The organism is Streptomyces sp. NPDC029139, from assembly GCF_055564335.1.
In genome coordinates this window covers 1-55718 of the sequence record NZ_JBVHWN010000018.1, presented here as the reverse complement: position 1 = coordinate 55718, position 55718 = coordinate 1, and the positions used below count along the sequence as shown (strand labels likewise).

Below are 55718 nucleotides of genomic sequence, written 5' to 3'. Positions count from 1 at the left end.
GCGGACCCCGGCCAGGGCCCCGTCGCCGACGTCCTCGACTCCGCCCGCCGCCTCGTCCCCATCGACCCCCGCAAGGAGCTCGACAGCGGCGAGGCCTGGCTCAAGGACGCCGGTGACATGCTGGCCACCGCCGAGCGGATCGTCGAGGCGGCCGGCTTCCGCCGGGACACCGCGCACCGGCTGCTCGACCAGACCCTCGCGGCCGCCGCCGACTGCGAGGTCGACCCCCGGGACGACCTCGGCATGGGCTCCGCCCACTTCCCCGAGCCGTACCTCGTCGGCGCCGAGCACCGCACCGCCCAGCGCGTGCTGGCCTCCCGGGCCTCCGCCGGCATGGTGCTGCGCGGCTACGACCGCCGTCCCGAGCGGCGCGCGTACTGGGACCGGATGCACCGCGAGCTCGACATCATCGCCCACCACGGCTTCGCCACCTACTTCCTGACGGTCGCCCAGGTCGTCGACGACGTGCGGAGCATGGGGATCAGGGTCGCCGCGCGTGGCTCCGGCGCCGGCTCGCTCGTCAACCACCTCCTCGGCATCGCGCACGCCGACCCGGTCGAGCACGGACTCCTCATGGAGCGCTTCCTCTCCAAGAACCGCACCGCGCTCCCCGACATCGACATCGACGTGGAGTCCGCCCGCCGACTGGAGGTCTACCGCGCGATCATGGACCGCTTCGGCACCGAGCGGGTCGCCACCGTCGCCATGCCCGAGACCTACCGGGTCCGCCACGCGGTACGGGACGTGGGCGCCGCCCTGTCCATGGACCCGGCCGAGATCGACCGGATCGCCAAGGCGTTCCCGCACATCCGGGCCCGTGACGCGCTCGCCGCCCTCGAAGAGCTGCCCGAACTGCGGGCGCTGGCGGGCGAGTTCGGTCCGGAGGGGGAGAAGTACGGGAAGTTCTGGGAGCTGGTCGAGGCCCTCGACAAACTGCCGCGCGGGATCGCCATGCACCCGTGCGGGGTGCTGCTCTCGGACGCCTCTCTGCTCACCCGCACCCCTGTCGTGCCCACCAGCGGCGAGGGATTCCCCATGTCCCAGTTCGACAAGGACGACGTGGAGGACCTCGGGCTGCTCAAGCTCGACGTGCTCGGAGTGCGCATGCAGTCCGCGATGGCCCACGCCGTCGCGGAGATCGAGCGGGCGAGCGGCAGGAAGGTGGACCTCGACGACCCGGCGCAGGTGGCGCCCGGTGACCCGGCGACGTACCAGCTCATCCGCTCCACCGAGACCCTCGGCTGCTTCCAGATCGAGTCGCCGGGCCAGCGTGATCTGGTCGGCCGGCTCCAGCCCGCCACCTTCCACGACCTCGTCGTCGACATCTCGCTCTTCCGGCCCGGCCCGGTCGCCGCCGACATGGTCCGCCCGTTCATCGAGGCCCGCCACGGCCGGGCCCCCGCCCGCTACCCGCACCCGGACCTGGAGGAGGCGCTGAAGGAGACGTACGGCGTCGTCGTCTTCCACGAGCAGATCATCGAGATCGTACGGATCATGACCGGCTGCGGCCGGGGTGAGGCCGACCAGGCGCGGCGCGGGCTCTCGCACCCCGAGTCGGAGGGGCGGATCAAGGTCTGGTTCGCCCAGCGGGCGGAGCAGCGGGGATACGACTACGAGACCATCGCCCGCACCTGGGAGATCGTGGAGGCCTTCGGCTCGTACGGCTTCTGCAAGGCGCACGCGGTCGCCTTCGCCGTGCCGACGTACCAGTCGGCCTGGCTCAAGGCGCACCACCCGGCGGCCTTCTACGCCGGGCTGCTCACCCACGACCCCGGGATGTATCCGAAGCGGCTGCTGCTCGCCGACGCGCGGCGGCGCGGGGTGCCCGTGCTGCCGCTGGACGTGAACCGGTCCGCGGCCGCCCATCGGATCGAACTGGTGTCCGGTCCACCGGAGCGGTGGGGGCTCCGGCTCGGCCTCACCGACGTCCACGGCATCAGCGAGGCGGAGAGCGCGCGGATCGAGGCCGGACAGCCCTACGCCTCGCTCCTCGACTTCTGGGAGCGGGCCCGCCCGCGCAAGCCCGTCGCCGAACGGCTCGCGCAGGTCGGCGCCCTGGACGCCTTCGGCGCCAACCGCCGGGATCTGCTCCTGCATGTGACCGAACTCCACCGCGTCCAGCGCGGAGCCGCCTCCTACGGCGGCCAGCTCCCGCTCGCCCAGGGCCGCAAGACCGCCCCCATCGGTCTGCCCGACCTCGACGAGTCCGAGCGGCTCAGCGCCGAGCTGGGCGTGCTCGGCATGGACGCCTCGCGCCACCTCATGGCCGACCACCACGCCTTCCTGCGTGAACTCGGCGTGGTCTCCGCCAAGCGGCTGCGCGAGGCACCGCACGGACAGACCGTGCTGGTCGCGGGCGCCAAGGCGGCCACCCAGACCCCGCCGATCCGCTCCGGCAGGCGGGTCATCTTCACCACGCTCGACGACGGTACGGGCCTGGTCGACCTCGCCTTCTTCGACGACTCCCACGAGGCCTGCGCCCACACCGTCTTCCACTCCTGGCTGCTCCTCGTCCGGGGCGTGGTGCAGCGGCGCGGGCCGCGCAGCCTCAGCGTGGTCGGATCCGCGGCCTGGAACCTCGCCGAGCTGGTCGACCTGCGGGCGACCGGGGGCCTGGAGGCGGTGGGGGAGCGGCTGGCCGCGCAGCCGGAGAGCACCGGCGAGCGGGCGGACAACGGCCGGCGCGTCAGGATGCCGACCGGATACGAGATGAACCCCTGGGCCGACCTCCAGCCGGCCGGCGAGGGCACGGCGACCCCGCAGCGGAAGCTGTGGCACAGCAGTCCGGGGAGCGCGGGATGATCCTCTGCGTACGGTTCCGGCTGGAACCCACGGACGAAGCGGTGCTGCCGCGCCTGGTCGATCTGCTCGGCCAGTTCACCCCGGTCGTCGAGGCCACCCCGCCCGACACCCTGCTCGCCGACGTGCGCGGCGCGCTGCGCTACTTCGGCTGGAGCCCGGTCGAACTGGCCTCGGTGGTACGGGTCAGGGCGCTCGCCCTCTACGGCGTCGACTGCGTCATCGGAGCGGGCCCGAACCCGATGCTGGCCCGGATGGCGGCCCGCGAGGCGCGCCCCGGCGTCACCCTGGTCGTCGAGGACCCGGCCGCCTTCCTGCGCGACCGCCCGGTGGTCGCCCTCGACGGGGTCGGCCGCGCCACCGCCCGTACCCTCTGCGCGTACGGACTCGACTCCATCGGCCGGGTCGCGGACGCGCCGCTCGCCGTGCTCCAGCGGCTCGTCGGCGCGAAGACCGGCCGCGAGCTGGCCGAGCGGGCCCGGGGGATCGACCGCACCGCCGTCGTGCCGAACGCGCTCTCCCGCTCGATGGCGGCCGAACGGTCATTCGCCCAGGACGAGTTGGACCACTCGTCGCATCGCAGGGCGCTGCTCGCCCTCGCCGGGGAGCTGGGCGCCCGGATGCGTACGGAGAAACAGGTGTGCCGTTCCCTGACGGTGACCGTGCGGTACGCGGACCGGTCGACCACCACCCGGACCCGTACGCTGCCCGAGCCGACCGCCCACTCGGCGGCGCTCGCCGCCCTCGCGTACACGATCCACGACTCGTTCGGGCTGCAGCGGGCCCGGGTGCGGGGGATCGCGCTGCGCGCCGAGGGGCTCGCGCCCGCGGAGGGGGCCGCGCACCAGCTGACCTTCGATCCGGCCGACGAGAAGGCCCGGCGGCTGGAGGCGGTGGCGGACCGGGCGCGGGAGAAGTTCGGCGCGGGGGCGATCGTGCCGGGCTCGCTCGCGGCCTGACCTCCGGCCGTTACTCCTTATTGACGAGTTGTCAGTTTTTACCGACGCGTAACTTCCCAGCCATGGCTACCCGTGCGTAGCTTGGCATGAGCAGAGCATCCCCACTTGTGGTCCGGACCGCAGGGCTCGCTGCCGTCGTTCGACACAGATTTCCCTTGAGCCGCAAGGAGATCGCACGATGCTGCCCTGGAAACCCGTCCTCAGAGCGCTCTCGGTCCTGCTGCTGACCGCCGCCGCCACCCTCGCCCCCGCCGCTTCGGCCCAGGCCGACACCGGCCCCAGCCGGGGCTGGAACAACTTCTCCTGCAAGCCCTCCGCCGCCCATCCCCGCCCCGTCGTCCTGGTCCACGGCACCTTCGGGAACTCCGTCGACAACTGGCTCGCCCTCGCGCCGTACCTGGTCAACCGGGGCTACTGCGTCTTCTCGCTGGACTACGGCCAACTGCCGAACGTGCCCTTCTTCCACGGCCTCGGCCCGGTCGACAAGTCCGCCGAGCAGCTCGACGCGTACGTGGACAAGGTCCTCGCCGCCACCGGGGCGGCCGAGGCCGACCTCGTCGGGCACTCCCAGGGCGGCATGATGCCGCGCCACTACCTGAAGTTCCTCGGCGGGGCCGAGAAGGTCAACGCGCTGGTCGGGATCGCCCCCGACAACCACGGCACCACCCTCCTCGGCCTCACCGAGCTCCTGCCGCACTTCCCCGGCGTCGAGAAGTTCATCGACGAGAACACCCCGGGCCTCGCCGACCAGGTGGCCGGCTCGCCGTTCCTCACCAAGCTCAACGAGGGCGGCGACACGGTCCCCGGCGTCACCTACACGGTCATCACGACCCGGTACGACGAGGTGGTCACCCCGTACCGCTCCGGCTTCCTCGACGGTCCGAACGTCACCAACGTCGTCATCCAGGACAGGTGCGCGCTGGACCTCGCGGAGCACGTGGCGATCGGGACGGTGGACCGGGTCACGTTCCACGAGGTGGCCAACGCACTGGACCCGGCCCACGCGACCCCGACCACCTGTCTGTCCGTGATCGGCTGACGTCGGGGGGACGCGTCAGCGGCCGTGCCGGCCCGCGGGCGCCGACCGGCGGCGGACGGTCGCGAAGAGCAGGGACGCGCCGAGCGCCAGGACGGCGGCGCCGCCGACCGCAATGTAAGGGGTCGCGGCGTCGCCCCCGGTCTCGGCGAGGCTCTCGCCCGGGCCGGCACCGGCGGCGGCGGGCTCGTTGGGCGCGGTGGGCGCCGCGGCCGGCTCCGAGGACGACGGCGCGGCCTCGGCCGGGGTCGTGGCCCCCGTCGGGGCGGCCGGGGCGGCGGCCGTCTCCTTCGCCCCGGTCTCGGCCCGGTCGTCGCCGTGCCCGCCGTGCTCCACGGAGGACTTGTCCTTACCGTCCTCGATCTCCTCGTCGCTCGGCGCGGACGCCACCGGCGCCGATCCGGCGCTGTCCTTCCCGAAGACCACGTCGGAGCAGGTGTAGAACGCCTCGGGGGAGTCGGAACGCTGCCAGATCGAGTAGATCAGGTGACGGCCGGACTTCTTCGGCACGGTCCCGTCGAAGACGTAGTCGCCGTTCTCCATCCGCGGGTCGGTCACCGTGGCGAACGGCTTCTCCTCCAGGTCCGACCACTTGAGCGGCTTGGCGGGGTCGTAACCGTCCTTGGTGACGTACAGCGCGAAGGAACCCCTGTGCGGAGCGGTCCCCTTGTACCGGAAGGTGTGCGCACCGGAGTTCAGCCGACTGGACGGCCAGTCGCCGCGCGCCAGGTCGAGCCCCCGGTACTTGTCGTTGCCGGCGCTGCACAGCTTGCCGTCCGGGATCAGCTCGCGGTGCTTCCCGGCGGCGTTGGCGATGTTCACCGCGTTCCAGTCGTAGAACGCCTGCGCCCCGCTCGCCGCCACCGCCGCCTTGCACGCCGCCGAGTCCGGGCTCTCCGGCCCCTCCGCGTAACAGGCCGAGACCCGGCTCACCGGGTCCGTCATCGACCCGTGGGCGGAGGCGGGTGCGGCGGCCAGGCCGGCGAGCGCGAGGGGCGCGATGCCGAGGGCCAGAGCGGTGGCGGCCGTGCGTCGGCGAACGGACATGCTGAGCAACTCCTTCAGGAGGGGGTGTGGGGTCGCTCAGCAAGCTAGCCGCCGGACAGCGCGAAAACGGCGGCCGGAGCGCCGGGACGGGGATCCTTATGGTCGCTTTAAGGAGCCCCTAAGCGGCACCACAGACACCACGCCGCGTCCGTCTAGGTGAGCCGCGTCCAGCGCTGGGACGCCTCGCCGGCACACGTCGACGTCACCAGACCGTTGGCCATGGCCAGGTCGAGGCAACCGCCGTTGGAGACGCTCCGCAGGCTGCCGTTCGCCCCCGTGCGCCACGCGGCGGCGCCCTGGGCGCAGTCCCCCACGAAGACGGCCTGGCCGAGCATGTTGGCGTAGAGGCACCCGCCCGTCTGCTTGTTGACCAGCGTGAAGCTGCCGCCCGACGTGCTGCGTACGATCCACCGGGCGGTCGGGTCCGAGCAGCTGCCGTGGTCCGAGGAGCCGTACACCTGGACGATGCACGCGCCGTTGTCGCCGTTGCGAAAGCGGTAGGTGCCGGTGCCGGACGAGGGAGGAGCGGTGGTCGGGGGCGGCGCCCCGCCGCCGGACGTGCTGGTTCCGCCCGTGGTGCCGGAGCCGCCGGAGGTGGTCGATCCGCCCGAGGTGGTGGATCCGCCGGAAGTGGTGGATCCGCCGGAGGTGGTGGAGGTGCTGGAGCCCGAGCCGCCGGAGGCGACGCTGCCGCCCCCGCCGTTCTGCGAGCCGGTCGCGGTGCCCCCGGCGGTCTCGGCTCCGGCCGCCCCGCCCGCCGTCGCCGGCCCCTGGCCCTTGTCCGAGGGCGCCGGCCCGGACGCCGTGCCCGACGGGCTCCCGGCCGGCGCCGGCGCCGTCGGGTGGACCGGCGCGGAGACCGAGGTGGACGGGACGGCGCCGGCGTCGGTGCCGGGCGAGGACGTGTGCGGCAGGTTCTGGAGGGCGAGGGTGGTCCCGCCGGCGACCACGACGACGGGGAGGACGGCCAGGAGGACGCGGGTCCGACGACGCTCACCGCCCTCCGGCTTCTTCTCCTTCGCCGGCTTTCCCGCCTTCTCCGGGGGGACCACGGCTCCGGACGCCGGATCGTTCCCGTCCTCGGGCTCTTCCGTCTCGTCCTCCACCTTCTCCCGCGCTTCCGGCTTTCCGCCGGCGAGCGGGATCGTGGGTACGTCGAGCGGCTGGACGTTCGCGGCGAACGCGGCCCGCTGGGACAACCGCTCCGCGATGGCCGCCGGCCACAGCGTCCCGCCGGCCGGCGGACAGTGCTCCGCGACGCGTTCGAGGAGTTCGGCGGCGGTCGGGCGGCCCTCGGGGTCTTTGTCGAGGCAGGCGGTGACGACCTCGGCGAGGTCCGGGTCCACGGTCCGCAAGGGCGCCAGGTCCGGCTGCTCGTGGACGATGCGGTACAGCACACCGTGCCCCGACTCGTCACCGAAGGGCGGCCGGCCGCACGCCGCGTACGCGAGGACCGAGCCCAGCGCGAACACATCCGTGGCGCCGCTCAACCCCCGCGTCCCAGAAGCCTGTTCGGGCGCCATGTAGGCGGGCGTGCCCACGACCATGCCGGTCCTGGTCAGCTGGCTCTGCTCGGCCGCCCGCGCGACGCCGAAGTCGATGAGGGTGAGTCCGTCGACGGTCAGCATGACGTTGGACGGCTTCAGGTCCCGGTGCACCATGTCCAGCGCGTGCACCGCCGCCAGACCCGCTGCCGCCTCCCGTAACAGCAGCCACAGCGCCTCCGCGGGCAGGGCGCGGCCATGCAGGTCCACCGCCTCCCGCAGGGTGAGCCCGGGCACGTACGCGGTGGCGAACCACGGTGGCCGCGCGGTGCGGTCACTGGCGAGCAGCGGCGCGGTCGCCCCGGCGGGCAGCCGGGCCAGGTTGTCCAGCTCGTGCCCGAACCGGCGCAGGAAGTCCGCGTCCTCGCCGACGACGGAGGCCAACAGCTGTTTGACGGCGACGTACCGGCCCTCGTGGACGCCGAGGTACACCCGCCCCATGCCGCCGACGCCCAGCCGGCCCGCCAACGGAATCGGCCCGATCCTGAGCGGATCCTCCGCTTCCAGGGGCTGGGCCCCGCTCCCCCTCAGCTCCACCACGCGAACCCCGTTAGAATTGGAATTATCTTCTAGAAACCTACTCTAGTACGAGAGAAGAAGAGCGATGAGCCCCAAGCAGCAACGCGGCGAGCAGACAGCCGACTTGCTCCTCGAAGCCGCGCTGCGCCTGTACGCCGCCGAGGGGGAGCGGGGCATCACGGTCAGCGCCGTGACCCGGGAGAGCGGAGTCAGCCTGGGCAGCCTCTACCACCACTTCAACAGCGTCGACGGCCTCGTCGCCGCGCTGACGCACCGCTGGCTCGGCCGCCTGCTGACCGAACTCGCGACGTCCTTGCGGAGCGCCCGTACCGCCCGTACCGGTGTCCGCGCCCTCGTCCGGACCTATCTGACGTTCATCCAGGAACACCGGGACGCCGCCCTGCTCCTGCACTCCTCCACGGCCGACCGGTTCGGCATGGCGCAGGGCAGGGAACTGCGCGACGCCCAGGAGGCGAGGCTCTCGGCCTTCGCCCAGTGGATCGAGCCCCGCGTCGCGTCCGGCGAGATCGCTCCGCTGCCCCTGCCGCTGATCGAGTCCCTGGTCCTCGGGCCGGTCGTCGCCGTGGCCCGCCGTTGGCTCGCGGGTTTCGGCGACGTCGATCTCGACACGGCCGCCCGGACCCTGCCGGACCGGATCTGGCGCTCACTGGCCCCCTGAGCGGCGCGGGGCCCCGGGCACGGACAGCCGCCGAGCCCGCGCCTGAGCGCGACGGGCCCCGGGCACGGACAGCCGCCGAGCCCGCGCCTGAGCGCGCGGGGCCCCCGGGCACGGACACCCGCCGAGCCCGCGCCTGAGCGCGACGGGCCCCTGAGCCCCCGGCCCGGCCCCGACCCGACGCGGTGAGGTCAGCCGAGCCGCCGGTAGCGCCGTTCCGGGCGGCCCGTCCCTCCGTACCGCAGTGTGATCTCCGCCCGGCCGGTCTCCGCGAAGTACTCCAGATAGCGCCGGGCGCTGACCCGGGACAAGGAGCCCGCCTCCGCGCACTCCGTCGCCGACAGGCCCTCCGGATGCGCCCGCAGGATGCCGTCCACCAGCTCTGCCGTCGGCGCGGCAAGGCCCTTCGGGAGTTCGCGCGAGCCCGGCGGGCGCGTGCCGAAGATCTGGTCCACGTCCTCCTGACGCGCCTCGTCCAGCGCGTCCAGGCGCGTGCGCAGCGAGGCCACGTGCCGCAGCTGCTCCTGCAGGGCGGCCTGGTTGAACGGCTTGATCAGATAGTGCAGCGCCCCCGCCCGGAGCGCCGAGCGGATCATGCCCGCGTCCCGCGCGGCGGTGATGAACAGGGCGTCGACGGCGAGACCGGTCCCGCGCAGCTCGCGCAGCACACTGATCCCGTCCATGTCGGGCAGGAAGATGTCGAGGAGCACGAGATCGGGGCGCAGCCGGTCGGCGAGACGCAGCGCGTCGGCGCCGCTGTGCGCGACCCCCACGACGGAGAAACCGTCCACAGCCGACACAAAACGGCTGTGCAGCTTCGCGACCATGAAGTCGTCGTCCACCACCAGCACCTTTGTCACGCCGACACGCTAGGTCGCGACCACAAGGACCACAACGTCCGTTGATTGCGGAAGAGAGACAGCTTCTTAACGCGCAGGCAACATGTGGGCCACTTCACATCCCTATCGAGAGGCGGCACACGTGCGTCTGCGCACCCCCCTCGCCCTGCTCGGGGCCGCGCTGCTGGTGTTGGTGGGGCCGCCCCTGCTCTCCACCGGCAGCGGCTCCGACACCGGCACCCAGATTCCCGGCCTGCGGTTCATGGTCCCGAACACACCCGGCGGCGGGTACGACATCACCGCCCGTACCGCGGCCAAGAACGCCGAGGACGCGAACCTCACCACCGACATCGAGGTCTTCAACCTGCCCGGGGCCGGCGGCACCGTCGGCCTGACCCGGCTCGTCGGCGAGCACGGCAACGGCCGGCTCGCGATGTCGATGGGCCTCGGCGTCGTCGGGGCGGTCCACACCAACAAGACCCCGAAAACCCTCGCCGACACCACCCCGATCGCCCGGCTCACCATGGAGCAGGACATCGTCGTCGTCGGCAAGAACTCCCCGTACAGGACCATCCAGGACCTGCTCGCCGCCTGGAAGAAGGACCCCGGCAAGCTGCCCGTCGGCGGCGGCTCCTCGCCCGGCGGACCCGACCACCTCGCCCCCATGCTGATGGCGCAGGCCGCCGGCATCGCGCCGAAGAGCGTCAACTACATCCCCTTCGACGGCGGCGGCGAGCTCCTCGCCTCCATCCTGGGCAACAAGGTCGCCTTCGGCGTCTCGGGCGTCGGCGAGTACCTCGACCAGATCAAGTCCGGCGAACTGCGGCTGCTCGCCGTCACCGGCGCCGAGCGGGTCCCCGGCCTGGACGCCCCCACCCTGCGCGAGGCCGGACTCGACACGGAGTTCATCAACTGGCGCGGCATCGTCGCCCCACCCGGCCTCTCGGACGCCGAGCGCGACAAGCTCGTGGTCCTCGTGACGAAGCTGCACGACTCCCCGCAATGGCGCGAGTCGCTGAAGAAGAACAACTGGAACGACGCCTTCCTGCCCGGCGAGGAGTTCGGCACCTTCCTCACCGAGCAGGACCGGCGTGTCGCCTCCGTTCTGAAGGAGCTGGGACTGTGACGACGACACCCGAGACGACCACCCCGACGGCCGGGAAGTCCTGGCTGCGCGACCACAGCGAGCTCGGCGTCAGCCTCCTCCTGCTCGTCATCGGCGTCCTCGTCCTCACGGACGCCCTCACCATGAGCGTCGACATCACCCAGCGCGGTCCCGTCGGCCCCAGGACCGTCCCGCTCGTCGTCGGCGCCGGTCTGCTCGTCGTCGCCGTCCTCCTCGCGATCGACGTCCTGCGCGGCGGCCGCGGCGAGGCCGAGGGCGGCGAGGACATCGACCTCTCGGAACCCGGCGACTGGCGTACGGTCCTGCTCCTCGCCGGAGTCTTCCTCGCCTTCGCCGTCCTCATCGGACCGGTCGGCTTCCCCGTCGCCGGAGCCCTGCTCTTCTGGGGCGCCGCCTACGCCCTCGGCAGCCGTCACCTGCACCGCGACCCGCTGATCGCCGCGGGGCTCTCCCTCTTCACCTATGTCCTCTTCGACAACCTGCTCGGAGTTCCGCTGCCCGGCGGCCCGCTGATGGGAGTGCTCTGACCCATGGACTCACTGAACTCCCTGATCGACGGATTCGGTACGGCCCTCACCCCGATGAACCTGCTGTGGGCCGCCATCGGCGTGCTCCTCGGCACCGCCATCGGCGTCCTGCCCGGCATCGGCCCCGCGATGGCGGTCGCGCTCCTGCTCCCGGTGACGTACGGACTCGAACCGACCGGCGCCTTCATCATGTTCGCCGGCATCTACTACGGAGCCATGTTCGGCGGCTCCACCACCTCGATCCTGCTCAACACCCCCGGGGAGAGCGCGGCCGTCGTCGCCGCCATGGAGGGCAACCCCATGGCCAAGGCCGGCCGCGGCGCACAGGCGCTCGCGGCGGCCGCGATAGGCCACTTCACCGGCGGCATGATCGGCACTCTCCTGCTCGTCGCCCTCGCCCCGACCGTCGCCGCCCTCGCGGTCGGCATCGGCGCGCCCGACTACTTCGCCATCATGGTCCTCGCGTTCATCGCGGTGACCTCGGTCCTCGGCTCTTCCCGCATCCGCGGGCTCGCCTCGCTCCTCATCGGTCTCACCCTCGGCCTGGTCGGCCTCGACCAGATGACCGGCCAGCAGCGCCTCACCTTCGGGTCCCTCCAGCTCGCCGACGGCATCGACGTCGTCATCGTCGCGGTCGGCCTCTTCGCCATAGGCGAGGCCCTGTGGGTCGCCGCCCATCTGCGCCGCACGGCGGGCGAGGCCATCCCGGTCGGACGTCCGTGGCTCGGCAAGGACGACGTGCGGCGCACCTGGAAGTCCTGGCTGCGCGGCCCCGTCATCGGCTTCCCGTTCGGCGCGATCCCGGCCGGCGGCGCGGAGATCCCGACCTTCCTCTCCTACGTCACCGAGAAGCGGCTCTCGAAGCACAAGGACCAGTTCGGCAAGGGCGCCATCGAGGGCGTCGCGGGACCCGAGTCCGCCGCCTCCGCCTCGGCGGCCGGCACGCTCGTCTCCATGCTGACCCTGGGGCTGCCGACGACGGCCGTCGCCGCCGTCATGCTCGCCGCGTTCCAGCAGTACGGCATCCAGCCCGGACCGCTGCTCTTCGAACGCGAACCCGACCTCGTGTGGGGCCTGATCGCCTCCCTCTTCGTCGGCATGGTCCTGCTCCTCGCGCTCAACCTCCCGCTCGCGCCCGTCTGGGCCAAGCTCCTGCGCATCCCGCGTCCGTACCTCTACGCCGGCATCCTCTTCTTCGCCGCCGTCGGCGCGTACGCGGTGGGCGGCGAGGCGCTCGACCTGGTCGTCCTGCTGCTCATCGGTCTCCTCGGGTTCGGCATGCGGCGCTACGGACTCCCGGTCCTGCCGGCCGTGATCGGTGTCATCCTCGGCCCGGCCGCCGAGCAGCAGCTGCGCCGCGCGCTGCAGATCAGCGACGGCTCGCCGACCGGACTCGTCGACACCCCGTTCTCCGTGACCGTCTACGCGGTCGTCGTGGTCCTGCTGGCCTGGCCCCTGGCGAAGAAGGTGATCATCCGCCGCCGTAACGTGTCGGCATGATCGAGGAGACGCCCCGCCCCGCCGTCCCGGGCGATGTGCCCGCCGTGAAGGCCGTGACCGATGCGGCCTTCCACCCCTACATCGAACGGATCGGGCTCGTACCGGCTCCGATGGAGTACGACCACGCGGCGAACGTGGCGGCGGGCCGGGTGTTCGTCACCGGCGATCCGGTGGTCGGTCTCGTGGTGGTGATCCCCGAGGCCGACCACCTCTACCTGGACGAGATCGCCGTCCACCCCGACGCCCAGGGCACCGGCCTCGGCCGCCACCTGCTGGCCTTCGTGGAGTCCCGCGCCCGCGCGCTCGGCCTGCCCGAGGTGCGGCTGCTCACCAACGCGATGATGTGGGAGAACCAGAGGCTGTACGAGCGGTACGGCTACGAGCTCGTCGAGCGGCGCCTGGACGGACCGTACGACCGTATGCATTACCGCAAGCGCGTTTGAGCCCCAACTCGCCCCCGATAGAGTGAGTTTCGGACAGACGGCGGCTTGATCCGATATCCCTGGCGGGCGACATCACCCCCCACACCCCGAAGGGACATCCCTGATGCGACTCCGTCTCGCTCTGGCCGTCGGCACCCTGCTGATGGCCGCCGCAGCCCCCGCCGCCACCGCCGCCCACGCGGGCATCGGCGACAAGCTCTCCGTCGACAGCTACGGAACCGTCGCCGAGGACGGTACGGTCACCGTCTCCGGCACCTACCGCTGCATGGACGACAGCGCCGGCCCCGTCTTCGTGAGCAGCACGCTCGTCCAGCAGGAGAACTCCGCCGGGATCGGCGGCACCCGGGCCGTCTGCGACAGCCGGGAGCGCACCTGGACCAACTCGGGCGTCGTGAAGGAGCCCGGCTACCGCGCGGGCGCCGCGCGGGTGAAGGCCACCCTCATGCAGCTCACCACCACCCACCCCTCGGGCCTGCCGCTGCCCGCCTTCCTCGTCGCGGAGGAGGCGGACGTCACCCTGCGCTGAGCAGCGCGACCAGGCCCTCCCTCCCGTAGCCCGCGAGCTCGTCGAGGGCCGCGACCGCGCAGGCCGCCGCCTCCGGATCGGAGGCGGCCAGGCCGCTCGCCTCGAACTCGTCCTCGTCGAGGCGCAGCACCTCGCTGCCGTCCGCCGAGACCCACAGATCCAGGTCCAGGTCCTCCACCACGACCTCCGCGGCGCCGATCACGGCCGGGCGCGTGACATCGCAGTACCACCCCTTGAGGGTCCCGTCCGGGGAGCGGACCTCCTTCACGGCGTACCAGCGGTCCCGCCAGTAGTGCTCGACGAAGACGTCGCCGGGCTCGAACCGTACGAAGCCGAAGTCCCGCACCCCCTCGGCCGCCCACGGCGCGCGGACCGAGAGCCGGGTGCCGTCGTCGGCGACGACCTCGGCGGGGTAGCGGATCTTCGTGCGGCCCGCCTTCACGAGGACCACCTCAACCGAGCGTGCGGACATGGCGTACCTCCGTCGCGCAGATCTCGTAGCCGAACCACTTGTTGATCGCCAGCATCGGCTCGTTGCCGGCGTCGTTCCCGGTGAAGGCCTCCGTACAGCCGGCCGCCCGCGCCCGGTGCAGGGAGTGGTTCTTCGCGAGCTTGGCCAGTCCGCGCCCGCGGAAGGCCGGATCGGTACCAGTCATCCCGGTGCTGTAGAGGCCCCGGCCGTCGGTCTGGGCGGCGCTGAAGGCGGCGGGCCGTCCGTGGACGACCGCGACGACGGTCAGCTCCCGGTCGAACAGCGGGTGGTTCCAGGTGGTCGCCAGCCAGTGCTCGTAGTCCGTCAGCTCGGCACCGACGTCGCCGGGCTCGTCGGCCGTGGTCAGCGCGTCCAGCACGAACAGCGGCCGGGGATCGGCGGCGAAGTCGGCGGCCGTACGCAGCTCGACACCGGCCGGCGGCTCCTGGAGCGGAGGAAGCCCGGGGGAGACGAGGTCGAGCCGGAGGAAGTGCGCGGAACGGCGGGCGGCGTACCCGTGACGCTCGGCGAAGGCACGGAATTCCGGCTCGTCGAGCACCCAGCTGTAGAGGGTGGTCGCCCCGCACCGCGCGAGGTGCTCCTCGGAGGCGCGGACCAGCCGTGCGCCGGCGCCGAGGCCCCGCTTCTCCGGGTGGACGTAGACGTTGACCGAGCCGACACCGGGCTCGGGCGCGTCGTGCGCGACGCGGAGCTGGGAGGTGCCGACGATCTCCCCGTCGATCTCGGCGACCAGAGGACGCTCGTGCGCGTCGGGATGGGAGTGGGCCCAGTCGAATGCGGTCTGGGCGGCGCTCGCCGGCATGAACGGGAGGGCGGCGCGCCGGACGCGGGCGTACCCCTCGGCGTCCTCCGGCCGGGCATCTCGGACGATCACAGTCATGGTGCGGCAGGCTACGTGCCGGTGTGGTGAGGTCGCCTCCCCTTTTCCACGGGGGCGGGGGCAGAATCGGGCCGTGACATTGCGAATCACCGTGGACACGGACTCGTCGACCGCCCCGTACGAACAACTGCGCGCCCAGATCTCGGAGCGCGCCCGCTCCGGCGTGCTGCCGGTCGGCTACAAACTGCCGACGGTACGCGGCCTGGCGGAGGAACTGGGCCTCGCGGCGAACACCGTCGCCAAGGCGTACAAGTCGCTGGAGGCGGACGGCGTGATCGAGACGCGCGGCCGCCACGGCACGTTCGTCGCGGCGGCGGGCGACGCGGCGACCCGCCTGGCGGCGAGCGCGGCGGCGACCTACGCGACCGAGGCGAGACGGCTGGGCCTGACCCGCCAGGCGGCGGAGGCGGCGGTGTCGGACGCCCTGCGGGCCGCGTACGGAGGCTGACGGCCCGTCGAGCCGGTCCGGGGGCGGCCGCCCTCGCCCTCCCAACTGGCCGGGCCGCCGTCCCCCGTCCGGGAGGCGCGACCGCGGGTGCCGGGCCGGTGGGCCGTCACGGCGGCGTGGTTCCGGTGCCGGGCGGCCCCGCGTCCGGGGCCGTCGGGTCCGGGGCGTCTACAGGTACAGGCCCGCGTCCGGGGTCCGGGGCTCCGGGAGACCCGGACCCGGGGTGCCCCGGCGCAGCGCGTACAGCTCCGCCAGCGTCGCCCCGTCGCGGCCCACCCCCTCCTCCGTGCCCAGCCACCCCACCGCCTCGTTCCGCGTCAGCCCGCCCACCTCGATCCGCGCCAGGCACCGGCCCGGGCGGACCACCGCCGGGTGCAGCCGTTCCAGGTCCTCGTTGGTCGTGACGCCGACGAGGACGTTGCGGCCCTGGCCGAGCAGCCCGTCCGTCAGGTTCAGGAGCCGGGACAGGGCCTGGCCCGCCGTGTGCTTCGCCTCCCCGCGGATCAGCTCGTCGCAGTCCTCCAGGAGGAGCAGCCGCCACCGTCCCTTCGCCGTGCCCTCGTCCTCGCCGATCGCGATGTCCATCAGATAGCCGACGTCGTTGAAGAGCCGCTCCGGGTCGAGGACGCAGTCCACCTGGCACCAGTCCCGCCACGAGCGGGCGAGCGTGCGCAGCGCGGACGTCTTGCCCGTGCCCGGCGGGCCGTGGAGCAGCAGCAGCCGTCCCGCGATGTCGTCCGGGGTGACCTTCATCAGCCGGTCCATCGCGTCGGCGACCGGCGCCGTGTAGTTCGGCCGGATCTCCTCCCACGTCCCCGCGCTGATCTGACGGGTCGTACGGTGCGGGCCGCGTCGCGGCGAGACGTACCAGAAGCCCATCGTCACGTTCTCGGGCTGCGGCTCGGGCTCGTCCTTCGCGCCGTCCGTCGCCTCCTTGAGGACCTTCTCCGCCAGCTCCGCCCCCGTCGCCGTGACGGTGACGTCCGCGCCCCGGTTCCAGCGGGAGACCAGCAGCGTCCAGCCCTCTCCCTCGGCGAGCACGGCGCTGCGGTCGTCGTCCTTGGCCGCGCGCAGCACCGTGGCGCCGGCCGGGAGGAGCGTCGCCGCCGGCTTCACCCGGTCCAGGGTCGTGCTGTGGGAGTGCGGCTGCTCGCCGGTCGCGAAGCGGCCCAGGAAGAGCGCGTCGACGACGTCGGCGGGCGAGTCGCTGTCGTCGACGGTGAGCCGCATCGGCAGTGCCCGCTGCGGATCGGACGGCGAGGACCCCTCGGGTGGCGTGGCTGACATGGCGCCCATGATCCGGCAATCGGGCATTCCGTGCACGGTGTTTTGAACGGGACGATCCCCCGGGCGGGGGCGCTGCCCGCCGCCGCGGTGCACATGATCCGTCAGGTGGCCTGAATTCGATTGCCGCTGACGGAGTGTCGGCAGGTTCTCGCCATCTTTTCTTGGCATGGACACTTCCAGGGTGGCCGATGCGCTGCTACTACCTGGTAACGCAGAGGTTCTGCTACAGGGAGGTTCCATGAAACTGTCCCGATTCGCGGCATTCTCATCCTCACTCCTGCTCGGCGCCGTCCTCGCCCTCACCGGCGCGGGAGCCGCCCAGGCCGCCGAAACCGCCGCGCTCGACTACGTGGCGCTCGGTGACTCGTACTCCTCCGGTGTGGGCGCCGGGAGCTACGACAGCGCAAGCGGCAACTGCAAGCGCTCCACCAAGGCCTTCCCCGTCCTCTGGAAGAACGCCAACTCACCCTCGTCGTTCGCCTTCACGGCGTGCTCGGGCGCTCGTACGGGTGATGTCACGAGCGGTCAGCTCGGACCCCTCTCCACCGCCACCGACCTGGTCTCCCTCACGATCGGCGGCAACGACGCCGGTTTCGCGGACGTCATGACCACCTGTGTCCTCCAGTCGGAAGCCACCTGCATCAACCGAGTGAATCAGGCCAAGGCGTACGTCGACACCACGCTGCCCGGAAAGCTCGACGCGGTCTATTCGGCCATCAGGAGCAAGGCTCCGAACGCCCGTGTCGTCGTCCTCGGGTACCCCCGCTTCTACCAGCTCGGCGGCAGCTGCGTCGCCGGCCTGAGCGAGAACGAGCGCCGCGCCATCAACGACGGTTCCGACCACCTCAACGCGGCCACCGCCAAGCGCGCGGCCGACCACGGCTACACCTTCGCGAGTGTCGTCCCCGCCTTCACCGGACACGAGATCTGCTCGGGGTCGGCCTGGCTGCACAGCGTCAACTGGCTCAACATCGGCGAGTCGTACCACCCCACCGCCGCCGGACAGTCCGGCGGCTACCTGCCCAGCTTCAGGGCTGTGGCGTAGCCGACCCGCTCGGGGAGGTGACCCCGTCCGTCGGGGTCGCCTGCTCGCAGGTCACCGAGAAACCCACCCAGTTCGAGCGCGCCTCGACCGGGGCGCGCACCTCCAGCCGGATCCGGTCGCGGCGCGTGTCGTCCGCCCGGTACGTCAGCTCCGTGTGCTCGACCCGCTTCTCCAGCGGGCCGTCCGCGGCGAACTCCAGCGTCCGCCAGTCCGCCGCCGAACTCTCCCCGCTCTCCGTCACCCAGCGGTACTCCACCGAGGCGGGCGTACGCCCCACGGTGACCGCCGCCGCGAACGCGGGAGCCGAGGACTCCGGCGGCGGACAGGAACCGGTGTAGGCACCCCGCAGGGCCCGCACGTGCACCAACACCGTCGGCGCCGGCGGCGTGCCGGGCGTCGTCGAAGGGGTGCTCGTGGTGGTCGTGGGGGCGGCGGTCGTCGACGGAGTGCCCGTCGCCGGGGAACTGGTCACCGGGGCACTGCTCGTCGGCGCTCCACCCGGGTCCGTACCGCCGTCCTGGTTCCGCAGCAGCGCGTACGTCAGGCCGGCCACCGCCAGCAGCAGAAGGACGATCCCGACGGCGAGGACGGTGCCCGCCCGGCCCGGGCGGTCCCCGGAGTCCCGGTCGCGGTCGTGGTCCCGTGGGCCCTGGGGGAGGGGCGGAGTCGGCAGGGGCAGGGGCGGAGTCGGCCCGCCGGTCCCGTCCCGGTCGCCCGGCCTGTACGGCTCCGAGCCCACGGGCATCGGCCGCCCCGGTCCCGGGCGGGGAGCGCCGCCCGCACCCACCAGCCGCAACTGCCGCTCCGCGTCGGCCGCCCCGATCCGGTCCTGGGGCTCCTTGCGCAGCAGCCCCTCGAGCACGGGGGTCAGCGGGCCCGCGCGGAGGGGCGGCGGAAGCTCCTCGTCCACCACGGCCCGCAGGGTGCTCAGGGGGGTGTCCTGGCGGAAGGGCGAGTTGCCCTCCACCGCCGCGTACAGGAGCACGCCCAGTGACCACAGGTCCGACGCCGGCCCCGGTGTCCGGCCCAGCGCCCGCTCCGGGGCGAGGAACTCCGGTGAGCCGATCAGCTCGCCGGTCATCGTGAGGTTGGACGTGCCCTCGACCGCGGCGATGCCGAAGTCGGTCAGGACGACCCGCCCGTCGTTCGCGAGCAGCACGTTGCCCGGCTTCACGTCCCGGTGCAGCACCCCCGCCTCGTGCGCGGCGCGCAGGGCGGCCAGCACCTCGGCCCCGATGAGCGCGGCGCGCGGCGGGGGCATCGGGCCCTCCGCGTCCAGCACCTCCGAGAGGGTGAGGCCGCGGATCAGCTCCATCACGATCCAGGGCCGGCCGTCCTCGGTGGCCACGTCGTACACCGTCACCACGTTGCGGTGCGAGATCCGGGCGGCCGCCCACGCCTCCCGCTCCAGGCGGGCGTAGAGCCGGCGCTCGTCGGCGTCGCCGAGCCCGGCCGGGGCGCGGACCTCCTTGACGGCGACCTCGCGGCCCAGCACCTCGTCCCTGGCCCGCCACACCGTGCCCATGCCGCCCTGCCCCAGGACGTCGAGGAGTCGGTACCGCCCCGCGATCACGGTCATGGCGCGCCCCATCCTTCGTCCATCGGTGGAGCATGTCTGCCCCCGCTCCGGGTACTTCGAACACCCGGCACACGCGCGTGGGGGTGATCTTGGTGGCGGAGATCACACACCGTCAGGAGTGCGCCTCCGGGAGCGTGCCCGCAGGATGGTTCGTGACGGTTCGGCAGGTGTTCGAGTGCTGTCCAACTCGCCCTGGAATCAGACGGATTCGGACAGTAACCGTCAACCCCCGTACGAGTGCGGTGAATCCAGTCGCCGGGATACACGAGTGTCACAGCGGGGCGATAGGGTTAACCTGCCCGGGCCGGGTGCCCTCGTCAGGGTGGGGAGTGACATGGAACAGATAGCAATGCGCAGCAGGGCGCGAGTGCCTGCCATCACGTGCGGGAGCACCGCGACCAGTTCGCGGCTCGACCGCCATCTCGCGGTGCTCGGCGGGCCCGTCGTGCCGCAGCGCGAGGCGGCCGAGGCGACGCTGTTGATGCGGGAGCTGACGTCGCGTGACATCGCGCACAGCCGCCGCAGCAAGAGCGCGCGCGTCTCGCTCTTCGCCCCCTTGCGGCGTCTGCGCCGCAGCCTCTTCGGCAGCAGGGGCTAGGGGACGTCTCACCGGCTCGCGTGCCCTGATCCGGCCTGAACGACAAGACACCCCCTGGGGGCCTCGCGGGAAGGGTCGCGGGCGATCCTTCCGCAGGGCCGGGGGTTCCTCCTCGGACGACGTCCGGGGGAGGGTGGCCGGACCGCCTCGACGGCGGAGCCGAGGGCGTCCCCGCTCGCCCCGTCACGCCACGACACCGTCCGCCCGTAGCGCCCCCAGCTCCGCCGACCCCACGCCGAGTTCGGTGAGAACCGCATCCGTGTCCTCCCCCAAAGCCGGGATGCGGTCCATCCGGGCGTCCGGCCCGTCCGGGAAGACCACCGGCGGCAGCAGGGTCCGCAGTCGTCCCACCGGCGAGTCCACGAACCGCCACCGGTCCCGCGCCGCCAGCTGCGGGTGCTCCGCCAGATCCGCCACCGTGTTCAGCCGCGCACAGGCGACGCCCGCCGCGTCCAGTCGCGCCAGCGCCTCGACCGCCGTCAGCGGCGCCAGCGCGTCGGCCACCACCGCGTCCGTCCTCGCGCGGCCGGCCACCCGGGCCGTGTTCGTGGCGAAGGCCGGGTCGTCCGCCAGCTCCGGCCGGCCCAGAACCTGCTCGGCGAGCCTTCGCCACTCGCGGTCGTTCTGGACCGACAGCAGCACCAGACTCCCGTCGGCCGTCGGATAGGCGTCGTACGGAGCGATCACGGCGTGCGCCAGACCCGTGCGCGCCGGGGCCGTGCCCCCGTGCATCCCATGGTGCAGCGGATGCCCCATCCACTCGGCCAGCGCGTCGAGCAAGGACACCTCCACCGGCCCGCCCCGGCCCGTCGTCCCCCGCCGCACCAGCGCGGCGAGGACGCCCGCGTACGCGTACATCCCCGCCGCGATGTCGGCCGCGGGAATGCCCGACTTGACCGGTCGTTCCTCGGTTCCGGTCACCGAGACCAGCCCCGCCTCGCACTGCACGAGCATGTCGTAGGCCCGCTTGTGCGCGTACGGACCACCGGGCCCGTATCCCGAGACGTCCACCGCGATCAGCCGTGGATGCGCGGCGCAGAGCGTGGCCGCGTCCAGGCCGAGCCGGGCCGCCGCGCCCTGCGCGAGGTTCTGTACGAAGACATCGGCGCCGGCCACCAGGCGGTGGACCACGTCGAGCCCGCGCGCGTCCTTGAGGTCGACGGCCACCGACTCCTTGCCCCGGTTGCACCACACGAAGTGCGAGGCCAGGCCCCGTGCCGCCGTGTCGTAGTTCCGGGCGAAGTCCCCACCGTCCGGCCGTTCGATCTTGATGACGCGGGCGCCCAGGTCCGCGAGCTGGCGGGTGGCGAAGGGGGCGGCGACGGCCTGCTCGACCGCCACGACCGTGATCCCCTCCAGGGGGAGTGGCTGAGTGCTCATGACAGCCCTGCCTACCCTGCGGGCGGCGGCTTGTCACCGTCGCCCTGGTCACGCGCGGTCACCCGCGCGCGTACCGCCGCACCGCCAGGGGGGCGAAGACCGCGACGAGCGCCAGCGACCAGAGCAGCGACCCGGCCACCGGGTGGGCCACCGGCCAGGCCGCGTCCGCCGGTACGGCCGCGTTGCCGAAGAGCTCCCGTACCGCCGTCGTGACCGCCGAGATCGGGTTCCACTCGGCCACCGTCCGCAACCAGGGCGCCATGTTCCCGGTCGGGATGTACGCGTTGGAGAGCAGCGGCAGCATGAACGTGGCGCTGCCCAGCTGGCCGGCCGCCTCCTCGCTCCGCGAGGCGAGACCGAGCAGGATGCCCACCCAGGTCATGGCGAAGCGGAAGAGCAGCAGCAGTCCGAAGGCGCCCAGCGCCTCGGGCGCCGTTCCCTCGATCCGCCAGCCCATGGCGAGCCCCACCAGCATCAGCGGGACCATGCCGACCGCGCTCGTCACCAGGTCGGCGAGCGCCTGTCCGAGCGGAACGGCGGCCCGGCTCATCGGCATGGTCCGGAAGCGGTCCATCACGCCCCGGTGCGCGTCCTGGGCCGCCTGGAACATCCCCGTCATCAGCCCGCCCGCCGCCGTCGCCACGAGCAGTCCGGGCACCAGATACGCCCGGTACTCGGCGCCCGGCATCGCGAGCGCGCTGCCGAAGACGTACCCGAAGAAGAGCAGGAAGACGACCGGCATCGTCTGCGTCATGACGACGATCGCCGGGGCGTGCCGGACCTTCCGCAGATGACGGCCGAGGACGGCCCACCCGTCTCCCACCGCCGCCGTCGCGGAGAGCGCCGCGCGCGCCCCTTCCCTTTCGTCGTGGGCGAGTGCGCTCATGCCGCGAGCTCCTTCCGGTCGGTGAGGCGCAGGAACACCTCGTCGAGGGTGGGCGGACGCAGGGACGCGTCGACGATGTGCACCCCGGCCGCGTCGATCTCGCGGACGATCCGGGGGAGCGTGAGCGTCGTGTCCGTGGTCACCGCGCCGACCGTGCGCCGCTCCGCGTCCAACACCGGCGCCGAGCCGGTCAGCTGGTCGAGTACGGCCGCCGCGGCGTGCAGCAGCGCAGGGTCGGCGACCACCACCTCCGCCCAGCTGCCGATCATCGCCTTCAGCTCCGAGGGGGTGCCGCGGTGCGCGGCCCGGCCCCCGTCGATCAGCACGATGTCGTCGGCGAGCTGGTCGGCCTCCTCCAGGTACTGCGTGGTCAGCAGCACGGTCGTGCCCTGGGACGCCAACCCCCGTACGGCGTCCCAGATCCCGTTCCGGCTGTGCGGGTCGAGCCCGGTCGTGGGCTCGTCGAGGAAGAGGACCCGGGGCGGCACGAGCAGGCTCGCCGCGAGATCGAGCCTGCGCCGCATGCCGCCCGAGTACGTCCGGGCCGGCCGCCCGGCCGCGGCCGCGAGTCCGAACCGCTCCAGGAGTTCGTCGGCCCGGGAGCGCGGGGCCCGCAGCAGCCGGGCGAAGAGCCGCAGGTTCTCGGAGCCGGTGAGGTCCCCGTCGACCGAGGCGTACTGCCCGGTGGCGGCGATCCGCCGGCGCACCCCCGCCGGGTCCCGCACCACGTCGTGGCCCGCGACTCGGGCGCTGCCGGCGTCGGGGCGGACCAGCGTCGTGAGGACCCGTACGGCGGTCGTCTTGCCCGCGCCGTTGGGGCCGAGGATCCCGCAGACCGTGCCCTCCGGGACGGCCAGATCCAGCCCGCGCAGGGCGCGCACCTCGCTGTAACGCTTCTGCAGACCCTCACTAAGTACAGCGTACGTAGTAGTCATGGCTCGACCGTACCGCATTACGTACGGTGTACGTAACTAGGATGAGGGGGAGGTGATGATCCATGGCAGGCCGAGCGGCCGAACCGGAAGTGATCTGGGCGCGCCCCGAGCGCACGGGCCGCGGCCCGAAACCGGCGTACAGCAGGGCCGACATCGTGGCTGTCGCGGTGCGCCTGGCCGACGCCGACGGGATCGACGCGCTCTCGATGCGCCGGATCGCGGCCGACATCGGCTGCGGCACGATGTCGCTCTACAACTACGTCCCCCGCAAGGAGGATCTGTACGAGCTGATGGTCGACGCCGTCAGCGGTGAGTACGACCTCCCCGATCCTCCGAGCGGAGACTGGCGGGCGGACATGATCGACGTGGCCCGCCAGGCCCGGGGGATCCTGCGCCGCCACCCCTGGGTGATCAGGCTGATGACGACCGGGTACGCCTTCGGCCCCCACGCTCTGCGCTTCCTCGAAGGGTGTCTGGCCTGCCTGGACGGTCTCGACCTGCCCGGCGGCACCAAGATGGAACTGATCGCGACGGTCAACGGCACCGTGATGACGCTCGTCGCCAACGAACTCGCCATCGCCGAGCGCGCCCGCGGCCTGCCCTGGTCCGAGGAGCAGGAACAGGCCGCACGCGCGGCCTATCTGACGGAGCGGCTCGCGGGCGGCGCCTATCCGCGCCTCGCCGCGGTGCTCGGTGCGGCCGGTGTCGAGCGCCTCGATCCCGAGGAGATCTTCGAGCGGACGCTGGGGCGCGTGCTCGACTCCTTCGCCCCGCGCCAGGGGGTGTCCTGCCGATCTGGCCAGGCTCGGCCTGATCGGCAGGACACCCCCTAGAGCAGCGCGAACTGCCCCTCGGGGCCCTCCTCCTGATGATCCAGGACGGAGGCCGGGCGGCGGGCCGCGTCCGGGACCGGCAGCACTCCCGCCTCCCGCAGCGCGGCGCGGTCCAGCAGCGGGCCGCTCGCCGGCAGGGCCTCGCACTCCCGGCCCCGCTCGGCGAGCAGCGCGAGCACCGTGATCAGCTCCAGGAGTTCCGAGGTCCACTCCTGCGGCCAGCCCGCCGGTCCGATCGCTTCGAGACCGCCCGGCGCCGCGGGCGCGGTCCTGTGCGCGAACCACTGCTCCAGCATCCGTACGCCCCCGACGTGGAAGTCCCACGCCTCGACGGGCACGGGAGAGATCCTGCCGGGTGCTTCACCCGGGGCGCCCTCGCCCGCCGAGAGGCACAGCGTCTCCTCCGCGGGCTCGTACGAGAGCGTCGTCGGGCGGGCCGGGAGCGGCGCCCGGACATAGGGGCGCCGGCCGCCGGGCAGGCGGGGCCGCTCGCCGCCCCGGGCGCCCCGCAGCTGAATGTCGAGGAGCCGCCGGCCGAGCTCCACGCCCGTGACCCAGACGGCCGGGTCCGCGGTGAGCGGGACGCGGCATCCGGCGGGCGAGGGCCGGGCGGCCGCCACGGCCCAGGCGAGGACGTCGAGGGCGGTGACCTGCCGTCCGTACCGCTCACTCAGCACCGGCAGCAGCCCGGGCGCGATGTTCGGCTCCGCGCCCCCGGGGCGGCGGAACAGCGGACGGATCCGCCCCGGGCGGCCCGCGGGGGAGCGGCCGGCGGGCAGCGCGGCGGTCACCAGGAGCGCGGGACCGGCCGCGCCCGGTACGTACCCCTGCTCCACGGCGAAGAGCTGCCGCTCGTCGGCGACGCGCCACAGCTCGGGCCGGGCGGTGTCGATGAGCCGGTGGTCGGGGAGCAGCCACTGCTCGTCGAACGGGCCGTGGGCCAGCCGCACCGGCTCCGGGCACGGCCCGGACTCACGGGCGAACCGGACCGTCCCGGTCCGCTGCCCGGGCAACGCGGCCACCGAACTGGACGGCGTACGCGCCCGGCTGGGCCGGAACAGCTCCTCGCGCTCGGCCCCCTCCGCCGCGACCAGCCGGCTCCAGCGGGCGCGCAGCGTGCGGACGTCGGGCGCGACGATCCAGGACCGGCCGAGCCGCAGGGGCGCGACGGACCACGGCATCAGCTCGTCCAGGAGGGGCGCGTCGTCCAGGGGTACGTCGTCGGTCACGCCCCGGATGCTAGCGAGCGGGCTCCGTCCGCCTCCACCGTGCGGTGAGCCTCCGCAGGTCGGCGCCGCTCCACGGTGCGGCACCCGCCCGCGAGCGGTGTGCCTCCACCGGCTACTGCGCCTCCACCGTCACGGTGAAGGAGAACCGGTCCCCGCGGTAGCGGATCCGGGCCACGTCCACCACCCGGCCGTCCCCGTCGTAGGTCACGCCGGTGTAGTGGAGGATCGGCGAGAGCAGCGGCACCTCGAGGAGCGCCGCCGTCTCCGGGTCGGCGAGACGGGCCTCGACGGTGTCCGTGATCCGGCTGATGCGGACCCCCATCACGTCCCGCAGCACCTTCGTCATCGGCCAGCGCTCCAGATCGGCCGGATCGAGGCCGGCCGCGATCTCCGGGCGCACCGCGTTCTGCGCCCAGTTGGTCGGCTCGCCGCTCTCCCCGTCGCGCCGCAGCCGCCGGTAGGCGACCACCTCCGACACATCGGGGAAGTACTCGGCCAGCTCGCCCGGCACCGGCTCGGTGCCGTGGCCGAGGACGGTGGTCCGCTCGCCGGACTGCTGGGCCACGATCGCGTCGATCGAGCCGAGCAGCCGACGGGGGGTGGAGCGCCGGGCGCCCGGCTCGATGAACGTGCCGCGCCGCCGGTGTCTGCTGATCAGGCCCTCCTCCTCCAGCTCCTTGAGGGCCTGGCGCATGGTCAGCACGCTCACGCCGTAGTGCGCGGCGAGCTGCTCCTCGGTGGGCAGCCGCAGCGAGGCGTCGGGCGTGCGGCCCAGTATGGAGGCGCGCAGCGACTGCGAGACCTGATACCAGAGCGGCAGCTTGCGGTTCAGGACCAGCGAGTCGGGGGCGAAGGCGGTCACGGCGTTCTCCGTACGACGACTACGAGACTCGACGACTACGAGTCCCGGGCGGCCCCGAGACTCGACGGCTTCGAGACTCTACGGCCGGAAGTGGCGCTCCAGACCCTGCCATACGTCGTCGTAGCCCTTCTGCAGATGGTCCGCGCCGGCGGCCTGGCCGGTGGCGGTGACGGGCCAGCGGGTCTCGAACATGAAGGCCAGGCCGTCGTCGATCTTCTGCGGCTTCAGCTCGGCGGCGCTGGCCCGGTCGAAGGTCTCCCGGTCGGGTCCGTGCGCGGACATCATGTTGTGCAGCGAGCCGCCGCCGGGCACGAAGCCCTCGGCCTTGGCGTCGTAGGCGCCCTCGATCAGGCCCATGTACTCGCTCATCACGTTGCGGTGGAAGTACGGCGGCCGGAAGGTGTCCTCGCCGACCAGCCAGCGCGGCGCGAAGACCACGAAATCGACGCCCGCGAGGCCCGGGGTGTCGGACGGCGAGGTGAGGACCGTGAAGATCGACGGGTCCGGGTGGTCGTACGAGATCGTCCCGATGACGTTGAAGCGGTGCAGGTCGTAGACGTACGGGGTGTGGTTGCCGTGCCAGGCGACGACATCGAGCGGGGAGTGGCCGTACGTCGCCGACCAGAGGTTTCCGCAGTACTTGTTGACGACCTCGACCGGGCCCTCGACGTCCTCGTAGGCCGCGACCGGCGCGCGGAAGTCACGGGCGTTGGCGAGACCGTTGGCGCCGATCGGGCCGAGGTCGGGGAGCTGGAAGGGGGCCCCGTAGTTCTCGCAGACGTAACCGCGGGCGCTCTCGTCCAGAAGCTCGACGCGGAAGCGGACGCCGCGCGGGATCAGGACGACCTCGCCGGGGCGGGCGGCGAGCAGGCCCAGCTCGGTACGGAGCAACAGTCCGCCACGCTCGGGGACGATCAGCAGCTCGCCGTCGGCGTCGCTGAAGACCCGGTCCATGGACGTGTTCGCGTGGTAGAGGTGCACGGCCATGCCGGTGCGCTGGGTGGTGTCACCGTTGCCACCGAGCGTCCACAGTCCGGCCAGCCAGTCCGTACCCGGCGCCGGGTCGGGCAGCGGGTTCCAGCGCAGCCGGTTGGGGTCGGGGACGGTCTCGGTGAAGGGCGCGGACCGGACGGCGCCGTTGTCGATCCGGGTGAACGGCGGATGCGCGGCCGAGGGCCGGATCCGGTAGAGCCAGGACCGGCGGTTGTGCGCCCGCGGCTCGGTGAAGGCGCTGCCGCTGAGCTGCTCGGCGTAGAGGCCGAGGGGCGCGCGCTGCGGCGAGTTGCGGCCGTGCGGCAGCGCGCCGGGCACGGCCTCCGAGCTGTGCTCGTTGCCGAAACCGGTGCTGTAGGCCAGCGCCTCGGCGGTCTTTCTCGCCTGCGCCGTCGTGTGGTCGGCAGCCCGGCCGCTCGCCTGTTCGGTGGTCATCGCCCGCTCCTGTCCTGAGCCCGCAAAGGAATCCTATGGATGACCGTAGGATTCCGCGACCGCTCACGTCAACGGGGTCTCGGTTCGACGTGTTGCGTGCCGAGGGGGTTCCAAAAGATGAACATTGCTCTACTCTCACGCCCATGTCGTGGACCCGCAGGCTCCTTGTCGCGCTCTCGGTCGTGCTCGCGGCGCTCGCCGCCGCCCTTCTCACCGCCCCGGGGGCCCAGGCCCACGAGGAGCGGCCCGTCACCTTCCCCGACGGCTCCGGCAGCGTGCCGGTGCTGCGCACCGGGGAACCCGACCTGTTGGTCTGCAAGACGGACCGGACCGAGTTCACCCGCCGGATCTCGGGCTTCCCGGCCGAGGTGAAGGCCCGGAACCTGGCACTCTTCGAGCGGTGCGCGCGCGCCGGCCACCGCCATCTGCAACAGGCCGTCGACGCCGTCGACCGACCCGGCATGACCATCGCCGTCCTGCCCGGCCTGTACGAGGAGGAGCCGTCGCGGCCCGCGCCGACCGGAGCCTGCGCCGCGCTGAAGGCGCCGAAGTCCGGGCTCGGTTACCAGATCCTGTCGTACGCACAGCAGAAGCAGTGCCCGCACAACCAGAACCTGGTCGCCATCCTCGGCAAGAAGGACCTCCAGATCGAGGGCACCGGCGCCTCGCGCCTCGACGTCGTCCTCGACGCCGGGTACACCAAGCTCAACGCGATACGGGCCGACGAGTCCGACGGGATCTACTTCCGCAACTTCACCGCCCAGCGCACCACCTTCAACTCGCTGTACGTGCTCGCCGGCGACGGCTTCGTCATCGACAACGTGCTGACCCGGTGGAACGACGAGTACGGCTTCCTCACCTTCGCCTCCGACCACGGCCTCTACAAGAACTGCGAGTCGTACGGCAACGGGGACTCCGGCATCTACCCCGGCTCGGCCTCCGACATCAACGACGGCCGCGGCTACGACGTCCCGCGCTACTCCATCGAGATCACCGGCTGCCGAAGCCACCACAACATGGTCGGCTACTCCGGCACGGCGGGGGACTCCGTCCACGTCCACGACAACGAGTTCGACCACAACATGGGCGGCGCGTCGATGGACTCCGCCTTCCCCGGCCACCCCGGCCTGCCGCAGAACCACGCCCGCTTCGAGCGGAACCTCATCCACGACAACAACCAGAACTACTACCGGTACGTCGCGGACGGGACCTGCGCCAAGCCGCCCGTGGAGCGCGGCTACGAGCAGGGTGTCGTCTGCCCCCAGATCTCCATGCCGCCCGGCACCGGCATCATCACGGCGGGCGGCAACTGGAACCTGTACGAGGACAACTGGGTGTACGGCCACCAGCGCGCCGCGTTCTTCCTGAGCGCCGTCCCCGCCTTCATCCGCGGCGAGTCGGCCTGGGGCAAGCAGACCGACACCTCGCACCACAACCGCTACGCCGGCAACCACCTGGGCGTCGACAAGGCGGGCGCGGCCCGCCCCAACCGCACGGACGTCTGGTGGGACGGCCAGGGCGGCGGCAACTGCTGGCAGGCCGACGCGGGGGCCTCCAGCCCGGGCTCCCTGCCCGCGTGCGGGGAGCGGCGGGGGGAGGTCTCGGGCGACACCGACCGGCTCGTCGGCGAACCGGCCAAGCTGGCCCATCTGCTGGTCTGCGCCGACTACAGCGTCCAGGAGCGGCGGCTGCCGGCCGGCTGCGACTGGTACGGGGCGCGGGGGATCCAGCGAGTCGAGACCCAGCTCGCCCTGGCGTGCGCGGTGGTCCTCGCCCTTGTCGGCGGCGTCCTGTGGTGGCGCGGGCTCCGCGGTGTCCGGCTCGCGGGGGTGGCGACCCTCGCGGGGCTCGCCGGCCTGGCGCTGGACGTGGCGGGGTCGACCCTGGGTCTGTCCGCGGGCCCCGTGCCCGCGCTGGCGCTGCTTCTGATCGGCGCCGGGTGGACGGCGCTCGGCGTGGCCCTGCGCCCGACGCGCCCCGCCTTCGCCTGGACCACCCTCGCCCTCGGCGCCCTCACCCTCCTCGACGCCTTCGACAAGGCGGTCCTGATGATCCCCTGGATCCCCCTCGGCCCGGCATGGCTTCGCGGGCTGCTCGCGGTCGTGTGGGTGCTGTGGGCGGTGGCGGCCGCGGGCCGCCGCCCGCCGGGAGAGTCGGGCACCCCGGAGCCGGCTCCCGAGGCACCGGCCACGGCGCCGAACGCCGGAGCGACCCCGTGACCCGCCGACCCGAGGCTTTGTCGACCCGGGCCGCGGCCGGGGCGGTGACCGGGGCCGCGCCCCGGGCGACCGGGGCGACCGGGGGCGTCGACCGTGCGACCCGTGCGGCCGGGGGCGTCGACCGTGGGACCGGGCACAGCGCCCCGGCGACCGCGCGCGGCGACGCGCCCGGGGTCCCCGGCGCCGCCCGCGCGGGTACGCCCACGGGCCCTGCGGGCACCCGTACGGGTGCCGCCCGCGGGGGGCGGGGTCGGGGCGCAGGGCGCCGGGCTCGGGGGAGGGGCGCCGTCCTCGTCGGATCCGTTCTCGCCGCCGTGCTGCTCGCCGCCGGGTGCGGCGGGCGGGCCACGACGCACCACAAGCCCGGCACCAGCCACCAGGAGGCGACCGGCGGCAGCGGCACGCTGCTCGCGGCGAAGGACGAGCGCGGGCACCGGCTGCGGGAGGTGCCCGCCGCGGGCGCCCCCGCCGTACGGATCGCCTCCCGGCCCGACGCCGCGGGCGGCTGGAACATCCACCTGAGCGTGGAGCGGTTCCGCTTCACCCCCGAGAGCGTCGGGGGCGCCGCCATCCCCGGCCGGGGCTACGCCCGGATCCTCGTCGACGGCAAGGAGGCCGGCCGGGCCTACGGCCCCTGGCACCACATCCCGCCCGGCGCCCGCACCGTGACCGTCCGCCTCCACGCCGACGACCACACCGTCTGGGCCGTGACGGGCAAGCCGGTCGAGGCCGGCCTCCGCCTCGGATCCACGCCCGCCCCCGCCCCGACACCGACCACCGCCGGCCGGACCGTCGAGATCGCCGTCACCGGAACCTCCGTACAACCACCTCCCTCCCGCGTCGAGCTCGAGAAGGGCGAGCGCCTCACACTGCGCGTCACCAGCGACCGCGCCGACACCCTCCACGTCCACGGCTACGACCGCGAACTCCCGCTCGCCCCGGGAGAACCCGCCACCCTCACCCTGACCGTCGACCGCACCGGCCTCTTCGAGGTGGAGACCCATGGGTCCGGGCTCCTGCTGACCCAACTCGTCGTCCGGTGACCGCCCCCGCCCACTTCCTCGCCCATGGCGTCGGTGCCCGGCACGACCTTCCCCTGTCGCCCTTCTACGCCTACGCCGGAGCGTTCGCCGCGCTCTTCGTCTCCTTCCTCGCCCTCGGCCTGCTCTGGTCCTCCTCCCGCTTCCGCGGCGACCGGGCGGGCCGCCCCCTGCCCGCCGCCCTCCAACGCCTCGCCGACGCCCCGGCCACCCGCCTCGCTCTCCGCCTCACCGGCGCCGCCGCCGCCCTCACCGTCCTGCTCCACCTCCTCCTCGGACCCGACGACCCCGACCGCAACCCCGCTCCCGGCGCCGTCTACGTCCTGCTCTGGGTCGGGCTCGTCCCCGCCTCCCTCCTCCTCGGTCCCGTCTGGCGACTCCTCAACCCCCTGCGCGCCCTCCACGCCCTGCTGCCCGCGCCCCGCCGGCCCCGCCCCCTCCCCGCCGGCCTCGGCATCCGCCCCGCCGCCGCGGGGCTCCTCCTCTTCGCCTGGCTCGAACTCGCCGCCCCCGACCCGGCGTCCACCACCACACTCCTGACCTTCCTCGCCGTCTCCACGGTCACCGGCCTGCTCGGCGCCGCCCGGCACGGCCCCGAGTGGTTCGCCCGCGCCGACCCCTTCGAGGTCTACTCCGCTCTCCTCGCCCGGCTCTCCCCGCTCGGCCGGCGCGAGGACGGCCGGCTCGTGCTGCGCTCTCCCTTCGACGGCCTCGACTCCACCCCGCAGACGCCCGGCCTCGTCGCCTGCGTGTGCGTCCTCCTCGGCTCCACCGCCTACGACGGCGTCTCCGACAACCCGCGCTGGATCACCACCCTCCAGACCTCCCCGCTCGGCCCGACCGCCACCGCCACCCTCGGCCTGCTCGCCGCCCTCACCCTCGTGGCCGCCCTCTACGCCCTGTGCGCCGGCGCCCTGCGCCTGATGTCCCGCACGCTCACCCGCCCCCTCACGGCCTTCGCCCACTCCCTCCTACCGATCGCCCTCGGCTACCTCGTCGCCCACTACTTCACACTCTTCGTCACCGAAGGACCACGTACCGTCATGATGGCAGCGGGCACCGACAACGCCTCCGCGCCCGCCCCGCCGCTCTCCCCCGGCGGCCTCGCGACCCTCCAGGTCGCCGCCATCGTCACCGGTCACGTCCTCGGCGTCGTCGCCGCCCACGACCGCTCCGTGCGCCTCTTCCCGCCCGCCCGCGCCGTGGCCGGCCAGCTCCCGCTGTTCGCGCTGATGATCGCGTACACCCTGGGCGGCATCGGCCTGCTCATCGCCTGACCCGCCGGTCGCCCGACTCGCGCACCGCCGGACCCTCGCCCCCACCGGAGCGGCATCATGGACCTCGTGCCCCCGCCTTCCCTCCGCCGCACCCCCGTCCAGCAGCGCTCCGCCGAGCGCCTCGCCCGGATCCTCGACGCCTGCGCCGAACTCCTCGACGAGACCGGCTACGAGCAGCTGAGCACCCGCGCCGTCGCCGTCCGCGCGGGCGTCCCCATCGGCTCCGTCTACCGCTTCTTCGGCAACAAGCGCGCCCTGGCGGCCGCTCTCGCCCAGCGCAACCTCGACCGCTACGCCGAGCGGATCTCCGCCCGGCTCGCCGCGGCCGGCCGCGTCGACGCGTACGGGGCGATCGACGCCGTCCTGGACGAGTACATCGCCATGAAGCGCACCGTCCCCGGCTTCGCGCTCGTCGACTTCGGTGTTCCCGCTCCCCCCAGTGACGAAGCGTCCGGCGAGGACGCCAACCACCTCGTCGCCGACCGCCTCTGCGGGCTCCTCGCCACCCGTCTCGGCCGCACCGCCGACGACGTACTGCACCGGAAGGTGCTGGTCGGAGTGGAGGCCGCCGACGCGCTGCTCCAGCTCGCCTTCCGTACGGATCCGTCCGGCGACCCCGGGCTCGTCGCCGAGACCCGCGAGCTCCTCTACGCCTACCTGGCACCCTCGCTGGCATGACCCTCCCCAACGTTCGTACCGGTCGGTATGCTCGCGAGTGCCCGCGCGACACCGCCGCCGCCCCTGGGAGCCCCTCATGTCCACCGCCCTGCGCATCTGCCCGCTCTGCGAAGCCACCTGCGGGCTGACCCTCACCCTCGACGGCAGCCGCGTCACCGCAGCCCGCGGAGACCGCGACGACGTCTTCAGCCAGGGCTTCATCTGCCCCAAGGGCGCCTCCTTCGGCGAGGTCGACGCCGACCCCGACCGGCTGACCCGGCCCCTCGTCCGCAAGGACGGCATCCTCCAGGAGGCCACCTGGGCCCAGGCGTTCGACACCATCGCCGCCCGGATGCGGCCGCTGGTCGAGACGCACGGGCCGAGCGCCGTGGGCATCGTCCTGGGCAACCCGAACGTCCACACCATGGCCGGCGCGCTCTACCCGCCCCTCCTGATCGGCGCTCTGGGCACGCGGAACCTCTTCACCGCCTCCACGCTCGACCAGATGCCCAAGCACGTCTCCAGCGGACTGCTCTTCGGCGACCCCTTCGCCATCCCCGTGCCGGACCTGGACCGCACCGCCCATCTGCTGATGCTCGGCGCCAACCCCCTGGAGTCCAACGGCAGTCTGTGCACCGCGCCGGACTTCCCCGGCAAGCTCAAGGCGCTCCGCAAGCGCGGCGGCACCCTCACCGTGGTCGACCCGCGCCGCACCCGTACCGCCCGGCTCGCCGACCGCCACGTGGCCATCCGCCCCGGTGCCGACGCCCTTTTCCTGGCCGCGCTCGTCCACACCCTCTTCGCGGAGGACCTCACCGACCTCGGCCCGCTCGCCGAGCACGTCGAAGGGGTCGAGGAGGTACGGGAAGCGGTACGGGACTTCACCCCCGAGGCCGTCGCCGCCGCCTGCGACGTGGACGCCGCCACCGTCCGCACCGTCGCCCGGGAGCTCGCCGCCGCCCCCTCGGCCGCCGTCTACGGCCGCATGGGCAGCTCCACCGTCGCGTACGGCACCCTCGCCAACTGGCTCGTCGACGTCCTCAACGTCCTCACCGGCAACCTCGACCGCCCCGGCGGCGCGCTCTTCCCGCTCTCCGCCACCGCCTCCGCGCCCCGCCCGGCCGGACCGGGCAAGGGCTTCGCGCTCGGCCGCTGGAGCAGCCGCGTCTCCGGCCACCCCGAGGCCAAGGGCGAACTCCCGACGGCCGCCCTCGCCGAGGAGATCGAGACCGAGGGCGAGGGCCGCATCCGGGCCGTGATCACGATCGCCGCCAACCCCGTCCTGTCCGCGCCCGACGGAAGGCGCCTCGACGCCGCGCTGGACGCCCTGGACTTCATGGTCGCGGTCGACCCGTACCTCAACGAGACCACCCGGCACGCCGACGTCGTGCTTCCCCCGCCGCCGCCCTCGCAGAGCGCCCACTTCGATTTCGCCTTCAACGGATTCGCCGTCCGCAACCAGGCCCGCTTCACCCCGGCCGCCGTCCCTCTGGAAGAGGGACGCATGGACGAGTGCGAGATCCACGCCCGGCTGATCCTCGCCGTCTCCGGGATGCACGGCGCCCCGCCCTCGGCCGTGGACGACCTCGCCATCGACACCACCCTCGCCAAGGCCGTCGCCCAGGAGCACTCGCCCGTCCACGGCGCCGACCCGAAGGCCGTCGCCGCCTCCCTCACGGGCGCCACGGGGCCCGAACGGCGCCTCGACATGATGCTCCGCCTCGGCCCGTACGACCTCACCCTCGACGACCTCCTCCGGGCGCCCCACGGCATCGACCTCGGCCCGCTGCAGCCCCGCGTGCCCGCGCTCCTCAAGACCCGCAGCGGCCGGGTCGAACTGCTGCCCGCCCCCCTCGCCGCCGACCTGCCCCGGCTGCGCGCCGCCCTGGACGCGGCCCCGGACGGGCTCGTCCTGGTCGGACGGCGGCATCTGCGCTCCAACAACAGCTGGCTGCACAACACGCCGTCCCTCAACGGCGGCTCCAACCGGTGCACCCTCCAGGTCCACCCGGACGACGCCGACCGCCTCGGCCTGGCCGACGGCAAGCCGGCCCGTATCAGGGCGGAGGGCGGAGAGCTGGAGGTCGAGGTGGAGATCACCGACGCCGTACGGAACGGGGTGGTGAGCCTGCCGCACGGCTGGGGGCACGACCGTCCGGGCACCCGTCTCACGGTCGCCGCCGCCCGCCCCGGGGTCAACGTCAACCAGCTCCTCGACGGCTCCCGGCTCGACCCGCTCTCCGGCACCGCCGTACTCAACGGATTCCCCGTGGAGGTATCACCCATCGTGTGACCTGGGGTTTTGCTCGTATTGCTCGCAGGTCGACACCTTGTTAACGGCTGAAGAGGGCACCTAACGTCATCGCGACCGCCGTTCTGGCGGGAGCCTCCCCGGTGGGAGTTCAAGGGTGAACGTGAGGTGTCCTCGATGCTGACCATCCTCGGCTTCGCCATGATCGCGACCTTCCTGGTCCTGATCATGACGAAGAAGATGTCGCCGATCGCGGCGCTCGTGCTGATACCGGCGCTCTTCTGCGTCTTCGTCGGCCAAGGGGCCCAGCTGGGCGACTACGTCATCGAAGGCGTCGGCAAGCTCGCGCCCACCGCGGCGATGCTGATGTTCGCCATCGTCTACTTCGGCGTGATGATCGACGTCGGTCTCTTCGACCCGATCGTCCGGGGCATCCTGCGCTTCTGCAAGGCCGACCCGCTGCGGGTCGTGGTCGGTACGGCGGTGCTCGCCGCGATCGTCTCGCTCGACGGCGACGGCTCGACCACCTTCATGATCACGGTCTCGGCGATGTACCCGCTCTACAAGCGGCTCGGGATGAGCCTGGTCGTCATGACCGGCGTCGCCGCCACCGCCAACGGCGTCATGAACACCCTGCCCTGGGGCGGCCCCACCGCCCGCGCCGCGACCGCGCTGAAGGTGGACGCGGCCGACATCTTCGTGCCGATGATCCCGGCCCTCGGCATGGGACTGCTGTTCGTCTTCGCCCTCGCGTACGTCCTCGGCCGCCGCGAGCGCAAGCGTGTCGGCTACCTCTCCCTGGACGAGGTCCTGGAGCCGGAGACGGAGACCGTCCTGGTCACGGCGGGTGGCGCAGGCGGTGGCGCCGGTACGGAGCGGACCGCGACGGCGGGCGCGGCCGGCGGCGGGGCGGGCGACGCGCCCGGCGTGACCGCGGGTGACGGCTTCCAGGGCCTCGACCCGAACCGTCCGACCCTGCGGCCCCGGCTGTACTGGTTCAACGCCGGCCTCACCGTCGCGCTGCTCGCCGCGATGATCCTCGAACTGCTGCCGATCCCGGTGCTCTTCCTCCTCGGCGCCGCGCTCGCGCTCACCGTCAACTACCCGAACATGGCCGAGCAGAAGGCCCGTATCGCCGCCCACGCCGACAACGTCCTCAACGTCGCCGGCATGGTCTTCGCCGCCGCCGTGTTCACCGGCGTCCTCACCGGTACGGGCATGGTCAAGCACATGGCCGACTGGCTCGTGGGGGCGATCCCGGACGGCATGGGCCCGCACATGGCCCTGGTCACGGGTGTCCTCAGCCTGCCGCTGACGTACTTCATGTCCAACGACGGCTTCTACTTCGGCGTCCTGCCGGTCCTCGCGGAGGCGGGCGCGGCGCACGGCGTGTCGCCGCTGGAGATCGCCCGCGCCTCGATCGCGGGCCAGGCCCTGCACATGTCGAGTCCGCTGGTTCCGGCCGTGTACGTCCTCGTCGGCATGGCGAAGGTGGAGTTCGGCGACCACACCAGGTTCACGGTGAAATGGGCGGCTCTCACGTCGCTGGTGGTCCTCGCGGCCGGGATCCTCTTCGGCGTCGTCTAGCGGGCGCTTTCGCGCCGGGCCGGTGGGCCCCTCTGCCGGGAGAGTGAATACGAAGGGTGTCGCGGCGCGGCTGCCACCCTGCGTATCCATGTCATGACAGATAGTCAGATTATCGGCTGATCCGTCCGACGTCTTCATGACTGGAGGAACCCCCGCATGACCGCTCAGGCAGTTCGCTCCCTGATGTCCACCGCCGTGGCGACCGTCGCCCTCGGCGGCGTCGCCCTCGCAGGCGCACCCGCAGCGTTCGCCGCCCCCGGTGACAACGGCGACATCAAGATCCACCACGGCGGCACAGCTCAGTCGGTGCCGCCCCGCACGGATGTCAACGACCAGCGCAATGAGCCGAAGGTGTGCGTGTTCTACATCGCCGCCTTCAACTTCGACATGGTGGAGCAGGTCACGTACACGATCTCGCCCCAGCCTCCGGTGGACAACACGTCCCTGACCGGTCAGATCAACCTGGCGACGAGGCACTACACCGATGACATCCGCCTGGCCGACGGCCAGTACAAGGTCGAGTGGACCTGGCCCGGCCAGTTGGGCGCCAAGAAGAGCAAGGTCTTCAAGGTCGACTGCAAGGACGACAACGGCAACGGCGGAAACGGCCACACCAAGCCCCCGCACAGGCCCCCGCACGGCCCGGTCGGTGCCGGCGGTGGCGGTAGCGCCGAGCTCGCGTCCGACAGCTCGACCTTCGGGGTCGGATCCGCCATCGCCGTCGGCGTCGCCGGCACGGCGGGCCTGATCCTCGTCCGTCGGTCGCGTCGGCGCACCGATGGCGCCGCGTAGGTCCCGCACCACGCGCCGACAGCGGCGTCTCCTCCGGCTCGCCCGGACGGTGGTGCTGACCCTGTCGCTGGTCGTCGGCGGCGTCTGGTGGGCCCAGGACGAGGAACCGTCCGGCCCGCCGATCGCCGCCGCCCCGGCCGCGCACGGGGCGGCCCCGGACTCCGGTTCCGCCCCGACCGGGCCGGGGCGGCACCACGACCCGAAGCCCGAGGCGCCGCCCCGGCCCAAGGCTCCGGATCGGCCGGCGGCTCCGGTCCGGCCCAAGCCGCCGCCGGCGCCCCTGGGACGCTCGCGCGCCACCAACCTCGCCATCCCGGCGATCACGATCGAGGCCCCGGTCATGGGGCTGGGGCTCGACCGTTCCGGACGGCTCGGTACCCCGCCGGCCGACAATCCCCGGATCGTCGGCTGGTACAAGGACGGCCCCAGCCCGGGCGAGCGGGGCGCGGCGATCGTCGTCGGCCACCGCGACACCCGCACGGGTCCGGCCATCTTCCTCAATCTGAACTCGCTCAGCCCGGGGAACACCGTACGGATCGCGCGGGCGGACGGCCGGGTCGCCGTCTTCACCGTCGACAAGGTCCGCACCTACACGAAGGAGGAGTTCCCCGACGAGGAGGTGTACGGCTCCACGAACCGGCCCGAACTGAGGCTGCTCACCTGCGGCGGCTCCTTCGACCCCAAGACGGGGTACGAGTCGAACGTCGTCGTCTTCGCCCACCTCACCGACATCGCCCGGAGGATCTGACCCGGGCGCCGTTCGCCGTTCCGGGGAGCGCTCGCCCCGGAACGGCGGTCTGCGCGCGTGCGGTCCTCCGGGCGACGTCGGTGCGACGAGGTCCGAGAACCGCTCCCGACCGGCCCTCCGGCCACCGAACCGCAAGGACGCGCCCATGCCCCTCCGCCTCCCGGCCGCTCCCACCCGTGCGCGTACCCGTACCCGTACCCGTGTCGCCGTCGCCGCCGCCGGGCTGATGCTCGCGGTCGGAGCCCCCGCCGCGTACGCCGCCCTCGGCGAGGAAGCGGTCGCGCCGAGCGTCACCACGGCGCAGACGCGCGGCAAGCCGTACGTCGAGACGAGGCTGTTCTTCGGGACGGAGCGCCCCGACGGCGGCCCGGACGTCACCGACGAGCAGTTCATGGCCTTCGTCGACACGGAGGTCACCCCCGCCTTTCCGGCCGGCCTGACCGTCCAGAACGGGCGTGGACAGTGGCGTGACCGCGGCGGCACCATCGAGCGGGAGCGTTCGTACGAGCTGATCCTGCTGTACCCGGCGGCCGAGGCGCCGCTGCACGACCCGCGGATCGAGCGGATCCGGGAGGCGTACCGGCGGGCCTTCGGGCAGGAGTCCGTGGCGCGGCTCGAGGAGCCGACCCTCGCCGACTTCTGAGCCGGCGGAGGGCGGCTCTGGCGCCGGAAAACTATCAGCGCTAGTTTGGTGCGCGGACCACGAACCGGCCGGTAGGTGCAGAGGAGACAGCGGATGAAGAGCCACGACGCGATGTACATCGGCGGGGAGTGGCGCCCCGCCTCCTCCGACGCCACGATCGCGGTCATCAACCCGGCGGACGAGCAGGTCATCGGCCACGTCCCGGCCGGCACCGCCGAGGACGTCGACGCCGCCGTGCGCGCCGCGCGCGCCGCGTTCCCCGGCTGGGCCGCCACCCCGCCCGCCGAACGCGCGGCCCTGATCGGCGCACTGCGCGACGCGCTCGCGGCACGCGCGGAGGAGATCGCCGCCACCGTCACCGCCGAGCTCGGGGCTCCGCCCCAGCTCGCCGCCGCCGTCCACGCCGGCCTGCCGATCGCCGTCGCCGGGTCGTACGCGGAACTCGCCGCCACGTACTCCTTCGAGGAGAAGGTCGGCAACTCCACCGTCTACTCCGAGCCCGTCGGCGTCGTCGGTGCCATCACCCCGTGGAACTACCCGCTCCACCAGATCGTCGCCAAGGTCGCCCCCGCGCTCGCCGCCGGATGCACCGTCGTCCTCAAGCCCGCCGAGGACACCCCGCTCGTCGCCCAGCTCTTCGCCGAGGCCGTTCACGAGGCGGGCATCCCGGCCGGCGTCTTCAACCTGGTCACCGGCCTGGGGCCGGTCGCCGGCCAGGCCCTCGCGGAGCACGAGGACGTCGACCTCGTCTCCTTCACCGGTTCGACCGCCGTCGGCCGGCAGATCGGCGCCACCGCCGGCGGAGCCGTCAAGCGGGTCGCCCTGGAGCTCGGCGGCAAGTCCGCCAACGTCATCCTGCCGAGCGCCGACCTCGGCAAGGCCGTGGCCGTCGGCATCGCCAACGTCATGTCCAACTCCGGCCAGACGTGCAGCGCCTGGACGCGGATGCTCGTTCCCGCCGACCGGTACGACGAGGCGGTGGCGCTGGCCGCCCAGGCCGTCGCGAAGTACGTCCCCGGCGAGCGCGTCGGCCCCCTCGTCAACGCCAAGCAGCAGCAGCGGGTGCGCGGCTACATCGAGAAGGGCGTGGCCGAGGGCGCCCGGATCGTCGCAGGCGGCCCCGAGGCCCCGCGGGAGACCGGCTACTACGTCTCCCCGACCGTCTTCGCCGACGTCACCCCGGACATGACCATCGCCCAGGAGGAGATCTTCGGCCCGGTCGTGTCGATCCTCCGGTACGAGGACGAGGACGAGGCCCTCGCCATCGCCAACGGGACGGTCTACGGCCTCGCCGGCGCCGTCTGGGGCGAGCCGGAGGCGGCCGTGGCCTTCGCCCGCCGGATGGAGACGGGGCAGGTCGACATCAACGGCGGCCGCTTCAACCCGCTGGCCCCGTTCGGCGGCTACAAGCAGTCGGGCGTGGGGCGCGAACTCGGGTCCCACGGCCTCGCCGAGTACCTCCAGACCAAGTCCCTGCAGTTCTGAGCGCCCGAGGAGTTGTGAGCGTGATCCGCGCCGCGATAATGCCCGCCGTCGGCTCCCCCCTGGAGATCGCCGGCATCGAACTGCCCGAGCCCGGACCCGGCCAGGTCCGCATCCGCCTCGCCGCCGCGGGGGTCTGTCACTCCGACCTGTCCCTCTCCAACGGGACCATGCGCCTGCCCCTGCCCGCCGTCCTCGGCCACGAGGGCGCCGGTACGGTCCTCTCCGTCGGCGAGGGCGTCACCCATGTCGCCCCCGGTGACGAGGTCGTCCTCAACTGGGCGCCGTCCTGCGGCACCTGCCACCCCTGCTCGATCGGCGAGATCTGGCTCTGCGCCGACGCCCTCACGGGCGCGGCGAACGTGCACGCGGTGGCCGAGGACGGCACCGAGCTCCACCCCGGCCTGAACGTCGGCGCCTTCGCGGAGGAGACCGTCGTCCCGGCCCGCTGCGTGCTGCCCGCTCCGGAGGGGGTGCCGCTCACCGACGCCGCCCTGCTGGGCTGCGCCGTCCTGACCGGCTGGGGCGCGATCCACCACTCGGCGCGGGTGCGTCAGGGCGAGTCCGTCGCCGTCTTCGGCGTCGGGGGCGTGGGCCTCGCCACGCTGCAGGCCGCCCGGATCGCCGGCGCCTCGACGATCGTGGCGGTCGACGTGTCGCCCGAGAAGGAGGCCCTGGCCCGGGCGGCGGGAGCCACCGAGTACGTCGTCGCCTCCGAGACCACCGCCAGGGAGATCCGGAAGCTCACCGGCGGTCACGGCGTCGACGTGGCCGTCGAGTGCGTCGGCCGCGCCGTCACCATCCGTACCGCCTGGGACTCCACCCGGCGGGGAGGCCGCACCACGGTCGTCGGCATCGGCGGCAAGGACCAGCAGGTCACCTTTCACGCGTTGGAGATCTTCCACTGGGGCCGGACCCTGTCCGGCTGCGTGTACGGGAACTCCAACCCGGCCGAGGACCTGCCGGTCCTCGCCGAGCACATCCGGGCCGGCCGCCTCGACCTGAGCGCGCTGGTGACCGAGCGGATCACCCTGGACGGCATCCCCGGCGCCTTCGACAACATGCTCGCGGGCAAGGGCGGCCGGGCCCTGGTGGTCTTCTAGGGGTGTCGAGAAGAATCCCGCCCGGCCCGCCCTAGACCTTGCCCTTGTCGGGGATCTCGGCTTCGGGCCGGGCCTGGGCCGGCGCCGCGTCGGCGCTCTCGGCCCTCTCCTGCGGGGGCTTCGGCCGGGAGCGCGAGACGGCCACGCCGGCCAGGCACAGCGCGCCACCCGCGAGCGTCAGCAGTCCCGGCAGCTCACCGAGGAACACCCAGGCCATGACGACCACCAGCGCCGGCACGGCGTACGTCGTCGCGCCCATCCGGCCCGCGGTCGTCCGGGCCAGGGCGTAGGCCCAGGTCGTGAACGCGAGGGCCGTCGGGAAGACCCCGAGGTACACCATGTTCAGGGTCGCGGAGAGCGGGGCCCGGCCCGCCTCGTCGATGAGCTGCCCCGCGAACGGCAGACAGGCCACCGTGCCGACCAGACACCCGAAGGTCGTGACCTGCAGGGCGCTTCCGTGGGCGAGCGCCGGCTTCTGGGCGACGACACCACCCGCGTAGGCCGCGGCGGCGAGCAGGCAGAGCACCACGCCGAGGACCGAGGCGTGCCCCTCGTCCGACATCGAGAGGCCCACGGCCACGGCCCCCGCGAACGACACGCCCATCCCCGCGATCAGCCGGGGCGGCAGCCTCTCGCCGAGGAACCGGGCGCCGAGCAGCGCGATCAGGATCGGCCCGATGTTCACGACCATCGCGGCCGTGCCCGCGTCGACCTCCTGCTCACCCCAGTTCAGCACCACCATGTACGCGCCGAACCACAGGAGTCCGGAGACCGCGATCCCCGGCCAGGCCGCCCGCGACGGCAGCCCCTCCCGCCGGATCAGGAGGACCGCTCCGAGGACGAGAGCCCCGGCGAGGAGCCGGCCGAGGGCGAGCGCGCCGGGGGAGTAGGCGGCCCCGGCGCTGCGGATCGAGACGAAGGCGGAGGCCCACAGGACGACGGTGACACCGGCCGCGGCGAGCGCGAGGCGTGAGGTGGCGGGGGAGTTGGTCATGGGGTGACCGTAGGCCCTGAATGGTTCGGCGTTCACCGAATTATCGCCGGCTCGATACCGAGGGCCCGGTGGAGGGCGTCCTCCCCCTCCGGGGTCACCTTCACGGCGCGTTCGGTCCCGATCCGTACGCACCAGCCGCTCTCCAGCGCGTGCGCGCAGAGCGCCGCGCCGGCGACCCCCGCGAGATGCGGCTTGCGCTCGGTCAGGTCGAGACAGCCGCGGGCGACGGGCCGCCGCCCCCTGGCGGTCAGCGGGATGCCGTGCTCACCGAACCACGCCACGCCCCGGTCGGTGAGCGCGAACCCGGTGTCCTGGCGCAGCAGCCCGCGCACGGTCATCGCCTCCGTGATCGCGATCCCCAGACGCCCGGCGAGATGGTCGTAACAGGTACGTCCCCGTGCCATCGCCCGCCCGGCACCGGCGGCCCGCAGCGAGCGAGGCGGCTCCGCGGCCGCGGGCTCGGACCGGGCCGCGAGATCCTCGACGAGGTGCGCGATCCCGGAATCGGCGAGACGCACGTACCGGTGCCGGCCCTGCCGCTCCTCGGTGAGCACCCCGCCCGCGACGAGCTTGCCGAGGTGTTCACTGGCGGTGGACGGCGCCACGCGCGCGTGGCGGGCGAGTTCCCCGGCCGTCCAGGCCCGCCCGTCGAGCAGGGCGAGCAGGAACGCGGCGCGGGTCTCGTCGGCGAGGAGCGCCGCCAGGGCGGCGAGGTCTCTGGGTGCCATGGGGACAGCATGGCGCGGTCACGGTTCGGCGAGGGCCGAAGGGTCCCGGCGCGGGCGTTCGGAGGGCCCCGGACCTCGGTGGCGTCCCCGCGCCGCCGGACCGTGGCGCCACCCCGAGGTGTCGCTTCAGGAGTCGCTCGTCGCGTCCTGTCGCGTCCAGGTCCCCCGCACCCCTGCCTCGTACTGCACCGCCAGACCGTCGAGCAGCGCCCGCAGGCCCGTCTCGAACGCGCCCTCGTCGACCTTCTGCCGGTGCTCGGCCAGGAGGTGCGCCTGGCCCAGGTGAGGGTAGTCCGCCGGGTCGTAGGCCGTCTCGTCGTCGACGAAGCCCCGGGCGAAGGAGCCCAGCGCCGAGCCGGTGACGAAGTAGCGCATCAGCGCGCCGATGTACGTGGCCTGGGCCGGTGGCCAGCCCGCCCGGACCATCGCGCCGAAGACGGCGTCGGCGACCTTCAGGCCCGCCGGGCGGCGGCCGGGGCCCTGCGCCAGGACCGGGACGATGTTCGGGTGGTCGGCGAGGGCGGCGCGGTAGGAGGCGGCCCAGTCACCGAGCGCCGTACGCCAGTCGCGGCCGTCGCCTTCCTCGAACATCGACAGGTCGACCTTCGCGCTGACCGCGTCGGCGACGGCGTCGAGGATCTCGTCCTTGGTGCGGAAGTGGTTGTAGAGCGAGGGCCCGCTCACTCCGAGCTCGGCCGCGAGCCGCCGCGTGGAGACGGCGGCGAGGCCCTCCGCGTCCACGAGCGCGCTCGCCGTCTCGACGATCCGGTCTCGGCTGAGGAGGGGCTTGCGCGGTCGGGCCATGGCGCACATAGTAGGGCTGCGCCTAGAAACTAGCAGTGCTAATTAAACTCGTCCCGAAGGTCGGTGTGGCAGTGAACCTGGAGCTCAGCGAGGAACAGGAAGCCGTACGGCAGCTCGCCGAGGACTTCGTCGCCCGCGAGGTCGCCCCGCACGTCGTCGCGTGGGACCGCGCCGAGGACGTCGACCGGTCGATCGTCAAGAAGCTCGGCGCCGTCGGCTTCCTCGGACTCACCATCCCGGAGGAGTACGGCGGCTCCGGCGGCGACCACCTCGCCTACTGCCTCGTCACCGAGGAGCTCGGCCGCGGCGACTCCTCCGTGCGCGGCATCGTCTCCGTCTCGCTCGGGCTCGTCGCCAAGACCATCGCGTCCTGGGGCACCGAGGAGCAGAAGCGCGCCTGGCTGCCCAGGCTCAGCTCCGGCGAGGCCGTCGGCTGCTTCGGGCTGACCGAGCCCGGCACCGGCTCGGACGCCGGCAGCCTCGCCACCAAGGCCGTCCGGGACGGTGACACGTACGTCGTCAACGGCTCCAAGATGTTCATCACCAACGGCACCTGGGCCGATGTCGTCCTGCTCTTCGCCCGCACCGGCGAAGAGCCCGGTCACCGGGGCGTCTCCGCCTTCCTCGTGCCCACGGACACCCCGGGCCTCAGCCGCCGCACCATCCACGGCAAGCTCGGGCTGCGCGGCCAGGCGACCGCCGAACTGATCCTGGAGGACGTCCGCGTCCCCGCCTCCGCGATGCTCGGCCCCGAGGGCAAGGGCTTCTCCCTCGCCATGTCCGCCCTGGCCAAGGGGCGGATGTCGGTCGCCGCCGGCTGTGTCGGCATCGCGCAGGCCGCGCTCGACGCGGCTGTGCGCTACGCGGGGGAGCGCGAACAGTTCGGCAAGCCCATCGCCTCGTACCAGCTGGTGCAGGAGCTGATCAGCGACATCGCCGTCGACGTCGACGCCTCCCGGCTGCTGACCTGGCGCGTCGCCGATCTGATCGACCGGGGACAGGAGTTCGCCACCGCCGCCTCGAAGGCCAAGCTGTACGCCTCCGAGGCCGCCGTCCGCGCCGCCAACAACGCCCTCCAGGTCTTCGGAGGCTACGGCTACATCGACGAGTACCCGGTCGGGAAGCTGCTGCGCGACGCCCGGGTGATGACGCTGTACGAGGGCACCAGCCAGATCCAGAAGCTGATCATCGGACGCGCCCTGACAGGCGTCTCGGCGTTCTGAGGACGAGCGGCGCCCGGCCGGGCTTCCCGGCACCGGGACCGCCCGGAGAGGATCCGCACTCTAAGCGCTTGCTCAGCTTCGTTGTATGGTGTTCGTCCTGACGGCTGGAGTAAGGGGCGAACGATGAGCGCGGCGGACGCGGCGGAGGAGACGCCCGGCGGCGAGGACGTGCCGTGGGGCGAGGTCACGCCCGAGGCGGCCAGGAGGCTGCTCGTCGCGGCCGTCGAGGCGTTCGCCGAGCGCGGCTACCACGCCACCACGACCCGGGACATCGCGGGCCGGGCCGGCATGAGCCCGGCCGCGCTCTACATCCACTACAAGACCAAGGAAGAGCTGCTCCACCGGATCAGCCGCATCGGCCACGACAGGGCCCTGGAGATCCTTCGGGCCGCGGCCGACGGCGAGGGCACGGCCGGCGAGCGCCTCGCGGACGCCGTACGGTCCTTCGTGCGCTGGCACGCCGAGCGGCACACCACCGCCCGGGTCGTGCAGTACGAGCTCGACGCGCTCGGCCCCGAGCACCGCGCCGAGATCGTCGAGCTGCGCCGCGAGTCCGACGCGGCCGTGCGGGGGATCATCAACGAGGGTGTCGCGGCCGGGGAGTTCGACGTGCCGGACGTGGCGGGCACCACCGTGGCGGTGCTCTCCCTCTGTATCGACGTCTCGCGCTGGTTCAACACGCAGGGCCGGCGGACGCCGGACGAGGTCGGCGCGCTCTACGCCGACCTCGTGCTGCGGATGGTGGGCGCTCAGAAGTAGTAGCGCGAGACCGACTCGGCGACGCAGACCGGCTTGTCGCCGCCCTCGCGCTCCACCGTCACGGCGGCGGTGACCTGCACGCCGCCGCCGGCCTCCTCGACCTTCGTCAGCACCGCGCTCGCGCGCAGCCGGGAGCCGACGGGCACGGGGGAGGGGAAACGCACCTTCTCCGTGCCGTAGTTGATGCCCATCTTCATGCCCTCGACGCGCATGATCTGCGGAACCAGCGCCGGCAGCAGGGACAGCGTGAGATAGCCGTGCGCGATCGTCTTCCCGAACGGCCCGGCGGCCGCCCGCTCCGGGTCCACGTGGATCCACTGGTGATCGCCGGTCGCGTCGGCGAACAGATCGATCCGCTTCTGGTCGATCTCCAGCCAGTCACTGTGGCCCAGCTGCTCGCCGACTCCGGCGCGCAGCTCCTCGGCGGAGGTGAAGATCCTCGGCTCAGCCATGTTTCCTCGTCCCTTCTCGTACCTGTGAGCACTGTCTAAGCGCTTGCTCAGCATGTGGGGGTGGGGGGTCCGCTGTCAACGGACAAGTAGGGTTCGAGGAGTGCCGCAGATTCCAGAGAAGATCCATGAACTCACCGTCGGCCAGCTGTCCGCGCGCAGCGGCGCCGCCGTGTCCGCCTTGCACTTCTACGAGACCAAGGGCCTGATCAGCAGCCGCCGCACCAGCGGCAACCAGCGTCGCTACGGCCGCGACATCCTCCGCAGGGTCGCCTTCATCCGGGCCGCGCAGCGCGTCGGCATCCCGCTCGCGACCATCCGCGACGCGCTCGCCGAACTCCCCGAGGAGCGCACCCCCACCAACGAGGACTGGGCGCGGCTCTCGGCCGCCTGGCGCACCGAGCTCGACGAGCGGATCAAGCAGCTCGGACGGCTGCGCGATCACCTGACCGACTGCATCGGCTGCGGATGCCTGTCGCTGCAGACCTGTGTGCTGTCCAACCCCGACGACGTGTTCGGCGAGCGGATGACGGGCTCGCGCCTGATGGCGGAGAGCCGGAACGCCTCCTGACGAACGCTCCGGTCGCACGGAGAGGGGCCCGCCACCCCCGTGGACGGGCCCCTCGGTTCCGGTCGGCCGGATCACTCGTACTCCGTACCGCCCTTACGGGTCAGATAGGCCGGGCTGACGGCCTTGGCGATGGCGCGGCCCCCGACCACCGGGCTGTACCGCTCCGTCACCGGGCGGATCACGACGCCCTCCCGCAGATGCAGCTCGCGCCCGGACACGGTCTCCCGGCCGCTCGCCAGCTCCAGCACTCGGTCCGGGTCGTACGGCCCCGTGTACAGCCGCGGTACGAGCGGCAGTTCACCCGGCTCCAGGACCTCGGCCGGGTCCAGCCACCGCACCTGGCCGTCGATCTCGGCCGACACGTCGAAGACGGCGTAACCGAGGTCCTCGCCGCGGGCGTTCGCGCCGTAGCCCAGGTCCTGCACACCGGCCCCGTACACCTCACCGAACAGCCCGACCCGGCGGGCGCCGAGCCGCTCGGCGAGCCGCGCCGCGACCGCCGGCACACCGTGGCCGTGGATCGCCCGCCAGTACAGATTCCGCGGATCCTCCCGGAGCGCCAGCCCCTTCGCGCCGAACCCCTTCGAGGAGACGCGCAGCCGGCCGTCCTCGGCGACGTACGTCGCCAGACAGGCCGAACCGTGCAGCTTCTCCGTCAGGACCACCGGCTCGCCGGGCTCGAACATGTCCGGATACCGCTGCAGGTTCTCGATGTCGACCCACGGCAGCAGATCCGGCGCGGACTCCACGTCCCCGCTCATCGTCGGCGGGATCGGCGGCACCCACTTGCTGATGCCCAGGACCTCGGCGAAGTCCCTCCCCTCGGCGGCGGCGGCGACCAGGTCGACCTCCGCCAGCGCCCTGGGCCGGCACACGATCCCCTGCGACAACTCCCCGCGCAGCCGCACGGCCTTGACCCGGTCCGACGCCTTCCCGGCCAGCCGCCCGGTCAGCCCGAGCTCGTCGACGAGCGAGGCGGGCAGCACGGCCTGCTCCGGGATGTACACGGCGACATCACCGGTGCGGTACGCGCCCTTGGCGACAACGGCTCGATACAGGCCCACCTGGGCCAGTTCGAGCGCGTCGGCGTTCGGATGCTCATGGACGGTCAGCGGCTCGGCGGTGACGCGCAGGGTCGACATGTCGGTTCTCCGGGGACTCGGGTGTCGGTCTCATCGCCGATCACTGTGCCGGAGCGAAAATGCCCTGAGCCACCGGATTTTGGGCTGCTAGCCTCACCGGCCCCCTACTCGGGGACGGTCACCGAGACCGCCGCCGCCACGAGCTGGGCGTTCGACCCCGCCGGGCTGCCGTCCGGCAGGAGGAGGGTGTCCTCCAGGCCGATCCGGGTGGACAGGCCCAGGCAGCGGGCCAGGCGGAGGACCGGCCAGGTGGCGCCGTTCTCGCCGTGGAGGAGGACCGGGCGGCCGTGGGCGCGGCCCAGCCGGCTCAACAGGGCGCGGGCCGTGGACGGGGCGGTCGCCGGGTCCGGGTCCGTGACCTCCGCGAGGATCCGCAGCACCCTGGGCGCCAGGGGCGAGCGGAGGAACCGCTCAGGGCCGTCCGTGCCCGACCAGAGGCCCGCCTCCACACCGACGCCACGGTCCAGCAGCGCCGCCGCCAGCTCCTCGGCCCCCGGCTCGTGCCAGTTCACGGAGGCGTGGTCGGGAAGGGCCGTCCACGCGCGGACGCGCTCCACCCTCCGGACCGGGTCGGGCTCCGCCCAGGCACCCGTCGTCACACCCACCGGCACGTCCACGGCCTCCCGCAGCGCCACCAGGGTCTCCGCCACCACCCGCGGCGACAGCGTGTCGCCCCCGCACGGGGTCTTCGGGTGCACGTGCACGTCCGAGGCCCCCGCCGCGACCGACTCCGCCGCGGCTTCCGCCATGGCGGCCGGCGACATCGGCACCGCTGCCGCATCGCCGGGCCCGCGGCCCCCGTTCAGACAGACCTGGATCATGCCACCGACGCCAGCCGCGGCATCGCGTCACCCCGGGCCCGCGCCAGCGCCCGCGAGGTCAGCACCGCTCGCGGCACCACCACCCCGCAGTCACCGCACACCGGACCGAACCACGGCTCGTCGTCCAGGTCCGGCCGCCACTCGATCCGGGGCCCCGCGCACACCGGGCAGCTCTCCCCGGGCCCGGACTCGAGCGCCGTGATCAGCCGCCGCAGCACCTCGGCCAGCGGCTCGGACGGGTGCACCGCCGGATCGTCGCACCGCGCCACCCCGTTGCCGCCCCAGGTCCGCCGGTGCCAGTCGTCGAGCGCGCCGGGCCGGCGCAGCCCGAGGTGCTTCTCGTGCCGCCGCCGCGCCGCGAACTCCTTCTCGTACGCGAGCCAGACGGCCCGCGCCTCCTCCAACTCCTCCAGAGCGGCCACCAGCCGCCCCGGATCCAGGTCCCGGTCCTCGGGCCCGAACCTGTGCCTGCGGCACAGGTGGTCCCAGGTCGCGCGGTGCCCGTACGGGGCGAACCGCTCCAGGCACTTGCGCAGCGAATACCGCCGCAGCGCCGTGTCGCACCCCGGATCACGCACCTGTCTCGCAAGACTCCGGAAACCCGCCATCGCTCCGCACCTCCGTCGGTGGTACTTCGGCGTCAAGGACGTTATGGGATGGACGAACGACTGCCCCGTCGTGTTCCATCGAAAATCCGATGGGGGCCATCAGAGGCGTGAATTCGACGGGCCGACGGAGGCGCGCGGAAGGGAGCCGTGGCGGGACGTACCGGCCGGGACGCGGCCTACCGCCGCCCGATCCGGCCCGCCGCAGCCACCACCCGCGCCAGCTCCGGGTGGCAGATGTCACTGTGCTCGCCGACCACCTCCGCCGCGTCGACGCTCACGCAGCCCGCCGCCGGGACACCGTCGCGCAGCGCCCGCGCCAGGGTCAGCACGGGCGTGCCGGGAACCGCCTGGACGCCGTCGTGACCGATGGCCCCCCACCGCTTGTCGCCGGCGAGCAACGACTCGGCGTCCCGGGCCAGGCGCGAGGCCAGCGGGTAGATCACGCGCAGGGCCGTGTCGTGCCGCGAGTAGCAGGCCACCACCGGACCGTCGACCCGCCGCTGGAGATCGCGCAGCGAACCGCCCCTGCCCGGCTCGTGCGGAAGACTGGCCGAGAACGCGTAGTGCGAGAAAGCCCCCTGGAGCAGCGTCACCGACGCCACGTTCCGTGCCCCGGTGGGCAGCCCGCGCAGGGCGTACGAGACGAGCCGGGCCCCCATGCTGTGTCCGACGAGATGGATCCGCAGACCGGGGGAGGAGCGGGCCAGTTCACCGAGCAGCGGCCCGAGCCCCCGCTCGCCCACCGTGCCGGAACGGCGCTTCATCGTGTAGTACGTCGCCTGCCGCAGAGCCTCCCGCGCGCCCTTCCAGTACCGCGTCATCCGCCCACCGAACGCCTCGCGCGGCGTGGGCACGCTCCCCGGTCCCGCCGCCTCCTCCAGCGCGTCGGCGAACATCGCGCAGACGGCCACCGGGTCCCCGAGCAGGAAGTCCGGCACGTCCGGGCCCTCCTGCGCGTAACCACGCGAGCCGTGGGAGTCGGTCAACTCCCGCAACAGCTCCCCGAATTCGGCGAGGGCCGCCTCGTCGTCCGGCTGCTCCCGCAGCAGCGTGGCCAGCCGTTCCACCACCCCTTCCTTGCCCGGGTGCACGGCCGCCACGGCCTCCATGTCGGGGATCGGCCCGTCCGTGACCGCCCCGGCCACCGACTCGAAGTCGGGGATCGGCTCGTCCGAGAACATCATCGACGGCCACACCACCCCCGCGTAGCCCGCCCGCACCTCGGGCCTCACGGCCTGCGGAAACGGGGCGAAGAACGCGCCGTACAGCCGGGTGGCCACGGAGCGGGAGTTGTTCCACCCGTGGGCGAACGCCACCAGATCCGTGACCCCCTGCCGGGCCAGCCCCGCGAGCGCGTCGTGCTGCCCGGCCGCCCCGTCCCCGTCCTTGTCGAAGGTGATCTCCCGGTACGGCTCCACACTGATCCCGGCCATGGTCTGCCCGTCCCTCCGCGTCGGGGAAGCGCCTGAGGAATCACTTCCCGCGCCAGCATCCTGCGCGAGCGGAGGGACGGCCAGGCTTTCAGCGGAGACGCGCCGCGGAGATCTCCGGGAAGTGGACGACCAGGTCGTACGAGGTGGCGAGCCGGACCGGCGCCTGGTTGCCCGCCCACGGATACGCGGTGCCGATCAGCCAGGTGGGGCGGTGCACGTCCAGCCGGCCGCGGGCGGCGGGCGTCGCCGCGCGCAGGTCGCCCGGGCGATCAGGGTGGAGGCGGGTTGGCCGCGGCGGCCCGTCCGCCGACAGGCTTGATCCATGAACACGCTCACACGACAGCGGTTACCCCTGGTGGGGGCGGTCGTGGCACTCTGATCCCTCCTGAGGCGGTCCACCGTCAGCTGTAGAGCAGGTACTCCTCCCGTACGGCACGGAACGCGGCCAGGTCCGCGCCCCACGCCCCCACCACCTCGTCCGTGTCCGCGCCCGCGTCGATCAGGGTCCGTACCCGCGTCGAACCGGTCAGCTTGTCGATCCAGTGGTCGGGGCGCCAGGCGAAGCCGCTCCACGAGCGCCTGGCGCTGACGAGGAGCCCGATCCCGGTCCGTACCGGGTCGAACGCCGCCCGGTCGTGCACCTGCACATGCACGCCGCCGACCGTCCTGCCCTGGAACTTGGAGAACGTCGGGGCGAAGTACGCCTCGCGGAAGCGCACCCCGGGCAGCTCCAGGGCGTTCGCGGCCTCCGCCCACCGCCGGTCGATCCCCTCCGCTCCGAGCAGCTCGAAGGGGCGGGTGGTGCCGCGCCCCTCGGAGAGGTTGGTGCCCTCGAAGAGGCAGGTGCCGGCGTAGACGAGCGCGGTGTCCGGCGTGGGCATGTTGGGGCTCGGCGGGACCCAGGGCAGCCCGGTGGCGTCGAAGAAGTCGCGCCGCCTCCACCCCGACATCCGTACGGTCTCCAGCTCCACCGGCCGCGTCAGGAACTCCCCGTTGAACAGCCGGGCCAGCTCCGACACCGTCATCCCGTGGGCCTGCGCGATCGGCTCGCGCCCCACGAAGGTGGCGAAGGAACGGTCGAGGACCGGACCGAGCGCCGCCCGCCCGGTGACCGGATTCGGCCGGTCCAGGACGACGAACCGTTTCCCCGCCAGCGCGGCCGCCACCATGCAGTCGTAGAGCGTCCAGATGTACGTGTAGAAGCGCGCACCCACGTCCTGGATGTCGAAGACGACGGTGTCCACGCCCGAGGCGGTGAAGACGTCCGCGAGCGGCTGCCCGCTCTTGAGGTACGTGTCGTAGACGGGAAGCCCGGTCGCGGGATCGTCGTACCGGCCCTCCGAGCCGCCCGCCTGCGCCGTGCCACGGAAACCGTGCTCGGGGCCGAAGACGGCCACCAGGTCGACCCGGTCGTCGGCGTGCATGACGTCGACGACGTGCCGGACGTCGGACGCGATCCCGGTGGGGTTGGTGACGACGCCGACCCGCTGTCCGGCGAGCGGGGCGTACCCGCCGGCGGCCAGCCGCTCGAAGCCGGTGCGGACCCGGCGGCCGCCCTCCTGGGCGGCGGCCACGGGCGCCGCGGCGGCCCCCAGCCCCACCGCGCCGCCCACGGCCAGCAGGCCGCGCCTCGACAGTCCCGAACGTCCGGACAGGCTCATACGGAAACCTCCTTGATCGCCCTCCCTGACATGGGCTGGCACGCTAGCGCTCCTGACGGCCCCAGGGAACGAGGCGTGCGCGGGAGGTCTTCCCGAGGTCTTCCCCTGCCACATACCGACTGGTTAGTCTGCTGGGACTGTCGTAACCGAGAGGCGGGTCCCGATGAGTACGGTGCAGGGCGCTGGAGTGGTCGTCACGGGCGCGGGAGGCGGGATCGGAGCCGCGCTGGCCCGCCGGTTCGCCGCCGAGGGCGCCCGGGTCGTCGTCAACGACCTCGACCCCGGCCGCACCAAGGCGGTCGCCGAGGAGATCGGCGCCATCGCCGTGGCCGGAGACGCCTCGGAGATCGTCGAGGAGGCCCGCGAGGCCCTTGCCGGCGCCGGCGCCTCCCTCGATGTCTGGTGCGCCAACGCCGGTCTCGCCTCGCCCGGCGACGCCTTCGCCGACGAGGCCGTCTGGGCCGCCGCCTGGGACGTCAACGTCATGGCCCATGTCCGCGCGGCCCGCGCTCTGCTGCCCGGCTGGCTGGAGCGCGGCACCGGCCGCTTCGTCTCCACGGTCTCCGCCGCCGGCCTGCTCACCATGGTCGGCGCCGCCCCGTACAGCGTTTCCAAGCACGGCGCGTACGCCTTCGCCGAATGGCTCTCCCTCACCTACCGCCACCGCGGCATCAAGGTCCACGCGATCTGCCCGCAGGGCGTACGGACGGACATGCTCACCGCCGCCGGATCGGCCGGCGACCTGGTCCTGGCCCCCACCGCCATCGAGCCCGAGGATGTCGCCGACTCCCTCTTCGACGCCATGGAGGCCGACCGCTTCCTGGTCCTGCCGCACCCCGAGGTGGCCACGTACTACCAGGCCAGGGCGGCCGACCCCGAGCGCTGGCTCGGCAACATGAACCACCTCCAGCGGAAGTGGGAAGGGGTGGGCGCATGACCCCGAGCGAGTCGATCTACGCGGCCAGGCCGTGGCTCGCCCAGCTGACCGAGGTCCAGCGGGGCCCGATCACCCCGCCCGACACCGTGCTGCACGCCTTCCGGGCCGCCGCCGCCCGGGCCCCCGAACACCCGGCCCTGGCCTACTTCGACGGCCGCCTGACCTACCGCGAGACCGACGCGCTGTCCGACTCGGTCGCCGGACACCTCGCCGCCCGCGGCCTGAGCCGGGGCGACCGGGTCGCGATCATGCTCCAGAACAGCCCGCACTTCGTCCTCGCCCTGCTCGGCGCGTGGAAGGCGGGCGCGACCGTCGTTCCGCTGAACCCGATGTACAAGTCGGCCGAGGTCGGGCACGCCCTGCGGGACTCCGGCGCCACCGCCCTCGTCTGCTCCGACCGGGCCTGGGACGCGTACCTGCGCGAGACCGCCGCCGACTCCTCCGTACGCATCGCGCTCACCGCCTGTGAACGCGACCTGCAGACCCGCGACGACCCCCGGGTGCTCGGCTTCGAGCCGGTCGCGACCGAGGCCGACGACCTGCTGACCGTCGCCCGCGCCGGACACCCCGCCCCCGCCGACCGCACACCCGCCGCCGACGACGTGGCCCTGATCAGCTACACCTCCGGCACCAGCGGCACCCCCAAGGGCGCCCTCAACCTCCACCGGGGCATCACCTACAACGCCGAGCGCCAGCGCACCGGACACCCCGTCCCCGAGGGAGCCGGCTACTTCGTGCTCGCCCCGCTCTTCCACATCACCGGCCTGGTCTGCGAGCTCGCCGCCTGCTTCGGCAACGCCGGCACCCTCGTCCTCGCCTACCGCTTCGACGCCGGTGTCGTCCTCGACGCCTTCCTCGAGCACCGCCCCGCGTACACGGTCGGCCCCTCCACCGCCTTCATGGCCCTCGCCGCCCACCCCGGGGCGACCCGCGACCACTTCTCCTCGTTCCTGGTCATCTCCTCGGGCGGGGCGCCCGTGCCGCCGGCCCTGGTGGAGAAGTTCCGCGCCGGCTTCGGTCCGTACATCCACAACGGCTACGGCCTCACCGAGTGCACCGCCCCCTGCGCCGCGGTGCCGCCCGAGAAGGAGGCGCCGGTCGATTCCGCCTCCGGCACGCTGTCGGTCGGCGTCCCCGGCCCCGACACGCTCGTCCGCATCCTGGACGAGACGGGCGCGGAGGTGCCCTTCGGCGAGCAGGGCGAGATCGCGGTGCGCGGCCCCCAGGTCGTCCCCGGCTACTGGCGGCTCCCGGAGGCCACCGCGCAGACCTTCCCGGACGGGGAGCTGCGCACCGGCGACATCGGCTTCATGGACGCGGACGGCTGGCTCTACGTCGTCGACCGCAAGAAGGACATGATCAACGCCTCCGGCTTCAAGGTCTGGCCGCGGGAGGTCGAGGACGTCCTCTACACCCACCCGGCCGTCCGTGAGGCCGCCGTCGTCGGCGTCCCCGACTCCTACCGTGGTGAGACGGTCAAGGCGTACGTCAGCCTGCGCCCGGGTGCCGTCGTCGGCCCCGCCGAGCTCTCCGCCTACTGTGAGCAGCGACTCGCCGCGTACAAGTACCCGCGCGAGGTGGAGATCCTGGCGGAGCTGCCCAAGACGACCAGTGGGAAGATCCTGAGGCGGGAACTGCGTTCCCCCCAGCGATGACGATCATGAGTGAAAGGCGGCGGCGCATGGCCAGGACGACGGACGGGAGCGGTACACCCGTCCCCCAGAGGCTGCTGGCCGCCGCCACACGGCTCTTCGCGGAGCGTGGCTACGACCGCACCTCCGTCCAGGAGATCGTGGAGGCGGCGGGTGTCACGAAGGGCGCGCTCTACCACTACTTCGGTTCCAAGGAGGACCTCCTCCAGGAGGTCTACTCCCGGGTGCTGCGGCTCCAGCAGGAACGGCTCGACGCCTTCGCGGACGCCGACGCCCCGGTGGAGCGGCGGCTGCGCGACGCCGCCGCCGACGTCGTGGTCACCACGATCGACAACCTCGACGACGCCTCGATCTTCTTCCGCTCGATGCACCACCTCAGCCCGGAGAAGAACAAGCAGGTGCGCGCCGAGCGGCGGCGCTACCACGAGCGCTTCCGGGCGCTGATCGAGGAGGGCCAGCGGGCCGGGGTGTTCTCCGCGGCGACTCCGGCCGACCTGGTCGTGGACTACCACTTCGGCTCGATCCACCACCTGTCCACCTGGTACCGCCCGGACGGCCCCCTCACCCCGCAGCAGGTCGCCGACCAGCTCGCCGACCTGCTGCTGAGGGCGCTGCGGCCCTAGGCCGTGTCCGGAAAGTAGCGCCGTCTGCCCGCAGGGCAGGGCCCGCGGCGTCTGGTGCGTGCGATCGCAAGGCGGAGGGCCGCCCTCGTA

53 protein-coding genes (1 of these 53 running past the window's edge) are annotated in these 55718 nt (G+C 73.0%); 30 read left to right on the top strand and 23 right to left on the bottom strand.

The genetic code is table 11. From position 1 onward, the window contains the following. The 3 genes from ACZ4VW_RS29595 to ACZ4VW_RS29585 form a co-directional block, all read left to right on the top strand. Window positions 1–2802 carry the 3' portion of a DNA polymerase III subunit alpha gene (locus ACZ4VW_RS29595; RefSeq protein WP_467967687.1) on the top strand. 729 nt of this gene lie to the left of the window's left edge, so only the last 2802 of its 3531 coding nucleotides appear in the window; the start codon falls outside the window, past its left edge; it ends in the stop codon at window positions 2800–2802. Continuing rightward, a complete protein-coding gene (locus ACZ4VW_RS29590) occupies window positions 2799–3758 on the top strand; it encodes a DNA polymerase Y family protein (protein ID WP_467967685.1) in 960 nt (319 codons plus the stop codon). Before ACZ4VW_RS29595 ends, ACZ4VW_RS29590 begins: the two co-directional genes overlap by 4 nt. A 178-nt stretch (window positions 3759–3936) precedes the next feature. Further along, window positions 3937–4797: an esterase/lipase family protein gene (locus ACZ4VW_RS29585; protein ID WP_467967683.1), complete on the top strand. Its 861-nt coding sequence runs from the start codon at window positions 3937–3939 to the stop codon at window positions 4795–4797. A 15-nt stretch (window positions 4798–4812) separates the two neighbouring features. Here ACZ4VW_RS29585 and ACZ4VW_RS29580 read toward each other — a convergent pair whose 3' ends face one another. Together ACZ4VW_RS29580 and ACZ4VW_RS29575 are read right to left on the bottom strand one after the other, a co-directional pair. Then, window positions 4813–5841: a lytic polysaccharide monooxygenase auxiliary activity family 9 protein gene (locus ACZ4VW_RS29580; protein WP_467967681.1), complete on the bottom strand. Its 1029-nt coding sequence runs from the start codon at window positions 5839–5841 to the stop codon at window positions 4813–4815. 152 nt (window positions 5842–5993) lie between these two features. Continuing rightward, window positions 5994–7925, bottom strand: a complete 1932-nt coding sequence (locus ACZ4VW_RS29575; protein ID WP_467967679.1) for a serine/threonine-protein kinase — start codon at window positions 7923–7925, stop codon at window positions 5994–5996. A gap of 64 nt (window positions 7926–7989) precedes the next feature. Between ACZ4VW_RS29575 and ACZ4VW_RS29570 the strand changes: the two genes are divergently transcribed. Beyond that, window positions 7990–8583, top strand: a complete 594-nt coding sequence (locus ACZ4VW_RS29570; RefSeq protein ID WP_467967676.1) for a TetR/AcrR family transcriptional regulator — start codon at window positions 7990–7992, stop codon at window positions 8581–8583. Between the two features lie 188 nt (window positions 8584–8771). Here ACZ4VW_RS29570 and ACZ4VW_RS29565 read toward each other — a convergent pair whose 3' ends face one another. Beyond that, a complete protein-coding gene (locus ACZ4VW_RS29565; protein ID WP_467967675.1) occupies window positions 8772–9440 on the bottom strand; it encodes a response regulator in 669 nt (222 codons plus the stop codon). 121 nt (window positions 9441–9561) lie between these two features. On the opposite strand from ACZ4VW_RS29565, the gene ACZ4VW_RS29560 reads away from it, so the two are divergent. The 5 genes from ACZ4VW_RS29560 to ACZ4VW_RS29540 all read left to right on the top strand — a co-directional run bounded on the left by ACZ4VW_RS29560 (window position 9562) and on the right by ACZ4VW_RS29540 (window position 13541). Then, window positions 9562–10545, top strand: coding sequence for a Bug family tripartite tricarboxylate transporter substrate binding protein (locus tag ACZ4VW_RS29560; RefSeq protein WP_467967673.1), 984 nt, complete (start codon window positions 9562–9564; stop codon window positions 10543–10545). After that, window positions 10542–11072 (top strand): tripartite tricarboxylate transporter TctB family protein, encoded by a 531-nt coding sequence (locus ACZ4VW_RS29555; protein ID WP_467967671.1) that lies wholly within the window; start codon window positions 10542–10544, stop codon window positions 11070–11072. The genes ACZ4VW_RS29560 and ACZ4VW_RS29555 overlap by 4 nt, the downstream gene beginning before the upstream one ends. Window positions 11073–11075: 3 nt before the next feature. Continuing rightward, window positions 11076–12572 carry a tripartite tricarboxylate transporter permease gene (locus ACZ4VW_RS29550; RefSeq protein WP_467967669.1) on the top strand — a complete coding sequence of 499 codons (1497 nt, stop codon included), beginning with the start codon at window positions 11076–11078 and terminating at the stop codon, window positions 12570–12572. Next, window positions 12569–13015 (top strand): GNAT family N-acetyltransferase, encoded by a 447-nt coding sequence (locus tag ACZ4VW_RS29545; protein ID WP_467967667.1) that lies wholly within the window; start codon window positions 12569–12571, stop codon window positions 13013–13015. The genes ACZ4VW_RS29550 and ACZ4VW_RS29545 overlap by 4 nt, the downstream gene beginning before the upstream one ends. A gap of 103 nt (window positions 13016–13118) precedes the next feature. Further along, complete coding sequence (locus tag ACZ4VW_RS29540) at window positions 13119–13541, top strand: DUF6299 family protein (protein ID WP_467967665.1); 423 nt, start codon at window positions 13119–13121, stop codon at window positions 13539–13541. Here ACZ4VW_RS29540 and ACZ4VW_RS29535 read toward each other — a convergent pair. Both ACZ4VW_RS29535 and ACZ4VW_RS29530 read right to left on the bottom strand, forming a co-directional pair. After that, window positions 13528–14013 (bottom strand): ribonuclease FAU-1 family protein, encoded by a 486-nt coding sequence (locus ACZ4VW_RS29535; protein WP_467967663.1) that lies wholly within the window; start codon window positions 14011–14013, stop codon window positions 13528–13530. The two genes, ACZ4VW_RS29540 and ACZ4VW_RS29535, sit on opposite strands and share 14 nt — an antisense overlap. Next, the gene (locus ACZ4VW_RS29530) at window positions 13994–14914 is read right to left on the bottom strand and encodes a GNAT family N-acetyltransferase (RefSeq protein WP_467967661.1); all 921 of its coding nucleotides are present in this window, start codon (window positions 14912–14914) and stop codon (window positions 13994–13996) included. The genes ACZ4VW_RS29535 and ACZ4VW_RS29530 overlap by 20 nt, the downstream gene beginning before the upstream one ends. A gap of 73 nt (window positions 14915–14987) precedes the next feature. Between ACZ4VW_RS29530 and ACZ4VW_RS29525 the strand changes: the two genes are divergently transcribed. Next, window positions 14988–15362 carry a GntR family transcriptional regulator gene (locus ACZ4VW_RS29525; RefSeq protein ID WP_467967659.1) on the top strand — a complete coding sequence of 125 codons (375 nt, stop codon included), beginning with the start codon at window positions 14988–14990 and terminating at the stop codon, window positions 15360–15362. A gap of 168 nt (window positions 15363–15530) precedes the next feature. Here the strand turns inward: ACZ4VW_RS29525 and ACZ4VW_RS29520 are convergent, their stop codons facing one another. Then, window positions 15531–16658 carry a DUF5925 domain-containing protein gene (locus tag ACZ4VW_RS29520; protein ID WP_467967796.1) on the bottom strand — a complete coding sequence of 376 codons (1128 nt, stop codon included), beginning with the start codon at window positions 16656–16658 and terminating at the stop codon, window positions 15531–15533. 229 nt (window positions 16659–16887) lie between these two features. On the opposite strand from ACZ4VW_RS29520, the gene ACZ4VW_RS29515 reads away from it, so the two are divergent. Then, entirely contained in the window at window positions 16888–17694 is an 807-nt protein-coding gene (locus ACZ4VW_RS29515) for an SGNH/GDSL hydrolase family protein (RefSeq protein ID WP_467967657.1), read from the top strand. Here the strand turns inward: ACZ4VW_RS29515 and ACZ4VW_RS29510 are convergent. Next, window positions 17678–19273, bottom strand: coding sequence for a serine/threonine-protein kinase (locus ACZ4VW_RS29510; RefSeq protein ID WP_467967655.1), 1596 nt, complete (start codon window positions 19271–19273; stop codon window positions 17678–17680). The two genes, ACZ4VW_RS29515 and ACZ4VW_RS29510, sit on opposite strands and share 17 nt — an antisense overlap. Before the next feature lie 334 nt (window positions 19274–19607). On the opposite strand from ACZ4VW_RS29510, the gene ACZ4VW_RS29505 reads away from it, so the two are divergent. After that, the gene (locus ACZ4VW_RS29505) at window positions 19608–19871 is read left to right on the top strand and encodes a hypothetical protein (protein ID WP_467967653.1); all 264 of its coding nucleotides are present in this window, start codon (window positions 19608–19610) and stop codon (window positions 19869–19871) included. A 183-nt stretch (window positions 19872–20054) separates the two neighbouring features. Here the strand turns inward: ACZ4VW_RS29505 and ACZ4VW_RS29500 are convergent, their stop codons facing one another. Genes ACZ4VW_RS29500 through ACZ4VW_RS29490 form a run of 3 tightly spaced genes read right to left on the bottom strand, consistent with a single transcriptional unit; the run spans window position 20055 to window position 23072 of the window. Continuing rightward, the gene (locus ACZ4VW_RS29500; protein ID WP_467967651.1) at window positions 20055–21251 is read right to left on the bottom strand and encodes a CaiB/BaiF CoA transferase family protein; all 1197 of its coding nucleotides are present in this window, start codon (window positions 21249–21251) and stop codon (window positions 20055–20057) included. Window positions 21252–21309: 58 nt separating this feature from the next. Next, window positions 21310–22137, bottom strand: coding sequence for an ABC transporter permease (locus ACZ4VW_RS29495; RefSeq protein ID WP_467967649.1), 828 nt, complete (start codon window positions 22135–22137; stop codon window positions 21310–21312). Beyond that, the gene (locus ACZ4VW_RS29490) at window positions 22134–23072 is read right to left on the bottom strand and encodes an ATP-binding cassette domain-containing protein (RefSeq protein ID WP_467967647.1); all 939 of its coding nucleotides are present in this window, start codon (window positions 23070–23072) and stop codon (window positions 22134–22136) included. The genes ACZ4VW_RS29495 and ACZ4VW_RS29490 overlap by 4 nt, the downstream gene beginning before the upstream one ends. Before the next feature lie 62 nt (window positions 23073–23134). Between ACZ4VW_RS29490 and ACZ4VW_RS29485 the strand changes: the two genes are divergently transcribed. Next, a complete protein-coding gene (locus tag ACZ4VW_RS29485) occupies window positions 23135–23905 on the top strand; it encodes a TetR/AcrR family transcriptional regulator (RefSeq protein ID WP_467967645.1) in 771 nt (256 codons plus the stop codon). Here the strand turns inward: ACZ4VW_RS29485 and ACZ4VW_RS29480 are convergent. The 3 genes from ACZ4VW_RS29480 to hmgA all read right to left on the bottom strand — a co-directional run bounded on the left by ACZ4VW_RS29480 (window position 23902) and on the right by hmgA (window position 27424). Next, window positions 23902–25143, bottom strand: a complete 1242-nt coding sequence (locus tag ACZ4VW_RS29480; protein ID WP_467967794.1) for a type ISP restriction/modification enzyme — start codon at window positions 25141–25143, stop codon at window positions 23902–23904. The genes ACZ4VW_RS29485 and ACZ4VW_RS29480 overlap by 4 nt on opposite strands. Window positions 25144–25246: 103 nt before the next feature. Next, on the bottom strand, window positions 25247–25996 hold the full coding sequence (locus tag ACZ4VW_RS29475) for a GntR family transcriptional regulator (RefSeq protein WP_467967643.1): 750 nt from the start codon (window positions 25994–25996) through the stop codon (window positions 25247–25249). 78 nt (window positions 25997–26074) lie between these two features. Then, window positions 26075–27424 (bottom strand): homogentisate 1,2-dioxygenase, encoded by a 1350-nt coding sequence (hmgA, locus tag ACZ4VW_RS29470; protein WP_467967641.1) that lies wholly within the window; start codon window positions 27422–27424, stop codon window positions 26075–26077. Between the two features lie 143 nt (window positions 27425–27567). On the opposite strand from hmgA, the gene ACZ4VW_RS29465 reads away from it, so the two are divergent. From ACZ4VW_RS29465 to ACZ4VW_RS29415, 11 genes are all read left to right on the top strand, one after another. Beyond that, window positions 27568–29643, top strand: a complete 2076-nt coding sequence (locus ACZ4VW_RS29465) for a right-handed parallel beta-helix repeat-containing protein (protein WP_467967639.1) — start codon at window positions 27568–27570, stop codon at window positions 29641–29643. Between the two features lie 314 nt (window positions 29644–29957). Further along, window positions 29958–30686, top strand: a complete 729-nt coding sequence (locus tag ACZ4VW_RS29460; protein ID WP_467967637.1) for a cupredoxin domain-containing protein — start codon at window positions 29958–29960, stop codon at window positions 30684–30686. Then, window positions 30683–31960: a hypothetical protein gene (locus ACZ4VW_RS29455; protein ID WP_467967635.1), complete on the top strand. Its 1278-nt coding sequence runs from the start codon at window positions 30683–30685 to the stop codon at window positions 31958–31960. Before ACZ4VW_RS29460 ends, ACZ4VW_RS29455 begins: the two co-directional genes overlap by 4 nt. Before the next feature lie 57 nt (window positions 31961–32017). Beyond that, window positions 32018–32638: a TetR/AcrR family transcriptional regulator gene (locus tag ACZ4VW_RS29450; protein ID WP_467967633.1), complete on the top strand. Its 621-nt coding sequence runs from the start codon at window positions 32018–32020 to the stop codon at window positions 32636–32638. A gap of 76 nt (window positions 32639–32714) precedes the next feature. Then, on the top strand, window positions 32715–34910 hold the full coding sequence (locus ACZ4VW_RS29445; protein WP_467967631.1) for a molybdopterin-dependent oxidoreductase: 2196 nt from the start codon (window positions 32715–32717) through the stop codon (window positions 34908–34910). A 135-nt stretch (window positions 34911–35045) separates the two neighbouring features. Beyond that, on the top strand, window positions 35046–36455 hold the full coding sequence (locus tag ACZ4VW_RS29440) for a CitMHS family transporter (RefSeq protein ID WP_467967629.1): 1410 nt from the start codon (window positions 35046–35048) through the stop codon (window positions 36453–36455). A 156-nt stretch (window positions 36456–36611) separates the two neighbouring features. After that, the gene (locus ACZ4VW_RS29435; RefSeq protein ID WP_467967627.1) at window positions 36612–37247 is read left to right on the top strand and encodes a hypothetical protein; all 636 of its coding nucleotides are present in this window, start codon (window positions 36612–36614) and stop codon (window positions 37245–37247) included. Then, on the top strand, window positions 37234–37995 hold the full coding sequence (locus ACZ4VW_RS29430; protein ID WP_467967625.1) for a class F sortase: 762 nt from the start codon (window positions 37234–37236) through the stop codon (window positions 37993–37995). Before ACZ4VW_RS29435 ends, ACZ4VW_RS29430 begins: the two co-directional genes overlap by 14 nt. 145 nt (window positions 37996–38140) lie before the next feature. Next, window positions 38141–38638 carry a DUF3574 domain-containing protein gene (locus tag ACZ4VW_RS29425; protein WP_467967624.1) on the top strand — a complete coding sequence of 166 codons (498 nt, stop codon included), beginning with the start codon at window positions 38141–38143 and terminating at the stop codon, window positions 38636–38638. Window positions 38639–38731: 93 nt separating this feature from the next. Further along, a complete protein-coding gene (locus tag ACZ4VW_RS29420; protein WP_467967622.1) occupies window positions 38732–40123 on the top strand; it encodes an aldehyde dehydrogenase family protein in 1392 nt (463 codons plus the stop codon). Between the two features lie 38 nt (window positions 40124–40161). Beyond that, window positions 40162–41223, top strand: coding sequence for a zinc-binding dehydrogenase (locus ACZ4VW_RS29415; protein ID WP_467967620.1), 1062 nt, complete (start codon window positions 40162–40164; stop codon window positions 41221–41223). Window positions 41224–41254: 31 nt separating this feature from the next. Here ACZ4VW_RS29415 and ACZ4VW_RS29410 read toward each other — a convergent pair whose 3' ends face one another. The 3 genes from ACZ4VW_RS29410 to ACZ4VW_RS29400 form a co-directional block, all read right to left on the bottom strand. After that, a complete protein-coding gene (locus tag ACZ4VW_RS29410; RefSeq protein ID WP_467967618.1) occupies window positions 41255–42217 on the bottom strand; it encodes a DMT family transporter in 963 nt (320 codons plus the stop codon). Window positions 42218–42249: 32 nt separating this feature from the next. Then, window positions 42250–42945: an ArsR/SmtB family transcription factor gene (locus tag ACZ4VW_RS29405; RefSeq protein ID WP_467967616.1), complete on the bottom strand. Its 696-nt coding sequence runs from the start codon at window positions 42943–42945 to the stop codon at window positions 42250–42252. 126 nt (window positions 42946–43071) lie between these two features. Further along, the gene (locus ACZ4VW_RS29400; RefSeq protein WP_355116239.1) at window positions 43072–43749 is read right to left on the bottom strand and encodes a TetR/AcrR family transcriptional regulator; all 678 of its coding nucleotides are present in this window, start codon (window positions 43747–43749) and stop codon (window positions 43072–43074) included. 71 nt (window positions 43750–43820) lie between these two features. Here ACZ4VW_RS29400 and ACZ4VW_RS29395 point away from each other — a divergent pair, with 71 nt between their 5' ends. Together ACZ4VW_RS29395 and ACZ4VW_RS29390 are read left to right on the top strand one after the other, a co-directional pair. Next, on the top strand, window positions 43821–44972 hold the full coding sequence (locus tag ACZ4VW_RS29395; protein ID WP_467967614.1) for an acyl-CoA dehydrogenase family protein: 1152 nt from the start codon (window positions 43821–43823) through the stop codon (window positions 44970–44972). 123 nt (window positions 44973–45095) lie between these two features. After that, entirely contained in the window at window positions 45096–45731 is a 636-nt protein-coding gene (locus ACZ4VW_RS29390; protein WP_467967612.1) for a TetR/AcrR family transcriptional regulator, read from the top strand. Here ACZ4VW_RS29390 and ACZ4VW_RS29385 read toward each other — a convergent pair. Then, on the bottom strand, window positions 45722–46183 hold the full coding sequence (locus tag ACZ4VW_RS29385; RefSeq protein ID WP_467967610.1) for a MaoC family dehydratase: 462 nt from the start codon (window positions 46181–46183) through the stop codon (window positions 45722–45724). The two genes, ACZ4VW_RS29390 and ACZ4VW_RS29385, sit on opposite strands and share 10 nt — an antisense overlap. A 100-nt stretch (window positions 46184–46283) precedes the next feature. Between ACZ4VW_RS29385 and soxR the strand changes: the two genes are divergently transcribed. Further along, window positions 46284–46751: a redox-sensitive transcriptional activator SoxR gene (gene soxR / locus ACZ4VW_RS29380; protein ID WP_467967608.1), complete on the top strand. Its 468-nt coding sequence runs from the start codon at window positions 46284–46286 to the stop codon at window positions 46749–46751. A gap of 71 nt (window positions 46752–46822) precedes the next feature. Here soxR and ACZ4VW_RS29375 read toward each other — a convergent pair whose 3' ends face one another. From ACZ4VW_RS29375 to ACZ4VW_RS29350, 6 genes are all read right to left on the bottom strand, one after another. Beyond that, window positions 46823–47893 carry an RNA ligase (ATP) gene (locus tag ACZ4VW_RS29375; RefSeq protein ID WP_467967606.1) on the bottom strand — a complete coding sequence of 357 codons (1071 nt, stop codon included), beginning with the start codon at window positions 47891–47893 and terminating at the stop codon, window positions 46823–46825. Window positions 47894–47997: 104 nt separating this feature from the next. Continuing rightward, window positions 47998–48714, bottom strand: a complete 717-nt coding sequence (locus ACZ4VW_RS29370; protein WP_467967604.1) for a 3-keto-5-aminohexanoate cleavage protein — start codon at window positions 48712–48714, stop codon at window positions 47998–48000. Beyond that, a complete protein-coding gene (locus tag ACZ4VW_RS29365; protein ID WP_467967602.1) occupies window positions 48711–49322 on the bottom strand; it encodes a hypothetical protein in 612 nt (203 codons plus the stop codon). The genes ACZ4VW_RS29370 and ACZ4VW_RS29365 overlap by 4 nt, the downstream gene beginning before the upstream one ends. 176 nt (window positions 49323–49498) lie before the next feature. Next, window positions 49499–50755, bottom strand: coding sequence for an alpha/beta hydrolase (locus tag ACZ4VW_RS29360; protein ID WP_467967600.1), 1257 nt, complete (start codon window positions 50753–50755; stop codon window positions 49499–49501). Window positions 50756–50843: 88 nt separating this feature from the next. Next, on the bottom strand, window positions 50844–50972 hold the full coding sequence (locus ACZ4VW_RS29355) for a hypothetical protein (protein WP_467967598.1): 129 nt from the start codon (window positions 50970–50972) through the stop codon (window positions 50844–50846). Window positions 50973–51156: 184 nt separating this feature from the next. Next, a complete protein-coding gene (locus tag ACZ4VW_RS29350) occupies window positions 51157–52416 on the bottom strand; it encodes an exo-beta-N-acetylmuramidase NamZ family protein (RefSeq protein ID WP_467967596.1) in 1260 nt (419 codons plus the stop codon). 163 nt (window positions 52417–52579) lie between these two features. Here ACZ4VW_RS29350 and ACZ4VW_RS29345 point away from each other — a divergent pair, with 163 nt between their 5' ends. The 3 genes from ACZ4VW_RS29345 to ACZ4VW_RS29335 are packed head-to-tail and all read left to right on the top strand — an operon-like array spanning window position 52580 to window position 55628. Next, on the top strand, window positions 52580–53353 hold the full coding sequence (locus tag ACZ4VW_RS29345; RefSeq protein WP_467967594.1) for an SDR family oxidoreductase: 774 nt from the start codon (window positions 52580–52582) through the stop codon (window positions 53351–53353). Further along, complete coding sequence (locus tag ACZ4VW_RS29340; RefSeq protein WP_467967592.1) at window positions 53350–55008, top strand: AMP-binding protein; 1659 nt, start codon at window positions 53350–53352, stop codon at window positions 55006–55008. The genes ACZ4VW_RS29345 and ACZ4VW_RS29340 overlap by 4 nt, the downstream gene beginning before the upstream one ends. 26 nt (window positions 55009–55034) lie before the next feature. After that, on the top strand, window positions 55035–55628 hold the full coding sequence (locus tag ACZ4VW_RS29335; RefSeq protein ID WP_467967591.1) for a TetR/AcrR family transcriptional regulator: 594 nt from the start codon (window positions 55035–55037) through the stop codon (window positions 55626–55628). The last annotated feature ends 90 nt before the right edge of the window (window positions 55629–55718 follow it).

Coding starts and splice junctions, on each gene's coding strand:
- ACZ4VW_RS29590 (WP_467967685.1), top strand. CDS start 2,799: ATGATCCTCTGCGTACGGTTCCGGCTGGAACCCACGGACGAAGCGGTG.
- ACZ4VW_RS29585 (WP_467967683.1), top strand. CDS start 3,937: ATGCTGCCCTGGAAACCCGTCCTCAGAGCGCTCTCGGTCCTGCTGCTG.
- ACZ4VW_RS29580 (WP_467967681.1), bottom strand. CDS start 5,841: ATGTCCGTTCGCCGACGCACGGCCGCCACCGCTCTGGCCCTCGGCATC.
- ACZ4VW_RS29570 (WP_467967676.1), top strand. CDS start 7,990: ATGAGCCCCAAGCAGCAACGCGGCGAGCAGACAGCCGACTTGCTCCTC.
- ACZ4VW_RS29550 (WP_467967669.1), top strand. CDS start 11,076: ATGGACTCACTGAACTCCCTGATCGACGGATTCGGTACGGCCCTCACC.
- ACZ4VW_RS29545 (WP_467967667.1), top strand. CDS start 12,569: ATGATCGAGGAGACGCCCCGCCCCGCCGTCCCGGGCGATGTGCCCGCC.
- ACZ4VW_RS29540 (WP_467967665.1), top strand. CDS start 13,119: ATGCGACTCCGTCTCGCTCTGGCCGTCGGCACCCTGCTGATGGCCGCC.
- ACZ4VW_RS29535 (WP_467967663.1), bottom strand. CDS start 14,013: ATGTCCGCACGCTCGGTTGAGGTGGTCCTCGTGAAGGCGGGCCGCACG.
- ACZ4VW_RS29530 (WP_467967661.1), bottom strand. CDS start 14,914: ATGACTGTGATCGTCCGAGATGCCCGGCCGGAGGACGCCGAGGGGTAC.
- ACZ4VW_RS29520 (WP_467967796.1), bottom strand. CDS start 16,658: ATGGGCGCCATGTCAGCCACGCCACCCGAGGGGTCCTCGCCGTCCGAT.
- ACZ4VW_RS29515 (WP_467967657.1), top strand. CDS start 16,888: ATGAAACTGTCCCGATTCGCGGCATTCTCATCCTCACTCCTGCTCGGC.
- ACZ4VW_RS29510 (WP_467967655.1), bottom strand. CDS start 19,273: ATGACCGTGATCGCGGGGCGGTACCGACTCCTCGACGTCCTGGGGCAG.
- ACZ4VW_RS29505 (WP_467967653.1), top strand. CDS start 19,608: ATGGAACAGATAGCAATGCGCAGCAGGGCGCGAGTGCCTGCCATCACG.
- ACZ4VW_RS29500 (WP_467967651.1), bottom strand. CDS start 21,251: ATGAGCACTCAGCCACTCCCCCTGGAGGGGATCACGGTCGTGGCGGTC.
- ACZ4VW_RS29495 (WP_467967649.1), bottom strand. CDS start 22,137: ATGAGCGCACTCGCCCACGACGAAAGGGAAGGGGCGCGCGCGGCGCTC.
- ACZ4VW_RS29490 (WP_467967647.1), bottom strand. CDS start 23,072: ATGACTACTACGTACGCTGTACTTAGTGAGGGTCTGCAGAAGCGTTAC.
- ACZ4VW_RS29485 (WP_467967645.1), top strand. CDS start 23,135: ATGGCAGGCCGAGCGGCCGAACCGGAAGTGATCTGGGCGCGCCCCGAG.
- hmgA (WP_467967641.1), bottom strand. CDS start 27,424: ATGACCACCGAACAGGCGAGCGGCCGGGCTGCCGACCACACGACGGCG.
- ACZ4VW_RS29465 (WP_467967639.1), top strand. CDS start 27,568: ATGTCGTGGACCCGCAGGCTCCTTGTCGCGCTCTCGGTCGTGCTCGCG.
- ACZ4VW_RS29450 (WP_467967633.1), top strand. CDS start 32,018: ATGGACCTCGTGCCCCCGCCTTCCCTCCGCCGCACCCCCGTCCAGCAG.
- ACZ4VW_RS29445 (WP_467967631.1), top strand. CDS start 32,715: ATGTCCACCGCCCTGCGCATCTGCCCGCTCTGCGAAGCCACCTGCGGG.
- ACZ4VW_RS29440 (WP_467967629.1), top strand. CDS start 35,046: ATGCTGACCATCCTCGGCTTCGCCATGATCGCGACCTTCCTGGTCCTG.
- ACZ4VW_RS29435 (WP_467967627.1), top strand. CDS start 36,612: ATGACCGCTCAGGCAGTTCGCTCCCTGATGTCCACCGCCGTGGCGACC.
- ACZ4VW_RS29430 (WP_467967625.1), top strand. CDS start 37,234: ATGGCGCCGCGTAGGTCCCGCACCACGCGCCGACAGCGGCGTCTCCTC.
- ACZ4VW_RS29425 (WP_467967624.1), top strand. CDS start 38,141: ATGCCCCTCCGCCTCCCGGCCGCTCCCACCCGTGCGCGTACCCGTACC.
- ACZ4VW_RS29420 (WP_467967622.1), top strand. CDS start 38,732: ATGAAGAGCCACGACGCGATGTACATCGGCGGGGAGTGGCGCCCCGCC.
- ACZ4VW_RS29415 (WP_467967620.1), top strand. CDS start 40,162: ATGCCCGCCGTCGGCTCCCCCCTGGAGATCGCCGGCATCGAACTGCCC.
- ACZ4VW_RS29410 (WP_467967618.1), bottom strand. CDS start 42,217: ATGACCAACTCCCCCGCCACCTCACGCCTCGCGCTCGCCGCGGCCGGT.
- ACZ4VW_RS29405 (WP_467967616.1), bottom strand. CDS start 42,945: ATGGCACCCAGAGACCTCGCCGCCCTGGCGGCGCTCCTCGCCGACGAG.
- ACZ4VW_RS29400 (WP_355116239.1), bottom strand. CDS start 43,749: ATGGCCCGACCGCGCAAGCCCCTCCTCAGCCGAGACCGGATCGTCGAG.
- ACZ4VW_RS29390 (WP_467967612.1), top strand. CDS start 45,096: ATGAGCGCGGCGGACGCGGCGGAGGAGACGCCCGGCGGCGAGGACGTG.
- ACZ4VW_RS29385 (WP_467967610.1), bottom strand. CDS start 46,183: ATGGCTGAGCCGAGGATCTTCACCTCCGCCGAGGAGCTGCGCGCCGGA.
- ACZ4VW_RS29375 (WP_467967606.1), bottom strand. CDS start 47,893: ATGTCGACCCTGCGCGTCACCGCCGAGCCGCTGACCGTCCATGAGCAT.
- ACZ4VW_RS29370 (WP_467967604.1), bottom strand. CDS start 48,714: ATGATCCAGGTCTGTCTGAACGGGGGCCGCGGGCCCGGCGATGCGGCA.
- ACZ4VW_RS29365 (WP_467967602.1), bottom strand. CDS start 49,322: ATGGCGGGTTTCCGGAGTCTTGCGAGACAGGTGCGTGATCCGGGGTGC.
- ACZ4VW_RS29360 (WP_467967600.1), bottom strand. CDS start 50,755: ATGGCCGGGATCAGTGTGGAGCCGTACCGGGAGATCACCTTCGACAAG.
- ACZ4VW_RS29350 (WP_467967596.1), bottom strand. CDS start 52,416: ATGAGCCTGTCCGGACGTTCGGGACTGTCGAGGCGCGGCCTGCTGGCC.
- ACZ4VW_RS29345 (WP_467967594.1), top strand. CDS start 52,580: ATGAGTACGGTGCAGGGCGCTGGAGTGGTCGTCACGGGCGCGGGAGGC.
- ACZ4VW_RS29340 (WP_467967592.1), top strand. CDS start 53,350: ATGACCCCGAGCGAGTCGATCTACGCGGCCAGGCCGTGGCTCGCCCAG.
- ACZ4VW_RS29335 (WP_467967591.1), top strand. CDS start 55,035: ATGGCCAGGACGACGGACGGGAGCGGTACACCCGTCCCCCAGAGGCTG.